General features: G+C 55.7%; 46 protein-coding genes and 2 pseudogenes. 4 read left to right on the top strand and 44 right to left on the bottom strand.

Features of this window, described 5'->3' with window-relative positions; translation table 11 throughout:
• From B1757_RS06390 to rplM, 29 genes and pseudogenes are all read right to left on the bottom strand, one after another.
• Positions 1-499, bottom strand: a 499-nt coding sequence (locus B1757_RS06390) for a DEAD/DEAH box helicase (protein ID WP_143484230.1), incomplete at its 3' end; no start/stop codon positions are given.
• 5 nt (positions 500-504) lie between these two features.
• Complete coding sequence (locus tag B1757_RS06385; protein ID WP_101537525.1) at positions 505-1,356, bottom strand: HamA C-terminal domain-containing protein; 852 nt, start codon at positions 1,354-1,356, stop codon at positions 505-507.
• Positions 1,353-2,546, bottom strand: a complete 1,194-nt coding sequence (locus tag B1757_RS06380; protein ID WP_101537524.1) for a restriction endonuclease subunit S — start codon at positions 2,544-2,546, stop codon at positions 1,353-1,355. The genes B1757_RS06385 and B1757_RS06380 overlap by 4 nt, the downstream gene beginning before the upstream one ends.
• Positions 2,543-2,803, bottom strand: coding sequence for a KilA-N domain-containing protein (locus B1757_RS06375; protein WP_101537523.1), 261 nt, complete (start codon positions 2,801-2,803; stop codon positions 2,543-2,545). Before B1757_RS06375 ends, B1757_RS06380 begins: the two co-directional genes overlap by 4 nt.
• A complete protein-coding gene (locus tag B1757_RS06370) occupies positions 2,800-4,365 on the bottom strand; it encodes a type I restriction-modification system subunit M (RefSeq protein WP_101537522.1) in 1,566 nt (521 codons plus the stop codon). The genes B1757_RS06375 and B1757_RS06370 overlap by 4 nt, the downstream gene beginning before the upstream one ends.
• Before the next feature lie 40 nt (positions 4,366-4,405).
• A complete protein-coding gene (locus B1757_RS06365; RefSeq protein ID WP_101537529.1) occupies positions 4,406-5,680 on the bottom strand; it encodes a dihydroorotase in 1,275 nt (424 codons plus the stop codon).
• Between the two features lie 9 nt (positions 5,681-5,689).
• A pseudogene (locus B1757_RS06360) lies at positions 5,690-6,670 on the bottom strand (aspartate carbamoyltransferase catalytic subunit); the annotation flags it as partial.
• A complete protein-coding gene (pyrR, locus tag B1757_RS06355) occupies positions 6,667-7,179 on the bottom strand; it encodes a bifunctional pyr operon transcriptional regulator/uracil phosphoribosyltransferase PyrR (RefSeq protein ID WP_101537521.1) in 513 nt (170 codons plus the stop codon). The pseudogene B1757_RS06360 and the gene pyrR, both read right to left, overlap by 4 nt.
• Positions 7,176-7,607: a Holliday junction resolvase RuvX gene (ruvX, locus tag B1757_RS06350; protein WP_101537520.1), complete on the bottom strand. Its 432-nt coding sequence runs from the start codon at positions 7,605-7,607 to the stop codon at positions 7,176-7,178. Before ruvX ends, pyrR begins: the two co-directional genes overlap by 4 nt.
• Positions 7,600-8,160, bottom strand: a complete 561-nt coding sequence (locus B1757_RS06345) for a YqgE/AlgH family protein (RefSeq protein ID WP_101537519.1) — start codon at positions 8,158-8,160, stop codon at positions 7,600-7,602. The genes ruvX and B1757_RS06345 overlap by 8 nt, the downstream gene beginning before the upstream one ends.
• A 66-nt stretch (positions 8,161-8,226) precedes the next feature.
• Complete coding sequence (gshB, locus tag B1757_RS06340; RefSeq protein ID WP_101537518.1) at positions 8,227-9,165, bottom strand: glutathione synthase; 939 nt, start codon at positions 9,163-9,165, stop codon at positions 8,227-8,229.
• Positions 9,162-10,472 (bottom strand): glutamate--cysteine ligase, encoded by a 1,311-nt coding sequence (gene gshA / locus B1757_RS06335; RefSeq protein ID WP_101537517.1) that lies wholly within the window; start codon positions 10,470-10,472, stop codon positions 9,162-9,164. Before gshA ends, gshB begins: the two co-directional genes overlap by 4 nt.
• Entirely contained in the window at positions 10,469-11,641 is a 1,173-nt protein-coding gene (locus B1757_RS06330) for a citrate synthase (protein WP_101537516.1), read from the bottom strand. Before B1757_RS06330 ends, gshA begins: the two co-directional genes overlap by 4 nt.
• 172 nt (positions 11,642-11,813) lie before the next feature.
• Positions 11,814-12,185 (bottom strand): iron-sulfur cluster insertion protein ErpA, encoded by a 372-nt coding sequence (erpA, locus tag B1757_RS06325; RefSeq protein ID WP_101537515.1) that lies wholly within the window; start codon positions 12,183-12,185, stop codon positions 11,814-11,816.
• A 102-nt stretch (positions 12,186-12,287) separates the two neighbouring features.
• Complete coding sequence (locus tag B1757_RS06320) at positions 12,288-12,761, bottom strand: phosphate-starvation-inducible PsiE family protein (protein WP_101537514.1); 474 nt, start codon at positions 12,759-12,761, stop codon at positions 12,288-12,290.
• Positions 12,762-12,765: 4 nt separating this feature from the next.
• A complete protein-coding gene (locus B1757_RS06315; RefSeq protein ID WP_101537513.1) occupies positions 12,766-15,759 on the bottom strand; it encodes an FAD-dependent oxidoreductase in 2,994 nt (997 codons plus the stop codon).
• 94 nt (positions 15,760-15,853) lie between these two features.
• Complete coding sequence (locus B1757_RS06310; protein WP_101537512.1) at positions 15,854-16,834, bottom strand: alpha-ketoacid dehydrogenase subunit beta; 981 nt, start codon at positions 16,832-16,834, stop codon at positions 15,854-15,856.
• On the bottom strand, positions 16,827-17,807 hold the full coding sequence (gene pdhA, locus B1757_RS06305; RefSeq protein WP_101537511.1) for a pyruvate dehydrogenase (acetyl-transferring) E1 component subunit alpha: 981 nt from the start codon (positions 17,805-17,807) through the stop codon (positions 16,827-16,829). The genes B1757_RS06310 and pdhA overlap by 8 nt, the downstream gene beginning before the upstream one ends.
• Before the next feature lie 378 nt (positions 17,808-18,185).
• Positions 18,186-18,731, bottom strand: a complete 546-nt coding sequence (locus B1757_RS06300; RefSeq protein ID WP_101537510.1) for an OmpA family protein — start codon at positions 18,729-18,731, stop codon at positions 18,186-18,188.
• 35 nt (positions 18,732-18,766) lie between these two features.
• Entirely contained in the window at positions 18,767-19,951 is a 1,185-nt protein-coding gene (locus tag B1757_RS06295; protein WP_101537509.1) for an outer membrane beta-barrel protein, read from the bottom strand.
• Positions 19,952-20,198: 247 nt separating this feature from the next.
• Positions 20,199-20,471 carry a YMGG-like glycine zipper-containing protein gene (locus B1757_RS06290; protein ID WP_172437624.1) on the bottom strand — a complete coding sequence of 91 codons (273 nt, stop codon included), beginning with the start codon at positions 20,469-20,471 and terminating at the stop codon, positions 20,199-20,201.
• A 55-nt stretch (positions 20,472-20,526) separates the two neighbouring features.
• Positions 20,527-20,904 carry a hypothetical protein gene (locus B1757_RS06285; protein WP_253253747.1) on the bottom strand — a complete coding sequence of 126 codons (378 nt, stop codon included), beginning with the start codon at positions 20,902-20,904 and terminating at the stop codon, positions 20,527-20,529.
• A 321-nt stretch (positions 20,905-21,225) separates the two neighbouring features.
• A complete protein-coding gene (locus B1757_RS06280) occupies positions 21,226-22,305 on the bottom strand; it encodes an EAL domain-containing protein (protein ID WP_172437623.1) in 1,080 nt (359 codons plus the stop codon).
• A 149-nt stretch (positions 22,306-22,454) separates the two neighbouring features.
• Positions 22,455-22,847: a hypothetical protein gene (locus tag B1757_RS16025; RefSeq protein WP_368233151.1), complete on the bottom strand. Its 393-nt coding sequence runs from the start codon at positions 22,845-22,847 to the stop codon at positions 22,455-22,457.
• A 43-nt stretch (positions 22,848-22,890) separates the two neighbouring features.
• A complete protein-coding gene (locus tag B1757_RS15070; RefSeq protein WP_143484185.1) occupies positions 22,891-23,553 on the bottom strand; it encodes an ISAs1 family transposase in 663 nt (220 codons plus the stop codon).
• A gap of 220 nt (positions 23,554-23,773) precedes the next feature.
• Positions 23,774-24,112: pseudogene (locus tag B1757_RS16020) on the bottom strand (Druantia anti-phage system protein DruA); the annotation flags it as partial.
• Between the two features lie 377 nt (positions 24,113-24,489).
• Positions 24,490-25,524, bottom strand: coding sequence for an N-acetyl-gamma-glutamyl-phosphate reductase (argC, locus tag B1757_RS06260; protein WP_101537507.1), 1,035 nt, complete (start codon positions 25,522-25,524; stop codon positions 24,490-24,492).
• Positions 25,525-25,617: 93 nt separating this feature from the next.
• On the bottom strand, positions 25,618-26,004 hold the full coding sequence (gene rpsI, locus B1757_RS06255; protein WP_101537506.1) for a 30S ribosomal protein S9: 387 nt from the start codon (positions 26,002-26,004) through the stop codon (positions 25,618-25,620).
• A 13-nt stretch (positions 26,005-26,017) separates the two neighbouring features.
• A complete protein-coding gene (rplM, locus tag B1757_RS06250) occupies positions 26,018-26,446 on the bottom strand; it encodes a 50S ribosomal protein L13 (RefSeq protein ID WP_101537505.1) in 429 nt (142 codons plus the stop codon).
• A 219-nt stretch (positions 26,447-26,665) separates the two neighbouring features.
• Here rplM and B1757_RS06245 point away from each other — a divergent pair, with 219 nt between their 5' ends.
• Genes B1757_RS06245 through B1757_RS06235 form a run of 3 tightly spaced genes read left to right on the top strand, consistent with a single transcriptional unit; the run spans position 26,666 to position 28,413 of the window.
• Positions 26,666-27,532 carry an MBL fold metallo-hydrolase gene (locus B1757_RS06245; protein ID WP_101537504.1) on the top strand — a complete coding sequence of 289 codons (867 nt, stop codon included), beginning with the start codon at positions 26,666-26,668 and terminating at the stop codon, positions 27,530-27,532.
• Between the two features lie 21 nt (positions 27,533-27,553).
• Positions 27,554-27,982 carry a YeeE/YedE family protein gene (locus B1757_RS06240; protein WP_101537503.1) on the top strand — a complete coding sequence of 143 codons (429 nt, stop codon included), beginning with the start codon at positions 27,554-27,556 and terminating at the stop codon, positions 27,980-27,982.
• The gene (locus B1757_RS06235) at positions 27,979-28,413 is read left to right on the top strand and encodes a DUF6691 family protein (RefSeq protein WP_101537502.1); all 435 of its coding nucleotides are present in this window, start codon (positions 27,979-27,981) and stop codon (positions 28,411-28,413) included. Before B1757_RS06240 ends, B1757_RS06235 begins: the two co-directional genes overlap by 4 nt.
• Before the next feature lie 89 nt (positions 28,414-28,502).
• Here B1757_RS06235 and B1757_RS06230 read toward each other — a convergent pair whose 3' ends face one another.
• From B1757_RS06230 to B1757_RS06170, 13 genes are read right to left on the bottom strand one after another with little or no spacing between them, the layout of a single operon-like run.
• On the bottom strand, positions 28,503-29,831 hold the full coding sequence (locus B1757_RS06230) for an NADH-quinone oxidoreductase subunit N (RefSeq protein ID WP_101537501.1): 1,329 nt from the start codon (positions 29,829-29,831) through the stop codon (positions 28,503-28,505).
• Positions 29,821-31,281 carry a complex I subunit 4 family protein gene (locus tag B1757_RS06225; protein ID WP_101537500.1) on the bottom strand — a complete coding sequence of 487 codons (1,461 nt, stop codon included), beginning with the start codon at positions 31,279-31,281 and terminating at the stop codon, positions 29,821-29,823. Before B1757_RS06225 ends, B1757_RS06230 begins: the two co-directional genes overlap by 11 nt.
• Positions 31,278-33,140 (bottom strand): NADH-quinone oxidoreductase subunit L, encoded by a 1,863-nt coding sequence (nuoL, locus tag B1757_RS06220; protein ID WP_101537499.1) that lies wholly within the window; start codon positions 33,138-33,140, stop codon positions 31,278-31,280. The genes B1757_RS06225 and nuoL overlap by 4 nt, the downstream gene beginning before the upstream one ends.
• Positions 33,133-33,444, bottom strand: a complete 312-nt coding sequence (locus B1757_RS06215) for an NADH-quinone oxidoreductase subunit NuoK (protein WP_101537498.1) — start codon at positions 33,442-33,444, stop codon at positions 33,133-33,135. Before B1757_RS06215 ends, nuoL begins: the two co-directional genes overlap by 8 nt.
• A complete protein-coding gene (locus B1757_RS06210; RefSeq protein WP_253253746.1) occupies positions 33,434-33,928 on the bottom strand; it encodes an NADH-quinone oxidoreductase subunit J family protein in 495 nt (164 codons plus the stop codon). The genes B1757_RS06215 and B1757_RS06210 overlap by 11 nt, the downstream gene beginning before the upstream one ends.
• On the bottom strand, positions 33,925-34,455 hold the full coding sequence (nuoI, locus tag B1757_RS06205) for an NADH-quinone oxidoreductase subunit NuoI (protein ID WP_101537497.1): 531 nt from the start codon (positions 34,453-34,455) through the stop codon (positions 33,925-33,927). Before nuoI ends, B1757_RS06210 begins: the two co-directional genes overlap by 4 nt.
• Complete coding sequence (gene nuoH / locus B1757_RS06200; RefSeq protein ID WP_101537496.1) at positions 34,452-35,408, bottom strand: NADH-quinone oxidoreductase subunit NuoH; 957 nt, start codon at positions 35,406-35,408, stop codon at positions 34,452-34,454. Before nuoH ends, nuoI begins: the two co-directional genes overlap by 4 nt.
• Positions 35,405-37,702 carry a 2Fe-2S iron-sulfur cluster-binding protein gene (locus B1757_RS06195; RefSeq protein ID WP_101537495.1) on the bottom strand — a complete coding sequence of 766 codons (2,298 nt, stop codon included), beginning with the start codon at positions 37,700-37,702 and terminating at the stop codon, positions 35,405-35,407. Before B1757_RS06195 ends, nuoH begins: the two co-directional genes overlap by 4 nt.
• Positions 37,699-38,958 (bottom strand): complex I 51 kDa subunit family protein, encoded by a 1,260-nt coding sequence (locus B1757_RS06190; protein ID WP_101537494.1) that lies wholly within the window; start codon positions 38,956-38,958, stop codon positions 37,699-37,701. Before B1757_RS06190 ends, B1757_RS06195 begins: the two co-directional genes overlap by 4 nt.
• A complete protein-coding gene (nuoE, locus tag B1757_RS06185) occupies positions 38,943-39,455 on the bottom strand; it encodes an NADH-quinone oxidoreductase subunit NuoE (RefSeq protein WP_101537493.1) in 513 nt (170 codons plus the stop codon). The genes B1757_RS06190 and nuoE overlap by 16 nt, the downstream gene beginning before the upstream one ends.
• A complete protein-coding gene (nuoD, locus tag B1757_RS06180; RefSeq protein WP_101537492.1) occupies positions 39,430-41,130 on the bottom strand; it encodes an NADH dehydrogenase (quinone) subunit D in 1,701 nt (566 codons plus the stop codon). Before nuoD ends, nuoE begins: the two co-directional genes overlap by 26 nt.
• Positions 41,117-41,617 (bottom strand): NADH-quinone oxidoreductase subunit B, encoded by a 501-nt coding sequence (locus B1757_RS06175; RefSeq protein ID WP_101537491.1) that lies wholly within the window; start codon positions 41,615-41,617, stop codon positions 41,117-41,119. The genes nuoD and B1757_RS06175 overlap by 14 nt, the downstream gene beginning before the upstream one ends.
• Complete coding sequence (locus B1757_RS06170) at positions 41,608-41,967, bottom strand: NADH-quinone oxidoreductase subunit A (protein WP_101537490.1); 360 nt, start codon at positions 41,965-41,967, stop codon at positions 41,608-41,610. The genes B1757_RS06175 and B1757_RS06170 overlap by 10 nt, the downstream gene beginning before the upstream one ends.
• Before the next feature lie 151 nt (positions 41,968-42,118).
• Here B1757_RS06170 and B1757_RS06165 point away from each other — a divergent pair, with 151 nt between their 5' ends.
• Entirely contained in the window at positions 42,119-42,424 is a 306-nt protein-coding gene (locus tag B1757_RS06165) for a hypothetical protein (protein ID WP_101537489.1), read from the top strand.
• On the opposite strand, the gene B1757_RS06160 is transcribed toward B1757_RS06165, so the two are convergent.
• Positions 42,425-43,657 (bottom strand): multidrug effflux MFS transporter, encoded by a 1,233-nt coding sequence (locus B1757_RS06160; protein WP_101537488.1) that lies wholly within the window; start codon positions 43,655-43,657, stop codon positions 42,425-42,427.
• A gap of 72 nt (positions 43,658-43,729) precedes the next feature.
• A complete protein-coding gene (locus B1757_RS06155) occupies positions 43,730-43,936 on the bottom strand; it encodes a YgaP family membrane protein (RefSeq protein WP_101537487.1) in 207 nt (68 codons plus the stop codon).
• Between the last annotated feature and the right edge of the window lie 137 nt (positions 43,937-44,073).

Raw genomic sequence — 44,073 nt, 5'->3', positions numbered from 1 at the left:
CCATGATTTTGAACTCCGGCGAAAAGCGCTCAGAGAGCCGACGGCGTGTCTCGTCAATCAACGCAATCGTTGGAACAATCACCACAATGCGTGCGTACCTGCGCGATGCAACCATTGCATCAATAAGCAAACTTTTGCCAAAGCTCGTTGGTGCGCTAAGGATGACATTGGCTCCATCAAGAAGCGCCCGATACACTTGGCCCTGTACGGAATGCAGAACGATTTCATTGAGGCCAACAACTTTGTGGAACTCGAAGTTGAGCAAATCTGTGGTGGAGAGGTTTTCCGGGTTTGACGTGTATGGATAAAGTCCCGCTCTTTGCACTAGTGCCGTTATAATGGCCTGATACCCATCAAGAACAGAACGAAACTCAAGAGTACGAATTAATGCCTCACGACCTGCATTCTCGTTCTGCGTAAGCAAAGATGAAATCTCTGCAAGTGCCTGAAATGCATTGTCCTTGAGCCACTGCGGGTCGGAGAATTGAGTGAGAGGCATCCTTGTCACCTTTGAAGGCCCTCCAGTTTTTGCTGTAACACCTCAAGTAGTGTCTTTTTACATGCGAGAGGCACCAGAAAAAGGTGCACTCTCAGTGCAGGCAATTTCCGATCTGCAAAACTGGCATAGATTGACTCTAGCTCTGATTGAAGTGCTGCAACAAAGGGGGCTGTAACCTCTGAGTGTTGATTTACGCACTCGCTATCGTATGTCAGTAGAACAGGAATGCATGTACGCTTGAAAATGACATCCAAAGAGGTGCGATCGCTGATTAGTTTTTTAAGTGCGTCAGCATGTTGCCACTTAGGATCTATTTTTGAATCGATAAGAATGAATTCCCTCCGCAGCCAGTCTCCGTCAGTATGTGACTGTAATTCAGGGATGACGGCATAAATTGCTTGGTGGATATCTTCGTAGAACTTTACTTCGCCAAGCCATAGTTCAAGACCATCATCATTCTCTACCACATGTACAGCATCAAATCCCTTTACGGTTTCATTCGTAGATGTTTTGAAATAGAGTTTGCTGATTGCGGGTTGTGAATTAAAGACCTCGCGTATTAAGGCATGTAGGAGAAGTTCTCCAAACTCCCCCCTCTTCTTATATTTCTCGGTGGTGTAGACCGTGACGGCAGCCTTCTTGATCAACCGCATCGCGGTCGCTGAATTCATACTCTCAAGGTCTGAGTAGTGCAGCGCAAACTCAGGTAGCCACTCAAATAGGTAGGATGCCAGTGCTTCATGGCGCCATTTTCCGCCTTCGTAACCAGAAGATGCGGCGGTGAGTCCGGGTGAACGGCCTAAGTCGTGGGTGACAATGTTAAAGAATGGGGCTGGCTTGTCGGCAAAAACACTCATGTGTTAGCCCCCAATCGAATTTCGTTAACGCGGGTCTTCGCGGTCATCAGTTCGTGAAGGAGGGTGCGGAAGAGGTCTTCAAGGCTGCGCTTCTTGTCGGCATGACTCCAAATTTTTGCGTCAACGGCACCGATTGTTTTAGCGATTTCGACCTGCTGCTCGTAGGGCGGCGACGGAATTTTAAGAACCGATATCTCGTTCTTGTTGTAGTTCGCTTGATTCACGGCACGTCGGGCGAGCTTCACGAACACGCCTTCTTCGCGATAGTGATTCATCAGATGTTTGAGAAAGTAGTTGTGCGACTTTTTCTCGCCCGCACAGATTCTCAAGATGAACGACGCAAAGATATGTGGCTCGTCCTGCTCCTCATAGATTGCCGATTTCCCGATCAATTCGGCACTGTTCCGCCAATTGAAAAGAACGTCGCCATCTTTCAGAACAAGGCGATTGGCCGTTTTCACAGGAACCACAATGCGGCGAATTTTCCGGTAGAGCAGATTTCCCTGTTTGTCGATGTCAGCAGTGCTGACGATTTTGACTCCCTCTGGAGTAGGTGTCTTTGGGATAGCCTGCGAGACACCGTAGTCGATGAACTCCACGGTATCGATCAGTGGTTTCACTTCCCAGCTTTCAGGAACGGGGCCGATTTCGGTTTGTTTTTGGGGCTCGTTGCGGAGGCCTTCGGTGAAGAGTTTGTGCATGAGGGCCTTTTTCAGCTCGGTGGTGGTCTGAATGATCCGCTCTTGCGCTTCGATCGCCCGCTGCACCGTCGAAAGGATGTGTGCGATCTTCTTCTGTTCGGGGAGAGGGGGGAGCGGGATGGGAAACCGTTCCAGATCACCCTTTCGGATGTAAGGCATGGTTGAACCGGAAACCACTTTGCTGAGAGCCTCGCTCAATGAGCCTTTGAGAACGTAGAAGATGAAGTCCAAATCTTCTTCGAACCCATCGAGAACGTAAGTGCGCTGATAGGCTTCGAACTTTCCCCGGTAGAGTTTTGTTTCGCCAACTGCGCCGTTCCCAGCGATAAGGATTGCGTCGGTATCAAACGAGTAGTAATCCGAAGCGTGAACGTCCCGGGAGCATGTGAAAAATGGATATGCGCCGTTTGGCGATCCTTCGTTCACATCTTTCTTGCCCGTTTTGATCGCGCAAAGACTTCCCAGGGGTTTTTGATTCCACTCACTCATCTCCGGAATCTCCTGAGCCCGGCCTGACTTTTAATTATGGCGAATTCGCCGGAATTAAAATCGGGGTTGTGGACTGTCTCCCAGATGCCGAGGAATTCGACGGTGTTGCGGTTGCGCAGCCAGTCGGAGATGAAAAAATCGCCGTCCTTGGCCTTGAGCATGTCGGTGAGGGAGATGTAGTCCTGATCCTCCCGCCGAATGACGGAGACCTCGGTGCCCCGGACATTGATTGTAGCGTTGGTGGCTTTTTTCTTCATGCACCGACTCCGAGTTGCTTAAGGATGTTCAGCAAGGCCGCATCCGTCTCGCGCGCCTCGGCCTCGATAACTTTAAGCTCCGAGACGATTTCCGCGATGGGCCGGTAGGTTTCGGCATCCGAGGTGTGGATATAGCGGCTGGGGGAGATGTTGTAGTCGTTCTTCTTCAGCTCGGCGTGGTCAACGATGCGGCTGAGTTTTTCTTCTTTCTTCCAGCCGATGAGGGTGTTGGCGATGCGCTGTATGCCAGCTTCGGGGATGAAGTTCTTGGGGTCGCCCTTTTCGAAGACCTGACTGGCATTGACGAGCAAGACCTTGCCCTGGCGCTCTTTCGCCTTGGCCTTGTTGAGGAACAGCACGATACCCGGGGCGGTGGTGTTGTAGAAGAGGTTTTCGGGCAGGTAGAGGACGCTTTCGATGAGGTCGTGGTCGACGAACCACTGGCGGACGATCTTTTCCTTGTTGGTGCCGGCATTGCCCGAGCCGCGTGAGGCGGCGCCGGTGTCGAGGACGACGGCGGCGCGGCCGGTGGCGTTCAGGCTGGCGTGGATGTGCTGCACCCAGCCCCAGTCGGCGGAGGACTTGCCGGGAAAACCGGCTCCGGCGGGGAAGCGGTCGAGTTCGTCGTTGTCGTAGTCGGCCTCGGTGAACCAGTCCTGGTTCCACATGGGGTTGGCGACGACGCGGTCGAAGGTGCGGAGCTTGCCCTGCTTGCTGCGGAATTTGGGGTTCTTGAAGGTGTCGCCGATCTCGATCTGGCCTTCCATGTCGTGGATGATCATGTTCATGTTGGCCATGGCCCAGGTCTCGGGGGTGAATTCCTGGCCGAAGAGTTTCAGCGGGGCGACGCTGCGCTTCTTGCCCTGGGTGCGTTCTTCCATGGCGATCTCGCATTTCACGAGGAGGCCGCCGGAGCCGCAGGTGGGGTCGTAGATTTCCATGCCGGGCTCGGGCTGGAGCACGCGGGACATGATGCTGCCGACCTCGGGCGGGGTGTAGAACTCGCCGGCGCTCTGGCCGCCACCTTCGGCGAACTTGCGGATGAGGTATTCGTAGCTCTTGCCGATGATGTCGGCTTCGACGTCATCGAGCCCGAGGCGCTTGGTGCTGATGGCCTCGATGAGGTTGGAGAGGCGGTCGTCATCGAGGTCGCGCTGGCCGTGGGTGGTGGCGTTGAAATCGACGCGGTCGATGATGCCCTGCAGCAGCGGGTTTTCCCGGGCGATGGCGCGCATGTGGCTGGTGACGCCTTCACCGATCCAGTCGGAGAGCTTGCGGATGACGGACCAGACCGGCTGCTCGGGATCGTCTGGCACCAGGGGGAGGTAGAAACGGACGAGCTTGTGGTCAGCTCTCGCGAGCTGGAAGGCCTTCTGGCGCGAGCCAACCTCGGCGGCGATGCGGTTCAGCTCGTCATCGAAGACGTCGCACAGGCGCTTGGTGAAGATCAGGGGAAGGATGTAGTCTTTGTACTTCGGCGCGTCCTTGGCGCCACGAATGGAACAGGCTGCGTCCCAGATCCACGATTCGAGGGATTTGTCTTTACCGTTATTGCTTGCCACCAGCGTTTTCCCCTTTGGGTATCTGCAACTTTTTCAAAAATCACCCCCGATACACCACGCTCCCACCTACCAGGGTATAACGCACCCGACCCCGTAAATCCCACTGGGCGTAGGGGAGGTTGCGACCGCGACTGGCGCCGGAAACAGGATTCAGGGTAAACCCAGCATCGGGGTCAAACAGGCAGATATCGGCGGCACTGCCGACTTGCAGCGTGGGAGGCGGCAGCCCCAGGGCTTTGGCGGGACCGCTACTCAGTAATTTCAGGGCATCCATCAGAGTAATCAGACCATCGTCCACCAGACGCAAGGTCAACGGTAACAGCCACTCAACGGCACTGATTCCAAAAGGAGCTTGCATAAAAGTCATCCCCTCACGATCGATGCCCCAGGAGCAGTGATCACTGCTGATGGCCGCAACCTCTCCCGCTGCCACAGCACGCCGCAAGGCATCCCGTTCGGCGAGAGAACGCAAGGGCGGCAGCACCTTGGCATGGACATTGAAATAGCCCACATCCTGCTCACTGAGGAGCAGGTGATGAATGCTCACTCCGCAGTGGGCGGCTTCACCCCGTTGCCGGGCGGCCTGAACTGCCGCAACGGCCGCAGCCGTACTGAGATGGGGGAAAAATACCGGGCAAGCACTCAGCGCCGCCACCGCCAGATCCCGCTGGATACCCACCAGCTCCGCTGTCGCACTGCGCCCCGGAAGCCCCAGACGCATACTCAAGCCACTCTCGTTCATGACCCCCTGGGCAGCCAGATCGGCATCTTCTGAATGCAGCAATACGGGACAGCCGAGGTCGGCGGCATAGCTCAGTGCCAATCGGAGCAAGGCGGCATTGCGGATGGGTTCCTTGGCCTGACTGAAGACCAGGGCACCCGCCTCTTGCAGCGCCGCCATTTCACTCAATGCCTGTCCCTGCAGCCCCATACTCAAGGCGCCACTCCCGTGGACGCGCGCCAGTCCCAGGGACTCGGCCATGAGCCGCTGTTCCTGGAGCACTGCAGGGGTATCTGCGACCGGCTGGGTGTCGGGACGCAGGACTACCCGGGTAACGCCACCGGCTACTGCCGCCCGCAATTCACTGGCCAGATCCCCGTCCCGCCCATGACCGGGGCTATGCCCCTGAAAACTGCTCTCAATAAATCCCGGACAAGCGACCAGGCCGGTAGCATCGAGAATTTCCTCGGCGTGAAAATCCCGGGGAATAGGGCCTCTTGTGGTGATTTTTCCATCCGCAATCCCAAGATCGGTGATGGCATCGAAGCCATCGACAGGGTCCAGCACGCGCACATTGCGGATGATTCTACGCATGGCTTTCTCCCCCCCCGCCGCGCCCGCCAGGAGCGTCAACACCGCCATGCGCACCGCCAGCCCATGGGAAACCTGCTGTAAAATTACCGCCTGATTCCCGTCCGCCACTTCCGAGGCAATTTCGACGCCACGATTCATGGGGCCGGGATGCAACACCAGGGCGTGGGGCTGCGCCCACTGCAAGCGCTCCGGAGTCAGACCAAAACGCCGATGAAATTCATCCAGACTGGGCAGGCGATGGGATTCCATGCGCTCCTTCTGCAGACGCAGAGCACAAATGACATCCACCCCCCGCAAGCCTGCCTGCAAGTCGTGATACACATGCACACCCAGGGCAGCAAGCTCTTTGGGGACCAAAGTCCGGGGACCAATAACGCGGATTTCCGGGCAACCCAGAATGGACAAGGCATGAATCTGGGAACGGGCCACCCGCGAATGCAGGATGTCGCCGACTATTGCCACCACCCGATCTTCAATGGGGCCAGCTAGGCGGCGGATAGTGAACACATCCAGCAGCGCCTGGGTCGGGTGGGCGTGCTGACCATCACCAGCATTGATGACCAGCGCCGAATCGCCCAGATGGCGGGCGATAAGGTGAGCCGCTCCCGCCTCTGGATGACGGATCACGAAACCATCCACCTGCATGGCCATGAGATTATCAACGGTATCAATCAGGGATTCGCCCTTGCTGGCACTGCTGGTACTGGCGGCAATATTCAGCACGTCTGCGGACAGCCGCTTGGCGGCGAGTTCAAAGGTACTGCGGGTTCGGGTACTATTCTCAAAAAACAGATTGACGATGGTCTTGCCGCGCAGGGTGGGGGTTTTTTTGACGCTACGCTGGGCTATGCTCAAAAAAGATTCGGCAGTATCGAGAATCTGCAACAACTCCCGCTCACGCAATCCCTCGGTACTGAGCAGATGGCGTAAGCGTCCCTGGTCATCATATTGGGGATTTCCGTCCCCGAGGCGGAAGGTCTGAAGGCTCATGTCACACTCCCCGGCGCAGCCGCCAGCCATTCCAGACGCAAAGGGTCAGGCCCCCGCAACTTGATTTGTCCACCCGCCGCGCCATTAAGGCGCAGAGCGACAATGTCCGCAGACACCGGCAATTCGTGGCCTCCACGATCCACCAGCACGGCCAGCATCACACTGGCAGGGCGGCCATAATCAAAAATCTCGTTAAGGGCCGCGCGGATGGTGCGCCCGGTGTAGAGCACGTCATCCACCAGAATGATAGAGCGGCCATTCACATCAAAGGGGATATCCGAGGCTCTGACCTGTGGGTGTAGCCCTATCTGACTGAAGTCATCCCGGTAAAAGGAAATATCCAGGCGCCCCAGTGCGGTTTGCAGACCCAAAGCATGGTGCAATGCCTGGGCAACCCAGACCCCGCCGGTAAAAATCCCGATCATGGCCGTCTGCTCGGGATCCACCCGGGGAAGCAAATCCCGGACCATACCCTCCAGCAAGCTACTCACATCCCAATCTGCGTTCATACGCTGACCCCGAGATCCTGAAAAGTCTGAAGAATTTCGCAGGCAGCGGCCTGATCCAAAAGCTGGGCGCGCTTTTTGGGGGAAAAGGCCTGATCTTTGAGCATGGTTTCGGCGGAATGGCTGCTGAGGCGCTCATCTACCCAGTGCATGGGCAGGGGAAAACGGCGCTGCAGACGCTCGGCAAAATTGCGCACTCGCCGCACCATCAATCCTTCACTCCCGTCCATATTCAGGGGCAAGCCCAGGACCACGGCACGCGGTTGCCACTCCTGGAAAATCCGCGCAAAGCCTTCCCAATCGGGGCCAGCCTCACCATTGCGCAGGGTAATCACGCCCTGGGGGGGTAATCCAGATTCTCCCAGCACGGCAATACCAATGCGCCGCTCGCCAAAATCAATACCGAGCAGCGGTCCCGAAACTTCAGGCATGGCCCGCAGCACCACTGAGCAGACGCATATCCACCCCCATAGAGCGGGCTGCAGCCTGCCAGCGTTCACTGGCCGGCAAATCGAAGATGACCTGCATATCCAGAGGACCGTGCAGCCATGAATTTTCTTTCAATTCTTCTTCCAGTTGCTGCGCGCCCCAACCGGCATAGCCCAGCGCCAGCAAATAGCGCTGAGGTTCTTCATGCTGGGCAATGGCCTGGAGAATATCCGGGGAACTGGTCAGCGCCAGATCCTCATTGATTTCCAGGCTGGAGAGCCACTCACCCCGAGGACTGTGCAAAATAAAGCCGTGCTGCGGCTGCACCGGCCCGCCCCAATAGACCGGACGGTGGATCATTTCTTCAGAGGGCTGGATATCCACGGCCTTGAGGGCATCGGCCATGTTGATATCGACAAGACGGTTGATGACCACCCCCATGGCCCCTTCAGGGCTATGCTCACAGACCACGATGACCGTACGATCAAAAAGGCCATCATGCAGAGCCGGCATGGCGATGAGGAGATGATTTTTAAGTGATGAGAAAGTCGTCATGCCGTTATCATACGGGTTTTCTGAGTAAAACGGCAGATGACCTGGGCGGGAAGATGCATCACCCCCTTATTGACCCCGCTCCAGACGCTGCCAGAGTAATTCGGCGGCATCCACCCCGAAAAAGCGGCGAATTTCCCGGGCACCGGTGGGGCTGGTGACATTGATTTCGGTCACATAGCCACCGATCACGTCGAGTCCAACAAAGAGCAAGCCGGCGGCACGGAGAGCCGGCCCCAGGGCCGCACAGATTTCCTGATCACGCTCCGTAAGCTCGGCCGCCACTGCCGTGGCTCCGGCTACCAGATTTCCACGAAAATCCTTTTCCGAAGGCACCCGCAACATGGCCCCGGGAACCGCTTGTCCATCCACCAGCAAAATCCGCTTGTCGCCTTCGCGAATGGCGGGAATGTAGCGTTGCGCCATGACGTAATGCTGCCCCCAACCGGTCACGGTTTCGAGAATACTCCCCACATTGCGGTCCTGCTGGTGGAGATAAAACACCCCTTCGCCCCCCCGCGCCGAGAGGGGCTTGACCACAGCCTCCCCATGCTCGGCGAGAAAGGCGCGCAAGTCTCCCAGATCACGACTGACCAGCAAGGGCGGCAGCAACTCCGGGAAATGCAATGCGTACAATTTTTCATTGGCATTGCGCAGACTCACCGGGTTATTCACCACCCATGTACCTGCATGTTCCAGCAGATAACAGGCGGTCAGATATTCCAGATCCACCGGCGGATCCTTGCGCATGAGGACCACATCCATTTCGGCGAGAGGCCGCTCTTCCACGGCAGCCAGGGTCACATAGTCATTACTTTCATCGCGTACCGTCACCTCACGCAGTCGCGCCCAGACCTTGCCATCGCGCAGAAACAAATCCGGCAAGCTGAACACCCAGCACTGATGCCCGCGCGCCTGGGCCGCCAGCAGCATGGCAAAGGTGGTATCCTTGGCGGGTTTGATTGCGGAGATGGGATCCATGAGAATCGCCGCTTTCAAAGTCGTCATGATGCGGCTCCCGTTGTTTGCTGCTGACGCCAGTCGGCCATTTCCCGTGCTGCCGCAACCAGTGTCAGGCGGGCAATGACGCCATAAGCATAATAGCGATTGACTGGAGCATCGGGCGGCGATTTGCGGCAGGGCAATATGCAGGGCTCGCCAAAAGCCATGGGCTCAAAATGTGCTCCGGGAGCGTTCAGATTTTCATCCCGGCCCCGTCCGGTATGGACCCGATAAAAACCGCCCAGCACCTGCTGACCCACCATATACACCACTGGTTCCGCCACAGCTTCCTCGGCGGTTTGCTCAAAGGTGTATACCCCTTCCTGAATGAACACGTCGCTGACCGGCAAGCCTTCCTTGCTTTTGGCCATGCGCGTTCTTTCCTTGCGATTGAGATCCATGAACTCCGCCCCGGAATAGGCGGTCATGATGCCCATGCCATAAGTACCGGCATCGGCTTTGACAATGACAAATGGACGCTGGGTGATGCCATAATGATCATAGCGCTCACGGGTCATTTCCAGAATGGCATCCACATTAGCAACCAGGCAGTCACGACCCTCAGCACGCATGAAGTCAATGCCCTGACAGCGTCGAAAAAAGGGATCAATCAACCAGGGATCAATATCAATGACCTCCGCCAGCTCATGGGCAGCAGCCCGGTAGTGAGCAAAGTGCTGGGACTTGCGCCGGGACCGCCACCCCGCCGCCAGTGGCGGCGAAATGGGCTGTTCCAGATTTTCGAGTATTTCCGGCACACCGCCGGACAAATCGTTATTGAGCAAAATCAGCTGTGGATCAAAGTCCGCTGCCTGCAGGCGGGCACCCTCACGAAAAATCGGCTCCAGGAGCAGAACATTACCAGAAGGTAAATCATAGGCTGTCCGTTCTTCGAGCAACAAAGAGCCGACCCTGACCTCCAGTCCGGACATTTCCAGCAATTCCCGCAATCTCGCCACATTTTCCAGATAAAACAGGTTACGGGTGTGATTTTCCGGAATCAGAAGCAGCCGTTCCAAACCGGGATAATATTGGTTCAGGTAATGCTGAATGGCCGACACATAGAGCGAAGAAAATTCGGGGTTGAGATTATTGAAACCCGCCGAAAAGAGGTTGGTATCTACCGGTGCCAGCTTGAAACCGGAATTGCGTAAATCCACCGACGCATAAAAGGGGGCTGGTGTCGTCTGAAATTGACTGCGAAACCAGCGTTCAATAGCCGATTGTCCGGCTATCAGGTGCCGCTCAATATCCAGTAAAGCCTCGGTGCGTTCCGTGGCAAGCAGGGGGATGTTTTGTAAAACTCCGGTCATGCCTGGACCTGATTCCTTTTATCGATAGCCACATACTGACGTGGACTGGCTCCGTTATATACCTGGGTGGGGCGGAATATGCGATTATCCGCCAATTGTTCGCGCCAATGGGCCAGCCAGCCTGCGGAACGGGCCATGGCGAAAATGGGGGTAAACAAATCGGCCTTGATCCCCATTTCGTGGTACAGCACGCCGGAGTAGAAATCCACATTGGCGTGAATGCCCTTGGGTCCAAGCCGCTCTGTCGCCAGCTTTTCGACCTCGATAGCAATTTCAAAAAGCTGGCTGTGGCGCAGATGGCCATTGCTCGCCAGCTTTTCCATCATTTCTTTGAGAATGGCTGCACGCGGATCCCGCGTTTTATATACCCGATGCCCAAAGCCCCAGATTTTGTCCTTGTTTGCCATTTTTGCATCCAGATAGGCAGCAACCCGGTCGACGCTGCCAATTTCTTCCAGCATCTCCACCACCTTCTGGTTGGCGCCGCCGTGCAGCGGGCCCGCCAGAGTCCCAATGGCACTGCCAATGACATGATAAGGGTTGGTGAGTGTCGAGCCAGTCACCAGTACTGAAAAAGTACTGGCGTTAATGGTATGTTCCGCATGGAGAATGAGACAGGTATCCAGAATCTTGACCAGCGCAGGATCCGGCTCGCTTCCGGAAATCATATACAGAAAGTTGGCGGCGTGATTCAAATCTGTGCGCGGAGCAATGGGATCATTACCGAAACGCATCTGCTCCCACATGGCTACGATCGTGGGCATGCGCGCAATAATGCGCATGGCCATGGCGTCCAGATGCGGAACATTTTCGCGCTCGGCATCGGAAAGTTCCTGCTGCGGATAAAACATGCCGAGGCTAGCCACAGCGCAGTGCAACATATCCATGGGGTGTCCGGTAACCGGCATGAACTTCATGATTTCCCGCACGTTGTATTTGACCTGGCGGTGGCTGCGCAGGCCCTGGTCAAAGGCTTCCAGATCGCCAGCTGCGGGTAGTGCGCCATCCAGAAGCAGCAGGGCCACTTCTTCAAAACTGCTGTGCGCCACCAGATCGTCAATCGCGTAACCGCGATAGCTCAGCAAACCTGCCGCGCCATCTATGTGAGAAATACTGGAGTGGGTGGCCGCCACTCCTTCCAGACCGGGAGCTACGTTCGTATCTGCCATATCGAACCCCTTTTATTCTGATCAGTCCTGTATCCAAGCGTCGTCGGGTCATGCACTATCAGCCGCTACTGATCTGGACACAGAACAGCAGCCGATGATTGTCATCATAACGCGCCGGAAAAATAAAAGGGAGGCCGCGAGCCTCCCCATTAATGATGATTTACCCGCTTATTCAGGCAGAAAAAGAAGACCCGCAACCACAGGTGGTGGTCGCATTGGGATTTTTGATGACGAACTGTGCGCCTTCCAGACCTTCACTGTAATCAATTTCTGCACCCACAAGGTACTGATAACTCATGGGATCAATAAGGAGACTGACACCAAACTGATGGACTTCGGTATCTCCCTCGTTCATGTTTTCATCAAAGGTGAAACCATACTGAAAACCGGAACAGCCACCGCCGGTCACAAAAACGCGCAGCTTGAGGTCTTCAGAACCTTCCTCTTCAATAAGGGCGCTGATTTTATCCGCCGCATTTTGGGTCAGGGTCATTACCGGAGGAATGGAATCCAGATTGGTCATTGTTTCTGTTGCTGTGCTCATTGTGCTTAACTCCATGCGCCGCAGCGCGTTGTTCAGTGGATACCCGACTATTTTGCTCGCTTTTTCAGGGTAGCGTCAAGTTGTCGGAATGTAAGCCCCGGCTCAGTCTTTTTCGGGAGACTGGGGGGCGTACTTCACAGCGGCCACCCGTGCACCAACCAACACCGCCAGAAGCACCGCTGTGGCGATGAGATCCATGGGCCCGAGGTGATGGGCATAAAGGCCAATGAACAGTTCACGCAAAACAAAGACTATGGCCACTTCCGACAACACCCGCAAACGGATGCGGTGAAACTCCAGATAATCCGTGAAAGTCCGAAACAATTCAATCAGCACGAACACAGAAAGCACGTCAGACACAAGTCCCTGAATGGCATCTTCTTCGCGGAAGGACAGGAAGGTTTCATACACATCCCAGACCACCCCCACCAACGAGGCGACCAGCGTCAGCAGCATGACAAAAATCAGCACGACCACGATGAAATCGAGAAATCGTTCGTAGAAGCGCAGAATGCGCCCGCGCAGACCGCTGACGCCTATAGTAGGCAGGGATTCCTCCGCGCCTGACTTGGCCAAGCCATCACCCCGCCGCCCGGGCTGAACGCCGCAAGCGCGAAAGCAGCCGTCTGGCCATTTCGCCAAATAGCTCCGTCTGGGTCGGATGGGGATGAATGGCTTCGCCCACCTGTTCCAGGGTCAAGCCCGCGCTGACCATCATGACGGCCTCACCCACCAGCAGATCAGCATGATCTGCCAGGAAATGCACCCCCACAATCCGGTGGCTGACCTTGTCGGCAATCATTTTGATCAGGCCATCGGTTTCACCGGTCATCATGGCCTTGGCATCAATACTCATGGGCACCTTGACTTCGGCCACATCCATTCCGGCGGCCTTGGCCTGTTCCAGAGAAAGCCCGACAAAGGCACACTGGGGTCGGGTGAAAGTTACGCCGCTATCTTTGGCCGCATCATAACGAGCCCCATGGCCGAGCAGATTGGCCGCTGCCACCCGCCCCTGCTGGCCCGCCGTGTGTGCGAGCATGTACCCTCCCACCACATCCCCCACCGCATAAATATGTGGAACACTGGTCTGCCCTGTGGCACTCGCGGCAATGGCGCCGCGCTCCGCCAGAGTCACCCCCGCAGCGGTCAGGTTCAGGGCGCTGGTATCCGGACGCTTGCCGGTAGCCACCAGGAGCAGGTCACAGACATGATGGGTGTCGGTATCGCCCACCTGGTAGTGAATATCCAGAGCACCAGGCTTGCCGGATACTTCCTGCACCTTGACGCTGGTCAGTACCTGCAGACGCGGGCTGTTATGGGCCAGAGCCTTCATCAGTTGCTCGGAAACTTCTTTTTCCATTTCGGCCACCGGGCGCGGCAGTGCTTCCAGCACCAGCACCTCGGCACCAAAATCGTGGAACATCTGGGCCATTTCCATACCGATGGCACCCGCACCGATCACGCACAGCCGCTTGGGCGGCTGGGCCAGATCCCAGACCGTATCTGAGGTGACCGCCGCAGCACTCTTTAACGCTTCCTGCACCCCCGGAATGGGAGGCACAAAGGCGGGAGCCCCGGTGGCGATGACGCAGGCCCCGAAACTCAGACTCCGGGCATCCTTACCCGTAATTTCAACGCTGTGCTCACCGGTAAAGCGGGCAGCGCCTTCCAGCACCTGAATTTTCATACCCTGATCGGTTTTCAGGGCCATTTCGCCCCGCGCCTGCAAAATGCCGCGACGGTGTTTTTCCAACTGTGCCCAGTCCAGCTTTGGAGTGCCCATCTGCAAGCCCATGGCCGCATCATGTTCCCGATCCCGGATGCGGTCGGCGGCAGCCCGCCAGGCCTTGGAGGGGATGCAACCGCGCCACAGGCATTCACCCCCGGGGTAAGGCGCATTATTGACCATGGCTACCTTGACGCCGTTTTCAACCAGTTCGCGGGCGCAATCCTCGCCCCCCGGACCAGCTCCGATGACCAGCACCTGCACATCATAGTCGCCCTCGGGAATCGGGGTCGCACCAGTTTCCAGCCAGCTTTCCGGGTGTTCAATGGCTTTTTTGAGATCCTTGAGAAATAGCGCTGCTTCCGCCCCGTTCACCACCCGATGATCGGCGGTAATGGTAATGGGCATGCCCTCCGGGCTATTTCCGGCAATGGCAATAATGGCCGCCGTACCCGGAGTGACGATGGCATCAAACTGGGTAACGCCATACATCCCCATGTTGGAGATGGTAAAGGTAGGATGGGTGTATTCGGGAGGACTGAGCCGACGTTTACGGGCTTTTTCCACCAGGGGCGTCCATTCCTGCTGCAACTGCTCCAGCGCCTTGCCCTCCACCGAGCGCAGCACCGGCACCACCAGCCCGCCATCTTCGGTGGTCGCGGCAATGCCAATATCATGCTGGGCGCGTTCCACAATTTTGTCGGTCGGCTGATAGGCGGCATTGACCAGGGGATGCCTGGCCAACGCCTGAGACGCCGCCTTGGCAATGGCCACGGTCAGCGACACCTTGTGGGCCTTGGCGGCACGCATCAGCGCTTCCGGCTTGGCTTTGACGGTGACATGAAACACCGGAATACTGAGGGACGCCACCATCGCCTGACTGATGGCCTTTTCGATGGCACTCATCGCCCGCCCTTCCCCAGGTACGGCAGGCTCCGGCACGCGGGCACCGGGCATGGCCGGGGCGGCGCGACTGGCAGCGGCCAGCACATCGGCGCCGACAATCACCCCTGCCGGCCCGCTACCTTGCAGCAGATTCAGATCCACGCCCTGCTGTCCCGCCAGCTGGCGGGCAAAAGGACTGGCTGCTCCCTGCCGGGGGCGGGCTGCGGGTTGCGCCCCGGGAACGCGCTGTATGGCCACTTCCGCGACGGATGGCTGAGGCCTGCTGGTTACGGCAGGCGCTGCCTTGTCCACACTGACAACGGGTGCTGCAGGCTGGGTGGATGCCACCGCACTACTGGTATCCCGCACCTGTTCGGCCGTTTCCACCAACCAGGCAATGGCGTCACCCACGGGAACCACCGCATCCACCGCGACGCGGGGACCGGACAGATAGCCTTCACGAAATACTTCCACATCCATGATGGCCTTGTCGGTTTCAATGGTCGCCACCACGTCCCCGCGCTGGATTTTATCGCCCAGAGACTTTTCCCAGGAAACCAGCACGCCTTCGCTCATGGTATCGGAAAGCTGAGGCATTTTGATGGCATGCCCGGAAAGGGGTTCCGGCATTTCAGAGGCTGGAGCAGCAGGAGCAGCTTCGGCAGAAACATTCTCTACCGCCCCCCCGCCCGCTGCCAGGGACTGTGCTTCTTCAGGTGTTTCGGTGAGATAAGCCATGGCTGCCCCCACCGGCATGACACTGTCCACCGCTGCCAAGGGTCCGGCCAGATAACCGGAGCGGAACACTTCCACATCCATGATCGCCTTGTCGGTTTCAATGGTCGCCACCACATCGCCGCGCTCCACCCGGGCCCCAATGGGTTTTTCCCAGGAAACGACGACGCCTTCCGTCATGGTATCGGTCAGTTGTGGCATCTTGATGACGTAAGGTTCAGCCATGTTTCACCCTGTTTTGAGAATCTCTAGATCAGAAGCAATCCGCACACCCGTCAGCTGCGACGGGGGCGGCGAGCATGTGTAAAAATGGACGATCTTAACGACCGAACATCTTCTTGACGGCAGCAACTACATCCCCGGCATTGGGAATGGCCGCTTTTTCCAGGCGGTGATTGTACGGAATGGGAACATCCAGCGCATGCACCCGCACTGGGGCGGCATCCAGATCAAAAAAGCATTCTTCATTGATAATGGCGATGACTTCTGAACCGACACCGACCGGAGCCTCGTCCTCTTCGACAATGAGGGCGCGATGGGTTTTGCGCACACTGGCGGCAATGCCGGCCCGATCCAGCGGTTTCAGGGCACGCAAATCAATGACTTCGGCATCAATACCATATTCGCTGGCGAGCTTTTGCGCCGCATCCAGCGCCCAGTGAACACTGATATTGTAGGCAAAAATACTGATGTCCTTACCCGGACGCATGATTTCGACGCCTTCCAATGGCGTGAAAAACTCTTCATCCGGGACTTCGCCCTTGAGGTTGTACATGCTTTCATGTTCGATGATCACCACCGGATCGTCCGAACGGACAGCACTTTTCAGCAAGCCGTAGGCATCCCGAGGCGTTGCCGGAGTCACCACCCGCAAACCGGAAATCCCCATGAACACTTTTTCCATGCGCGCAGAGTGCTGGGCGCCCAACTGATGCGCCGTTCCACCAGGAACCCGCATGACGAAAGGACAGCGAATCCGGCCACCGGACATGTAATGAATTTTGGCAGCATTATTCATGAGCTGATCCATGGCCAGCCAGGCAAAATTGACACTCATGATTTCGACAATGGGGCGCGCGCCGAGCATGGCCGCACCAACGCCAATGCCGGTGTAGCTGTTTTCGGAAATAGGAGTATCAATCACCCGTTGTTCACCATATTTGGCAAAAAGTCCGGAAGTCGCCTTGTAGGTACCACCAGCGACACCAATATCCTCACCCATGGCGAATACCAGCGGGTCACGCGCCATTTCTTCATCGTGGGCACGCAGAATTCCCTGCCAATACATCAATTCAGCCATGGTGATTACCTCCTTCGGTATACACATAACGCGCTACATCTTCAACGCGGGGTTCCGGACACTCCATGGCGTAACGTACCACCTCGTTCTCGATTTCATCCTGGATGGCCTTGTCCATGGCATGGAACTCTTCTTCCGTCACCACTCCGGCTTCTACCAGACGGCGCTTGTATATGCCGATAGGATCACGTTGCGCCCATTCTTCCACTTCTTCCTTGCTGCGATAGGCACCGGAGTCCGACATGGAATGTCCGCGCAAACGGTAGGTCATGAGCTCCAGAAAATAGGGTTTGCGCTGTTCGCGCACATAATTGACGGCTTTTTCGGCGTGGGACATGACGATGTCGATGTCCTGTCCGTCACATTGCGCGGCCTCGATACCATAGGGCGCCACCCGCTTGTACTGGTTGATTTCTACTGTAGCGCGCTCGATGGCTGTACCAATGCCGTAGAGGTTATTTTCACAAATGAAGAGGACGGGCAGCTTCCAGAGACTCGCCATGTTCATGGTTTCATGAAAGGTACCCTGATTGTTGGCACCATCCCCCAGGAAGCAAATAGAAATTTCCTGACCGCCACGCAACTGAATGACCTTGGCAAAACCCGCAGCCAGGGGAAAGGGCCCGCCCACCAGAGCATAGCCCCCCATGAAATGCACATCGGGATCAAACAGGTGCATGGAACCACCACGCCCCTTGGAGCAACCCGCTTCTTTTCCGAACAGCTCTGCCATCAGCGCCTTGGGATCCATGCCGGATTTCAGGGCGTGGATGTGATCCCGATAACCGGTCACCACATAGTCAGAACCCGTCTGGGCTTTTTCCAGAACGCCAATGGCACAGGCCTCTTGACCCGGATAAAGGTGCAAAAAACCGCCGATCTGGCGTTCGTGATAGGCCTCCGCACAGCGTTCTTCAAAGCGGCGGGCAAAAAGCATTTCACGCAACAGGCGCTTCTGGTCCGTGGCGTCCATGGTCCTCCCAGACAAAGTAAATGGACCACATTGGCAAACGTGGTCGTAGTGAAAAATTTCAGCTAAATTCTTAGGGATGATGGCCTAGGCTGACGTAAATCGTCAAGAGCCAAGCCACACAGCGCACCTGAATAACCAAGCCCCGGGTAGCGCTCAACCCGAATAAATGGGCGGCTTCCCACCCAAGAATACTGCTTAAAGGAGAATACACGGAAACTGCTCGACCCAGATATCCAGTGCCAGATACGCTGCGCTATGGCACAATTTTGGTAAATTTCCCCCAAAACAGGGAGAACATTGGCTTGAATATGGCCAGCCAAAAAACCCGCTTGAAAACTGCGGGTTGTGACAAACATCACCAGTATTGATTGGCCGGATTTATTTTACCGTACTGCGCAGCATCACACTGGAATTGATTTCAACACGCTGATTTTTGAATCGGCCTTCCGGGGTTTTGTTACTGGCAATGGGGTCTTCATAGGAGTGGCCTTTAACGGTCATTCGGTCCGCTGCGACACCACGATTTTCCAGATAGCCCGCCACACTGCCGGCACGGGCCTTGGAAAGTTTGTAGTTATAAGCATAGCTTCCAGTTTTACTGCAATACCCATTAATATCCAAGGTCGCATCTGGATGCATTTTGGCAAAAGCTGCCACCTTATCCAGAACCGCAATATCCGTCCCCATCAACTGGGCGGAACCGGTCTTGAAATTGATCCCGGTGATGGTAATGGGCTTACTGATCAGCACCGTTTTTTCCACTGGAGCGATGGGGGCAGGCGGCGGCGGGGTGGGCGCAGAGACCACCGGAGCCACTGGCGCCGGACCCGCCGGACAGGGGGTTACATCATAGAGGCCACAACCCGAGGCAGCCAGCAGCCCTCCTGAAAGCAGTAATTTGATGAATGGCGCAGAATTTTTCATGTTCGTCTCTCCTAAATACGCAATGTGTGTTTGCCTCAGAACATAAAGCCGGTTTCGACCATTCCGCGTAACTGATTGGTGTTGGTCCCATCCGCTCCGGAGAAGCCGTAGCTAGCCGGAGTCGATGCGGTGACATAGGACAGCTCCGCTCTGGCGAAGAAACCGCCATCCTGATAGGTCGGCGTGAGGGTGATGGACCAGGCGTGAGAATCGGCGGGGAGGTCTGTGAGTGTTGAGGCAATACTATCGCTATTCAGCCCAGAACCCAGGGGTCCGCCCACATGCAAATATTCTGCACGCGCACCCAAAGAGAGTGTGTTAGTGAAGCTGTAGTCAGCCAACAAAGCACCACCATAATTATCGAAAGAGTGTGGAATGCCTAGCCGTGCGGATTCAGGGGTATGCATATACTGGAAATAAGGCTCGATCATCCACGGACCGGAGCTGTATTCATATTCAATGCCGTAAATCTGGCTTTCATTACCAATGGGACTGTAAGCCACCTCATTGGAACTCACACGGGATTTACCCAGGGAACCTTGGCCGTAAATACTGACGGTATTCGAACCGTTAATGGCGTAGCTGACCAAGCCGCTGAGTACGTTATAACGATTGGAGAAATAACCATCTGTCCAGGCCAGCGATGCACTCAATGGACCCGCACTACCATTGAACTGAATACCACGACTGATAATGGGTTCCATATCCCACAGCAAGCCACGCTCAATGTTGACATTCTGATAGGTGAAGCCACCTTCTGCACCAATCAAGGTGGGTAACTGGCCAATTTCCACAGAATAATGAGAAGATGGGGCAAATTTTAGATATGCAACAGGCAAGGCCCCAAAATCATTGATCGTATTACTTGGCGTCGCTGTGGATAAACTTGCTACTAATGTTGGAAAGCTGTATGCACCCGCCTGAATATAAAACTGGATCGGCCCATTTTCTTTCTGGATGATGACCATGCCGTTGGTAATGGACGCACCCACCCGCTTAGCCCCCAAGGTACCTGCTGCTCCCTGAGGATTATCCTGATAAAAAGCCATACCACTGGCAACGCCCTGCACATCCAGCTGGCCCAGGGGGCCGGCACAGAATGTCAGGGGATTGGGCAAGGATAACGGGCTGGCATCAGCCACACCGGCAACGAGAGGAAGACCCACGCATAAGCTGGCGAGGATGGCACGACGGAAATAACGATTGCTGTAGTGCGACATGTTGACTCCTTGGCATGTATGAAAACAATCAAAGCTGTGGTCAAACAGCAAAGTACATGCCCAATGATTCATACCCCGCCAGAATAAAAATTATCATTATTAAACAATATGATAATAATATTTAACCTATGAAAACAGCAAGCAAGCGCACCAATTTAGTGCGCAGCGCACTTTTCCCGTGCAAGCATTCTTCCGCCCGTAAAAAACCCGGCGCATGGCCGGGTTTCCGTCTTCAGGACAAAAAAGATTAATTGCCGTTCAGGGTTCTCTCAATCTTGGGTAGGGCTGCGCCCACGCCAGCGCCGACCGCACCACCCACTGCGGCGCCAACAGCGGGATTGCCGGCGGCCACAGTACCCAGCACAGCACCACCAGCAGCACCAATAGCGCCACCACTCAGCGCCCGCTGTCCGGTAGGACTCATATTGGCGCAGCCACTCAGGGCAAGCACACATAACGGAATGATTAACCAGCTACTTTTTCTGGGACGATGCTCCCAGGTGCGAATATTGACCTTCATCAGAACTTCTCCTCTACGTTGCCTCAAAAGACTGATAACTGGACTTATGGGGCAGTCAATGTCTCCAGTCATCATCATGGCGCCAGCGACCCGCCCAAGGAGGCGGGCCGTGATGCTTCCATGGCCGGGGACGATAATAGCGAATGGGCGCAGGCTGCACATAATAGCCTGGTGCTGGATACGCCAAGACCGGTGGGGGTGGCGGCGGGGCTGGTACATAATACACGCGCCGTGGTGGTGGCACGTAATATACCGACGGGGGAACATACACCGGAGCCCCATAATATCCCTGGTTGTTCCCAAGAAACACGCGCAAACCCGGGACCGCAACGCCCAGGGATAAGTCACTATCCGCCCAGGCAGGGCGATCCACTCCCATGCATAGCGCCGCAAATAATCCCACAAAAATTGTCCATTGCGGCAAACGATGCATAGAATCTATCCCTCTATTTTTCATAGTTTCTCCTTGAGCCATCAGGCCCATCTGGGCACTCGCCTTTGCCGAAAATTATCAGGATACTGCTTTTAATTATCGGATCAACAAGAAACACAAGCAAGAAGCTTGCCAGATTATGCACGTTATTATTCAATGCGATACCAAGAGGCTCTGTAGCCAAATCGCCACAAAAATTGCTCCAAAAGAAAAAAACAACTGCTTTCTAACGGGTTACCCTGTCGCCCATATCAGGAATAAAAATAATACCAGGTGAAGGTCGCCGACAAGCTGAGGGTAATTATTCCAAACTCAGGCTTATCAACGGTCGCTCTCAAAGAGAATGGCTTCGCGAACCAGCTCCTGTATTTCAGCTTCAATACGCGTCAACGCCTGATCCAGATATCCCTGTCCCGGGTCAGATTTGGCCTGACGCAAGCGGGCATGGGCCAGCAAAAGCGGATGATCGGGCGGTGCGCCGTGCTCATGCAGATAGGTCACCAGAGGACAAGGCGGGGGCTCGATCGCAAGAGAGACATCAATCCAGCCCCGCCGAAGGGCGTCCATCAGGGGGCGGCGCAACAGGTGCGCTGCGTAAGCACCCAGCAGGGTTGCGGGATGGCTGGCTGTTCCTTCGGGCATGATGTAATCCGATTGCAGCATGGTCAGCAAAACATCAGCAGGCATGGGTCTGGCAATGGCATAGCCCTGTACATGGTCGAGCCGCAGGGCGCGCATGGCATCCAGTATGGATAGGGTTTCGACTCCTTCAATGACCAGCTCGGCATTGAGGGCATTCGCCAACAGTTGAATACTCTGAACAAAAGCGAGATTTTTGGGCTGCGCGCACAAATCGCGGATGAAGCCTTGATCCAGCTTGATTTTGTCAATAGGTAGGTCTTTCATGCGGAGCAGGGAAGAATAGGCCGAACCCACATCATCCAGGGCAATACGTACCCCCGTAGCCCGCAAAGCCAACAATCGCTCCTTGGCGATATTCCGGTTCAGAAAATCGCCACTCTCCAGAAGTTCCAGAAAAATTCTGGCTGGAGCAATAGGACTGGTAGCCATCGTCCCGGTAAAACAAGTCGCACAATCATGGTCCACCATAAAATCAGGGTCTACATTGAAGGAGAGATTCAAAAAAATCCCTTTCGCATCTAGAGACTCGAGAACCTGGAGGCCGGCCACCAGCATCAAGCGGCTGAGCTCCCGACGCTCATCCATATCCAGAAACGGAATAAAGCTATCGGGAGAGAGAATCTGCCCAGAGGGATCGCGCATACGTGCGAGGGCTTCAATGCCGACTATTTTTTGCTGGTTGATGGAGTATTCGGGCTGAAAATAGGCAAGCAGGGCTCCGTCAAGCTCGCCAGATATAGTAGCAGAGGTTTTCGCCACTGATTTTAATGGTGGTTTGAAGGGGCTATAGTTGGTGGAAATGCGGCATTTTCAGGCGATTTTGGGTGCAGAATCGTGAATGGGGTGGCTGACGGACGCAGCTCGCCCTCCGGAGCTATTCTCGGATAGGTAAACCCCGTGGTGGCGCCTCAGTATCCGAGTTGGCGGAGCGTTTTGTGCGCGCTGGCGGCGAAATCCCGGCACGCTTTGGCGATATTCTTGACGCCAGTGAGACGCATAATGCTCATGGCCAGTTCGCGCAAGGTCGCCATCATATGGGGACCGTTCTGGGTACGGACTTGGGAGAGGTCCTCGTGGAAAGTCACATCGCGGACATGATGGTTCCGGTTTTCAATTTCCCAGTGACCACGGGCCAAGCCCAACAGATTTTCGGGCGTGGCACGATCCGGGGTCAGGCTGGTGAGTCCGAAGGCATAATCATCCCGAATCGTGCCCTCTTTGCTGTTGATGGTGGAGCGTTGGATCAGGAAAGCTTGTCCGACATGCGGAAAATGGAGGCCGGTTGCCCGGGTGGCGACGATGATTTTGCGGTATTCAAAGCGGCCATGCCCGACCTCTGTGGTTTCAGCGTTGAGGGGGAAAATCGCCCCAAGGGAGGCACGTCAGACGGTCGCGGAGTTTTCGTTGATTGCCTTTGACGGCGGTGAAGAGATAATCGGCTTTCTTGTCTTCGACGAGGAAGCGGGCGGTCTCCCGCTGGGTATGCAGGGCATCGGCGGTGACGACCTTGCCCGCGATGTTGACGTCCTGGAGCAGGTTGCGCAGTTCTGGAATTTCGTTGGTTTTCCGGGCGATTTCTTTTTGCGCGATGGTGGCCCCCTGTCCATGCAGGAACGCGCTGAGCAGATGCACCTGAGCGCCGTCTGCGCGTGCGGCCCCTTTGAGGACTTTGCCATCGACGGCCACCGCTTCAAAGCCCGCCGTACCCAGTAGCCAGGCGCCGATCGCCGCATCCAGCGCCTCCACATCGGCCCCTTGCAAGACGCGCCGGATGGTCGGTTCGGAGGGGGCGAGGTAGCGCTTGGTTTTGGGATCGAATCGGGCGCGGATGCGCTTCAATTGAGCCTGGGTCAAGCGACCGCCCCACTCGGCGATGGCGGCATAACTTTCGGCCCGCGTCAGGACAGCGGCCACGGCCACCGTCAGGATGGCCGGGAGGGGATGCTGCTTGCCTAGTTTGCTGCGGGTATCGGGAAGGCGGAAAAAGATTTGGCGCAAGCCTTCCATTTGCGCGGTCGCTCAACGTCACGGTTTGCATGGGGGTATGGGTCCATTCGAGTTGGGGCTGCGGCTGGGCCAACCAGGCCCGCGCCTGTGGATGGAGAGGAAAGAGCAGAAGACGTTTAGGTTGGCCGTGGTGGACATAGCCACCACCGGGACGGCGGGCGAAGCCCTTGGTTCCGCCGACATCCACCCAGTTGGCGGCCCGGTAGCAGGCACCGGTAAAACGGGGGGATTCCACAAAGGTCTCAGCCAGCACGATGGGATGCCCATAGACGGATTGCCAGTCCGCAGAGAGCCTGTGCAGGTTCAGCGCCAGAATACGGGACGCCAGATTCGGGAAGGATTCTCCGGGCAGGATCAGAAAACGGGCATTGTTGGCGATGAGATGCAAGCGCTGGCGGCGCAAGATCCAGGACCAGCCGATCCACCGATCCCGCGCCTGGCATTGAAAAGCGGCGGCATGCCAGCCCAGTAACGCTACCCAGCGACCATCGAGCGTAGCCACATAGCGCAGGTTACGGCCCGCCAAGGTGCGAAAGCCCCGGTAGTGATACGTTTGCATCAGCGTATTCCAGCGTTCCCGCTCCGTGGGCAGGATGGGTCGCACCTGAACACGGTGCAGGCTGGCTTGCTGGTTTTCGGTGAGAGTTGGGACTTCCATGCGGCAAAAGTTACCGCATTCATCCTGAGAAGTCCAGAAAAACCCTTTGTGCTACTCCATCAGCAGCTTAGATGGAAGGTTGACAGGGCCCTGATAGGCAAGCAGATCCTGGGGAAAGCGCCAGCTTGTCTGCTGAGAAGGCTTCACAGTGAAAATTCAGGTGCTGGCTTAAGAGCACCGAAAAAATCGTGACAAAACATTTTTCGATTATCCAACCCGATCAACAAAGTAGTGCCTATGAATACATAGGCATATCATATACTCCTATTATTAGCACACTATGGCAACAAAGCTATTTGTGTCAATCCAGCGGTTTCGGGCAAAGCAAACAAGCGGTTCATGTTCTGAACCGCCTGGCCGGCCGCACCTTTGACCAGATTATCAATCACCGACAACACCACGACCTGTCCCGGACGGGGCTGATGCACGGCAATTCGGCACACATTGGCGCCGCGCACCGACCGGGTAGCCGGATGGCTTCCAAAAGGCATGACATCCACAAAAGGCTCTTGCGCGTACCGTTCTGCAAACACTGCCTGCAAATTAGTGTCGCTCATGGGCTGCCGCAGGCGTCCATAAAGAGTGGCATGAATACCGCGAATCATGGGCATGAGATGCGGGGTAAACTGCAATTCGATGGTATTCCCACTGATTTCCGCGAGAATCGCCTCAATTTCCGGACGATGCCGGTGGCCACTGACGCCATAGGCACTCACACTGTCGGCGGCTTCAGGAACGATCAGGTTCACCTTTCCGGTACGTCCTGCACCACTGACGCCCGATTTGCAGTCGGCCACCAGAGTTTCCTGCTGCAGCAAACCCGCCTCCAGCAAGGGGGCTAATCCCAGAATGACTGCCGTGGGATAACATCCCGGATTGGCAATCAGGCGCGACTGAGCAATGGTCTCCCGATAATATTCAGGCAGCCCGTAGCGCGCTTCTCGGAGCACATCTGGGGCGCGATGGGCCATACCATACCACTGCGCAAACACTTCAGGGTTCGCCAAGCGAAAATCTGCGCCAAGATCAATCACCCGGACATCCTGCGCCAACAGTTCCGGAGCACTGTCCATGGCCACGCCATGGGGTGTGGCAAAAAACACGACATCCAGTTTCGTCAGCGCCTGGGGGTCGGGGGCGGTATAAGTTAAATCACAAACTCCGCGCAGGTTGGGAAAATGCGCATCCACCCTTTCTCCGGCCTCGGCGCGGGAGGTAATGACTTGTACCTCCACTTCGGGATGAGGAATCAACAAACGCAACAATTCCACTCCCGTGTAACCGGTACCGCCCACAATCCCTGCCCGAATCATGTCATTTATCCTTCTATTGCTTTTAAAGCCATACCAAGAAAAAACCACAAAAAAGCCGCCCGGAGGCGGCTGGTTTCAATTCCAAGCGTGATCTTAACGTTTGGAGAACTGATGACTGCGCCGTGCCTTGTGCTTACCAACTTTCTTACGCTCCACTTCGCGGGCGTCTCTGGTCACGAACCCTGCACTGCGCAGCGGTCGACGCAAGGTTTCATCATACACCATGAGGGCACGGGTAATGCCGTGACGAATGGCACCCGCCTGACCACTGGCACCGCCACCGCTGACGTTCACCAGAATGTCAAATTGACTGCCGTGTCCGGTAAGTTCCAGGGGCTGCATAACCACCATGCGCGAGGTTTCGCGGCCGAAGTACTCTTCCAGACTCCGCTTGTTGATGACGATCTTACCGGAACCGCGCCGCAAATAAACCCGTGCAGTGGCGCTTTTGCGCCGACCCGTGCCGTAATATTGTTCCATGATAGTACTCACCTTAAATATCTAAAGTCTGGGGCTGTTGCGCCGAGTGGGGATGCTCGGAACCGCTATACACCTTGAGCTTGCGGTACATGGCCCGGCCCAGGGAGTTTTTCGGGAGCATACCCTTCACCGCAATTTCGATAATCCGCTCCGGGTGGGTTTCCATCATTTTTTCAAAAGAAGCGCTCTTCAGATTGCCGACATAGCCGGTATGATGGTAATACATTTTGTCCTTGGCTTTATTGCCGGTCACCGCGATCTTGTCAGCATTGATGACAATAATGTGATCCCCAATATCGGCATGGGGGGTGTACTCGGGCTTATGTTTGCCGCGCAGACGCGTGGCTACCTCGACAGACAGGCGGCCCAATACTTTATCGGTTGCATCGACTACGAACCAGTCTCCCTGGACTTCATGAGACTTGGCAGAATAGGTCTTCATCACAAAACTCCGGCTTCGGGTTTTTCACTGAGGGGCGGGAGACTAGCGACGAAACGGAGTCTTGTCAAGGCATATGCAGCGTCTGTCATGGGCTCAATAAAGAATCGCGTTTGGGTTGCGAACAACAAAAGTTGTGGTAACTCAGCCATATTGACCATAAATTTAGAATAAGTAATTATACTGATCAATTCTTAAATACTAGTTGAGGAGAATGAGCGTATGAAACCCAACGTTGAATGCTTTTTTGATGAAAACACTTTTACCGCCACTTATTTAGTTCGGGAACCAGAAGGCTCTGCCTGTGCCATCATCGATCCGGTGCTGGACTTTGACTATGCGAGTGGTCGTACTTCCACCAGTTCGGTAGAGCGCGTTCTTGAACGGGTGGAGCAGGATCATCTGCAGGTGGAATGGGTGCTGGATACCCACGCCCACGCCGATCACCTCAGCGCCGCCCACTATCTGCGCGAGAAACTACACTGCAAAATCGGTATTGGTGCGCACATCACCACCGTACAGAGCACTTTTGCCAAACTCTATAATGAGTCACAGCAAATCCCTCAGGACGGACGTCAATTTGATCATCTCTTTGACGATGGAGAGACTTTTTTTATCGGCGCCATGCCGGTACGAGTCATGCACACACCAGGACACACGCCCGCCTGCCTGACCTATGTGGTCGATGAAGATGCTGCTTTTGTCGGTGACACCATTTTTATGCCCGATTATGGTTCGGCGCGCTGCGACTTTCCTGGTGGCAGCGCCGATACCTTGTACCGCTCGGTCCAGCGCATTTTCTCGCTTCCGGATGACACGCGCATTTTTGTCGGTCATGACTACAAGGCACCGGGCCGGGATGAATTCCGCTGGGAAAGCACCGTGGGTGAAGAAAAAGCCCATAACATTCACATGGGAAATGGTCGGACCCAGGCCGATTTCGTGGCCCTGCGCCAGCAACGCGATGCCACCCTGGCCATGCCCAAACTGATCCTCCCTGCTCTGCAGGTGAATATCCGTGCCGGAGAACTACCGTCGGCAGAAGATAATGGCGTGGCTTATCTGCGCATTCCGCTCAACGCAGTCTGATTATTCAAGGGAGAATCCTCCATGCAACAGGAATGGTTGATGGGCTTTTTGGGTGGTTTGTTGATTGGTTTGGCGGCCCTGACTTTTTTACTCGTGAATGGACGCATCATGGGAGTGAGCGGTCTCCTCGGTGGCCTCATCGATCGGACCGGCTGGGGCAATGGGGCAGAACGGCTGGTTTTTCTGTTTGGTCTGTTTCTGATCCCTGTTCTCTGGGCACATTTCGTCGCTCCGGTAGACACCCACGTTACCAGTAATATCGGACTGGTCATTATTGCTGGCCTGCTGGTGGGTATCGGTAGCCGTCTGGCCAATGGTTGTACCTCCGGTCACGGCGTCTGCGGTATTTCCCGCTTTTCGATCCGCAGCATTTTCGCGACGGCGGTGTATTTATTCAGTGGCGTGCTGGCTGTCTCCTTGTTCAGGCACTTTCTGGGGGTGTTGCCATGATGCGGTTATTGGTCGCTTTATTTTCCGGTTCATTATTTGGTCTGGGCCTGGTGGTTTCCGATATGGTCAATGCCCAACGGGTCCAAGGCTGGATGGACGTGCTGGGAAACTGGGATCCGACGTTGGGCTTCGTATTGCTGGGTGCCATTTTACCCATGCTGCTGGCCTGGCCTCTGGGAGCACGACGCGGTAAGGCGTTTCTGGGCAATGCCCTGCCCGGCCCGGCCTCGGTGCAAATCAATCGGGAACTGTTTTTGGGCGCAGCCCTGTTTGGCGTGGGTTGGGGACTGGTTGGGCTTTGCCCCGGCCCAGCTGTTGCCGGGCTGGGCCTGAACGGCAGCAGTGGCTTGTTCTTTTTTCTGGCCATGGGAGCTGGCATGTTTGCGGCATCCCCCCTGCGCCGCTTATTCCTGCGTCCCGTAGCAGCTTGAATACTTTCAGACTAGAAACCTTTCTGCAGGCGTTGCTGCGGAGAGGTTTTTCTCTGGTTGGATAGTTCTGCTCATCCTTTGCTCGGTTTTTAGCTTAAACCATAAGGCATCAGCAACCAGGCAAACAGCAGAATCACGATCCCCAGTGCCGCAAAAGTCTCCCAGCTGCGGCGGCGCAGCAATCGCTCAGGATTGCTGAGCACGGCGGGCTTCCACAAGGCACTTAGATAGTAGGCGAAAGAAAAGGCACTCCCCAGGGCCAGCAAAATCGCCAGCCAGTAGGCCTGGTCATGCACATCAGCAATAATCACCAGCAGCTTGGCAAAAAAACCGATGCTGGGCGGCATCCCCGCCAGGGCCAGCAAGGTCAGGCCCAAAAGCCCCGCCAAAACTGGCTGGCGTTCTCGCAATGCGGACCAAGGAATCGCGATGCTGTTCTCAGGCAATGCCGAAAGCCCCATGAAAGTGCCTACATTCATCAGTCCGTAAACCAAAGCGTAGATAGCTGCGGCAATGATACCCAACGGACCTGCCGCGAGTGCGGCAAGAAAGTAGCCGGCATGGGCAATGGCCGAATAGCCCAACATTCTCCGTAAATGTCCGGCACGATAGGCGAGAACATTACCCACAACAATACTCGTTGCGGCAATGATGGCGACTGGAATTTCCAGTTTCGGGGTCGCCGCTACCAAGGTAATCAGCGCGCCCATGATGGCGACTTTGCCGACTCCCCCGAGAAAAATCAGAAATGGAGCAGGGGCACCCTGATAAATGTCCGCCACCCAGGCATGAAAGGGCGCAGCGGCAATTTCAAAACTCAAGGCCACGAGCAGCGCCAGAACCCCCATCATTCCGAAAACATTCGCAGTCATGTCACCCATGGGGGGAATCACTGCCAAACTGCCATCTCCCAGATAGATCAGGGCAACACCAATGGCAAACTGGGCAGAAGCCAGACCCGCCAGCAACGCATATTTAAAGGCAGACTCCAGCGCGGCTCGACCACTGCCGGGCCAGGCCAGCAGGGCAAAAAAGGGCAGCACCTGCAGTTCCAGACCAATAAATAGCAGCAGAAGACTCTGGGCACTGACCAAAATCAGACTGCCTACCAGAAGTGTCAGCAACAAACCCACCAGACTGCCAGTCATTTTTCGGGTAATAGGATGAAAGGCGATAAAAAACAATCCCGCCGCAACGGCCAGGCTCAGATAAATGCCTAAAAGACTGGCGCTGAGATCCCAGTACAGATCGGCACCAAGGGCCATGTGCTCCACAAAAATACTGGCACCCGCCGCTATACTGCTGGCCCCGCCCAACCAGGGCATGAAGCGGCCCAGAGTCAGGGCATCTGCCAAAAATGCAATGAGTGCTGCAGAAGCAACTATCAGTAATGGCAGCAAGGTCGGATTATACGCCATGACCGCCTCCCTGAATCAGTTCGGCACTATGGGTCGAGAGTAAAATACCCAGATGAGAAAGAATGACCTGGGGATCCAGACCCAACCATAAAGTCAGCAAACCCAGTACCCAGAACAGCAACCATTCGCCTTGCTGCAAATCTTTCAGGGTTTCTGGCAGAGTATGGTTCAGCGGACCCAGCATGATCCGCTCATAGGCCCGCAAAAAATACACCACCCCCGCCAGAATCCCCAGGGTAGCGAGGGCCGCCGCCCAAGGCAGTACCCGGAAAGCACCGGCCAGACTGAGAAACTCCCCCGGAAAATTGGCCAATCCCGGCAGCCCCATACCGGCCAGAAAGAAAAACAGCATCCAGGCCCCGAGTCGGGGAGCCCGTCGAAATAAGCCGCCTAATCCGGCCCATTCGCCCGTAAGGCCTCGATTCTCCATGACACTGACTACGCCGAACAATCCGGCGGACACTACTCCATGGGCAATAAGCAAAAACACGCTGCCATGAATGGCCTGACTTTGCAGCGCGAACAATCCCAGGGCCACCAGATTCATATGGCTGACGCTGGCCCAGGCTGCAAATAGACGCAAATTGGCCGCATTCAGAGCCAGAAATGCGCCATACAGCGTACCAATAGCCCCCAGAATGATGCCGACCGGGGCAAATTCCAGAGCGGCCTGGGGCAACATGGGAATCGCAAAATGGATCAGGCCATAAGCACCGGCGGTCACCGCCGCCCCCGAGAGAAACACACTCCCCGCCGGAGCGGCATGGCCATACCCTGAAGCGGCCCAACTATGCAGAGGAAAAAGCGGCATTTTGACTGCCAGGCCGGCAACCATTCCCAGGAATAACCAGATCCCAAGCCCCGCACTGATCCGGGTGTCCGCCAGCTGCAAAATGGAAAAGTTATATACCCCAGTCTGTTGGCCATGGAGCACATAGACCACCACCAGGGCTACCAGAAACAGTAAAGACCCGACAAAAGTGTACAGAAGGAATTGCAGGGCAGCAGCGCGATTTTTGTGGCCGCTGCGTAAAATCAGAAAAGCACCGGCAAGTGCCAGAATTTCATAAAAAATATAAAACATCAGGACATTCTGGGCATAAAATATACCGAACAAGGCACCAGCCATGACCAGAACGGCACTGGCCAGGGACCGGAATTCCGGCAGGCGCCAGGCAAAAGCCAGACTCACCGGTATCAACAGGGCACAGAGCAAGGCCAGAGTGCTGCCCAGCGGACCCGCATGCAAGGTCCAAAGCCCCCCCAGATAGGGAATATGCAACCCGTGTCCGAGAGTGCCCATGCTGTCGGGAGCGAAACGCAAAATCAACGTCAGCAACAACTCGATCAGGGCGATGGTCATGGCCAGACGCTGCCCTGCCTGTTTTTGTGCGGATAACCAGAGGGCGGCGCACCAGGGCAGGAGAATCAATACTGTCACGAGAATCACAGCAAGTACCCCCAGGCGATAAAGAGCAGCACCACCAGCCCGAGAATCATACCACTGGCATAACGACTGAGCAGACCATCTTCACCACTTTCCAGAACCCGACTTCCGAGCCCGAAGCCATCTTTCAACCCCCCGAGCAGCAACAGTTGAAAACCCGCCTGTTCCAGAAAGCGGTCCAGAACCCGGGCCAGGGCATACCAGATTGGCGGAAAGATACGCAGGAAAACCCGGTCGAAAAACCAGGCATTGAAGAGGAAGGCAATACGACTGAGGCCACGGCCTTCGCGCTCCCATTGGGCGGCCTTGTAGGCAATGGCAATGCCAATGAGAGTGGCCACTGATCCTGCCACCTGTAGAAAAATGTTTACCCCACCTGCAGGGGCTGGCGGCATGCCCAGTTCCGGGGCCAGCCAGGGTAACCAGAGTTTCGGTCCCGGCCAGCCGGGTGGAAACTGTAGCCAGCCAATACCAATACTAGCCACGGCCAGAACGCCGAGTGGAATTTTCATGCCCCAACCCATCTGGTAGGGCTCGCCCGGTTTTTCAGGTCCTTCAAATACCAGAAAATACAGCCGAAAAGCATAAATCGCCGTGAATACCGCGCCTAACAGCGCCAGCACCCAGAGCAACTTGCCACCAGGAACAATAAATGATGCGGCAATAATGGCATCTTTACTATAAAAAGAGGCCGAAATCACCGGCACGGCAGCTAACGCAAAAATACCCGCCAGAAACGTCCAGCGTAAAAAAGGTTGCTGTTTTTTAAGGCCGCCCATCTGACGAATATCATGATTTTCTTTATAGATAATAATGACTACCCCGGCACCCATGAACAACAGCGCCTTGAAACAGCCATGGACGAGCAGATGGAAAAGACCGAGGGAGGGTGCACCAATACCCACTCCAAGAAACATGTATCCCAACTGACTGATGGTGGAGTAAGCCAGTACGCGCTTGATATCCACCTGAGCAATACCGCAGGTAGCCGCATAAAATGCCGTAAAAGCCCCACTCAGGCCGATCACCCAGAGCATCCCGGGCACTGCAGCAAAAATCGGATAAAGACGGATACAGAGATAGACCCCTGCCGTGACCATGGTCGCTGCATGAATAAGGGCAGAAACCGTACTGGGTCCTGCCATGGAATCCGGCAGCCAGATATGCAGGGGAAACTGTGCCGATTTAGCGACCGCACCAATCAATATCAGGATTCCGGCTATGAGCAGCGCCAGATGATCGGGGCTGGCCGCCACTGCTGCAAACAGCGGCGAGTAATTGAGGGTATGGTACTCGGCAAAGAGAATGAAAATCGCCAGGGCCAGGGCGGTATCCCCAATCCGGGTCACCACAAACGCCTTGCGTCCCGCCCAGGCATTTTCCTGCTTGCGATACCAGTGCGCTACCAGCGCATAAGAACACAAACCGACGGTTTCCCAGCCCAGGTACAGCAGCAACAAATTATCTGCCATAGTGAGAATCAACATCCCACCCACAAACAGATTCAGATAGAAATAATAACGCCGTTCGCCGTAATCTCCTTTCAGATATTGCTGGGAAAAGAGATGAATCAAAAACCCCACAAAGGCGGCAATACTGATCATGACCAAGGTCACTTGATCCACATGAAACGCGATACTGGCCTGAAAATGACCGACAGCCATCCAGGTCCAGACCTGATCATGGAGATTGGGGGCGCTTCCATGGGTCATCCATATCGCAAAAACGACCAAGGTCGACAAAAAGGGCATGGTTGCTGCCATGCGGCCTATCTGTCTCGGTGCGAAATGTTCTCCCAAAATGGCATTGAGCAATGCCCCCAGCAGGGGAAAACCAGGAACCAGAAAAAGCCACTCATTCATCGACTTCCTCCCGGAGCAGGCGAAGATCATCTACGCTATCGCCACCCAGCTCATGCTTGACGCGCAGCAACAAGGCCAGGGTTAATGCCAGAGCAGCGCCACTCAGCGCCATCATGAACACCACCAGCACCTGACCAGTGGCCGAATGCCAGCGCGCGCCTCCAGCAAGGGCAATCACCATGGCAGCGTTGAAGAGCAACTCGATACCCAAGAGCAGAAAAATCAGATTGCGGCGCAACAGGATCAACGCCACTCCGACCACAAACAGCAGTGCCGCAATAACCAGCGTCAGCTCAAGTGTCATGCGCGTCCCTCCGATGAATGGCCAGCACCGCCGCAATGATCGCAAAAAGAAGCAGGGCTACGGCCTCGGTCAGCCAGAGGTAAGGCCCAAAAAGAGCACGTCCTACGCTGGCGGGACCTATTTCCTGTATCGTCACCTGAAGATCCGGTCGCTGACCAAAAAGGAGAATCAGGACGACGGTCAGCAACACGACCAAAACGGCAGGCCACCAAAAACCCCGGCGCCAGCGCGCCTCCTCCCGGACTTTCAGCGGCGAACGTAATAGCATAATGGCGAAGAGGAAAAGGACCAGAATAGCGCCCACGTACAACATCACTTCCAGGGCCGCAACAAAGGGCGCCCCCAGTAGTAAAAAAAGAATACTCAGCGCCAGTAAACTGATACCCAGATTGACAGCGCCGTGCATGGGATCGTTGACCACCAGCAACGCCGCTCCACTCATGAGAATGATCAACAACAGCAATAAAATGAGCAGAATCATCATGGCAGATTGCTCCGGACATTGACGGGAGGCTTTTCGTTGATACCCTCTCCTTTATTTTTGTCACCCAGAGCCACCCCGGAATGACGATAAAAATTGTAATGCGGGTGCTTTCCGGTGCCGTCGATGAGCAAGGCGTCCTTTTCATAAATGAAATCGGCATGATGCTGTTTGCTGAAAGCAAACTCATCGAGGAGCTGGATGGCCAGGGTAGGACAGGCTTCCTCACAGAGGCCACAATAAATGCACCGGGAAAAATTGATGCGGAACGTCAAGGGATAACGGCGCGTATCAGCACGCTCTCCCGCCTGTAACTCGATACAGCGGGTCGGGCACACGGCCGAACACAATTGACAGGCCACACAACGTTCGTCGCCATCGGGATCCCGGGTCAGCGTTGGCCTGCCGCGCCAGCGGGGGGGTAAATTCAAGGGCGCTTCTGGATAGCTGACCGTCGAGATGCGGCCGAGTTGACGCAAGGTTGTCCACAGCCCCGCTCCAAGATCGACAAAATTTCGCCACATCCTCATGCCAGCCTCCACAGAGCCGCTGCCAGCGCTGTTGCCATGATGTTGAACAACGCCAGGGGCAAAAGCACTTTCCACCCCAGACCCATCAACTGATCATAGCGGGGACGGGGCAAGGTAGCCCGCAACCAGAAAAATACAAAAATCACCGCTCCCGTTTTGATCAGCAGCCAGATCCAGCCCGGCAACCAGGGACCATGCCAGCCACCCAGATACAACAGCGCAGTAAGTACGGCGATCAGGGTCATTCCAAGATATTCACCCAGAAAAAAGTAGCCAAAGCGCATCCCGCCATACTCGGTATTGAAGCCTGCCACCAGTTCACTTTCCGCTTCTGGCAAATCAAAGGGAAGACGATGGGTTTCAGCGACCCCGGCTATCATGAAAATGACAAAACCCAAGGGCTGCAGGACGATAAAGGGCAGACTCTGGGCCGCCACAATGCCATTCAGGGAGAGGGAACCACTGAGCAGCACCACCCCGAGCAGCGCCAATCCTAAGGGCAACTCGTAGCTGACCAGTTGCGCCACTGCCCGCACCGCACCCAGCAGAGAAAATTTGTTGCCCGAAGCCCAGCCCCCCATAAAGACGCCATAGGCATTCAGCGAACTCATGGCAAGAATGAACAAGAGGCCAATATTCCAGTTGCCGGCCCAGGAAAAATGCTGATCCAGGGGCACCACAGCAAAACTGGCCAGAACACTGAACGCCACCAGCACCGGCGCGGCGCGATAGAGTACGGGGTCTGCAAAATCCGGGACAAAATTTTCCTTGCTCATCAGTTTGAGAGCATCGGCTAGGGCCTGACCGACACCCAGCGGGCCAAGGCGATTGGGGCCCAGGCGATTCTGCAGAAAAGCCAGCACCCGGCGCTCAGCAAATACCAGAAAACCAGCTACTCCGAGCAATATCACGGTAGTCAGCAACATACCCAGGATCATGAGAAAAAGTCTCATGGCTCTTGCTCCCAGGTCACCTCGACTGGGTCACCGGGATATAATCCCAGCTCGGCAAAACCTTCCTGATCGATAGCAATAACGCCCTGGACCATATCCTCACAGGGGATGACCGGCAAATGCAGTTGCCCGCAGGGGCCCTGCAAGGTGGCCGATGCGGCCTGAACGTCCGGATGCACCCGCAAACCCCGGAGAGGCGCCAAAGATTGCAGGTCTTCCGCCGTATCCGCCAGGGTTTCACCCCCATACCAGCGGAATATATCCAGTTCCCACTGCTCAGGTCCCACAGTCGGGGGGAGAGGCAGCGTCGCAATTTCAAAGCGGGCACGAATGGTGTCTGGCAGCAACACGCCCGGACTGTCGGGGTCTGGCGCTGCAGGACAAAGAAAATGCAGATAAAAATCAAGCCGTTTTTGCCAGGCTTCATGAACATGCAAGAGCTCGGCAAGACGCCCCAGCCAGAACAGTGGCGACGGTGGTCCCAGCGGATGCTTCATTCCTCCGGCAGCATCGGGAAAACCGCTGCCATGCACTGCCGAATGCAATACCTGGGCTTCGCGCTGGTACACGGGAGCAAATGCTTGAATCCGCCCTTCATAATTCACGAACAGTCCGGCACGTTCTGGGAATGCCGCAACAGGTAATAGCGCTTCTGCGGCTCGGGCAGTTGCCGAATCCACCATATCCAGCAAAGCGAAGCCCTCCAAGCCGGAAGACAAAGTCCGCCACGCTCCTGCCCCCCAATCCTCACCCAGGGGATCCGCCCCCAGGCAGAGCAGGTGATTGATTTCACGCTGGCGCAAGGCCTGCTGGAGACGCTCGGTGTGCCCATCTGCTGCAAAATAGGCCGCTCCGAACAAATTAGGGCGATTGACAAAAGCGCCGGCTCGGGCGTTGGCAGGGAGCTTTTCCAGGGTTTTACGCAGGGCATACAAGCCCGATGGCCCCAAAGTCTCCGCCGTCGCCAACAGCACCGGTACTCGCCCTCCCTGCAGACAGGGATCATCCGCCAGTTGCGCTACTTGATCACGCAAGGCACTGGGACGCAGGGGGCGATAATCGCCTTTACGGGCAAGCCCGGTTCGGCTGCTGGCCAGCACCGTCAAACGCGCGCCACGGCCTAGGGCCTGCCGCACAGCAAATCCAGCCATGGGCGCAATACTATCCAGATCTCCGATAACCACAATGCGATCTGCCGCTGCGACCTCCTGCAAGCTGGGCGCCTGGGGTAGCGCCAAACATTGTTGTGCCAGAGCTTCCGCCCAGGAACTGGTTACTGCAGCAAAAGGCGCATGTAAACAATCAGCCAGCGCAAAGAGGCCCAAATTGCTTTGCAGATCCTCTCGGGGAGAGCCCAGAAATCCACTGCGTCCCTCTTCCAAACGGCTGGCCAATTGCCGCAACACCGCTTCCTGACGACTGGTTTCGCCCTTCAGGCGCGGCTGCAAGGGCCGGGAATGGGCCGTCACATAAGGAAAAGCATAGCGACCGCGATCGCAGAGGAAGTGACCATTGATTTCGGGATGCTGGCGATTACGAATCCGTCGCAGGGTCCCCAGACGCGCTCCCGGAGTAGTGTTGCAACCCACCGCACAATGGGGGCAAACCGACGGCCCCTGCTGCAGATCCCAAACCCTGACATAATCATGGCGAAACACCTTGTCGGTAAATACGCCGGTTGGGCAAACCTCGACCAGGTTGCCACTGAAAGGACTTTCCAGAGGGCCGTCTTCCAGGCGCCCGAAGCTCACCCGGTTGCGCGAGCCGAACACCCCGAAATCCTCTCCCAGGGCGGCATCCTGATAAAAACGTACGCAGCGATAACAGGTAATGCAGCGATTCATTTCCTGATAAACCAGAGGACCAAGATTCTGATTGCGATAGGTGCGCTTCGGGCCGCCATAGTGGCGGACACTATGTCCGGTTTGCACGGTCATGTCCTGCAAATGACATTGCCCGCCCTCATCACAGACCGGACAGTCGAGGGGGTGATTGGTCATGAGCAGTTCAATGATCTCCCGATGTTCCGTATGCACATCGTTTTCCAGAGTCACCAGTTGCAGATCATCACTGGCGGGCAGCAGACAGGCCATGGTGATGCGGGGCGGATGCTTGCTGTCATGAGAATACATTTTTACCGCACATTGGCGGCAGGCACCCAGACTGCCAAGAGCCGGGTGAAAGCAGAAATAAGGGATCTGACGATCCTGACCCGCGGCAATGGTAGCTTCCAGTACATTTTGTCCGGGAACGAAGGGAATCTCCTGACCATCCAGATAAAAGACATGCTTCATGACTGGCGCTCCCGATACGGACAATGGCCGAGACGCACATGGGCCTGAAAATCATCGGCAAAGGCATGGAGACCCGAAAGTACTGGCATCAAAGCTCCGGGGGCCAGCGCACAAAAGCTGTTGGGGGCGATCTGTCCGCCCAAATGGTGCAGGGTGTCAATATCTTCCATGCTGCCTTCTCCTGCCTCAATGCGCTCCAGTAACCAGCGCACATAAGGCAGCCCTTCTCGGCAGGGCGTGCAGAAGCCGCAGGATTCACGAGCAAAAAATCGGGTGGTCGCTACCAGAAAATCAACGGGACATTGTTGGTCATCCATCAGAATAAAGCCTCCTGTACCCAGTCTGGAGCCCGCCTTGGCCACGGCATCAAAGTGCATGGGCGTATCGAAGTGCTCGGGCATCAGAAAGGGTGTGGAGGAACCGCCGGGCAGTACCGCGCGCAAACTGCGCCCTTCCTGCATTCCTCCGGCATGATCAAAGAGGATTTCCCGAGCCGTCGTGCCCATAGGTAATTCAAACACCCCCGGGCGTTGGGCAGGCCCGCAGACGCTATATAGTTTGCTCCCCACACCGCCGTTCACGCCCAGACTGCGAAACCAGTCGGCGCCGCGCGCCAGGATACCCGGCAAATGCGCGATACTTTCAGCGTTATTCACTGTCGTCGGCTGCAGCCAGAGCCCTTGCTGACTGATATGGGGTGGTTTTTTGCGGGGATTGGCCCTTTTGCCCTCAATGGCATTGAGAATGGCCGAGTCTTCGCCGCAAATATAGCGCCCCAGAGAAATGTGGATATCCAGACGCAGGTCACCGTCGGGCAAACGCAGCAAACCGGCTTTTTGAGCCTGGTGCAGGGCTTTTTCGAGTATGCGGGCACCCGCTGCATATTCCCCCCGTACAAAGATCACCGCATAGCCCACGCCCAGAGCGTGGGCGGCAATCAGCATGCCCTCGATAATATGGTGGGGAGCTCCGAACAGCAGCGCCCGGTCTTTGATACTTCCGGGCTCGGTTTCATCCAAATTACAGACCAGATAGCGAGGCTGAGGTGCGTCAGCACCGCGCAGACGCCATTTCAATCCGGTGGGAAAACCAGCACCACCGCAACCACGTAGTCCGGATTTTTCAACCTCGGCGATAATATCGGCAGGATCCATCTCTATCGCTCGAGCCAGACCGGCATAGCCGCCAGCCTGACGGTAAACCTGCAAATCAGCAGGATCCGGATCCGCAAAATGCCGACTCAGGATGGCTTCCATACATCCGCCTCCAGTTGTGCCAAAAGTTGAGTCAAAGCCTGCTTATCCATCGGCCCCAAAGCCTCCTGATCGACCAAGACGGCTGGCGCCCGATCACACATGCCAATACATACATGGGGAATCACCGTCAGCTTGCCACTCCGGCTCACTTCTCCAAACCCGACGCCACAATGCTGACGCGCCTGGGTCAGAATGTCCTGAGCCCCGGCCATATGGCAGGCAATACTGTCACATACCCGCATGACATGAGTGCCCACCGGTTCGCGCAGCACCAGACTGTAAAAAGTGCAGAGCTCCTCGACTTTTACCGGACTCAATCCCGTCAGTGTAGCTGCGAGCTGCAAGGCTTCGTCATCAATATAGCCCCGCGCCTTCTGCAGAGCCTGCAGAACCTCGCTGATGGCCGCCTCCGGCACCGGCGATTCCGCCACCAAGGCCCGTAGCCTGGCAAGCAGAGCATCATCATGCAGATCAACGGTCGAGGTCGGCGAGGACATAGTCTATGGATCCAATGGTGGCAATAAAATCAGGCAGGGCGGTGTCACGTCCCAGCTCGGTGATGAGCTGGACATGCGGAAAAGAAGGCGTGCGTACCCGCAGGCGGTAAGGGTGGGCACTACCATCGGCGACCAGGTAATAGGCCAGCATGCCCCGTGCAGATTCCGTGATACTCAACGCATGTCCGGCGGGCGGGCCAATTTCTCCAGCCATCTGTTCAAAATGATGAATGAGTGTTTCGATATCCCGCAAGGTGTGATCTTTGGGGGGCAAGGCATAGCGGGCATCGGCAGCCAGAGTCGGTCCCTCGGGCATTTTATCGGCGAGCTGTCGCAGCATACGGATACTTTGGCGGATTTCATCAATATGCAATTGCGTCCGCGCCAAAGCATCCCCATCCGTAGAAGTGGGCACTTCAAAATCAAGGCGTTCGTAAAGTCCATAGGGTGCAGCCTTGCGCATGTCCCAGGCTTTGCCTGTACTGCGCAAAACAATGCCCGAGGCACCCCATTTTTCGGCCTGTGCAGCGGACAGCACGCCAATCCCCCGGGTCCGGGCACGGAAAATGGGATTGCCGACGGTGAGTGTTTCGCTATCGCGCAAACCCGACTCGACCTTCTGCAATACCTGCTGCAGATCCTCCCGCCAACCCTCGGGTAAATCGGCCGCCACTCCGCCAATCCGGAAAAATTGCGGATGCAAGCGACCACCGGTGTATTTTTCTATCAGGTCCAGCAATAAGGCACGGTCCCGAAATGCGTAAAATGCCGGCCCCATGGTGCCCAAATCATTACCATAACTACCCAGCCACACCAGATGCGAGGAAATGCGGCAGATTTCTGCGAGCAGCGTCCGGATACCCTCGGCGCGGGCGGGCAGTTGCAGATCCGCCAGCATTTCGACAGCGCGCACATAGGGAAATTCGCCCAGCACGCCACCCAGATAATCCACCCGATCGGTATAGGGTATGAAATTGTGGAAGGTATGACCCTCTGCAATTTTTTCCACGCCCCGGTGATGATAACCAATATCCGGATCCACGCTGGCAATTTTTTCTCCCGAAATGTTCAGGACAAAGCGCAAAATGCCGTGGGTTCCCGGATGATGTGGCCCCACATTAAGTATCGTTTGCCCCGCTTCCGGGGTGGCAACCTCTTCGCTGTAGGCCTTAAGGGCTTCATGGAGATCTGCCTTGCTCAGATGATAGGCCGGGCGCGCTGTGGCACGAATGGCTTCCGCTTTGCGCAGCGGATGCCCTTCCCACAGGGGTGGCAGCAAAATGCGGCGCAAGTCCGGGTGATCACTGAATTTCAAACCAAAAAGATCAAACACCTCGCGCTCATACCAATTGGCATTCACGTAGATGCCCGTGATCGAAGGCACGGGGATTGCCGCATCGGGATGGGCCACCCGTAAACGCAACGCCCCTGCACCCTCCAGACCGTGCAAATGATAAGTTAACGTATATTGGGTCAGCCCTGTGGTGTGTTGAACGCCTTCGTCCACGGCGGTCAAATCCAGGAGCATGGGAAAGGGGGGTTGCATTTCTTCCCGCAGAAATTGCAGCGCCGGGAGTAACTGCTCCTCGGGCAACAGAAAATCCGGCCAGCCATCCCGTCCATCCGTCAGGGGACTAGCCGCAAAACGCTTCTGCAACACTTCAGCCAGAAGCATGATTCAAATCTCTCTGAAATATCCGGGGCGGATGACGGCGAATTTTTTGTTGCAGCAGCAGCAGGCCATCCATCAAGGCCTCTGGCCGGGGCGGGCAGCCGGGAACATACACATCCACCGGCAAAAGCCGGTCGATTCCCTGAACCACACTATACACATCATACATCCCCCCGGAATTGGAGCAGGAACCCATGGAAATCACCCATTTCGGCTCCAGCATTTGTTCATAAATCTCGAGAATCATGGGAGCCATTTTCACAAATATCGTACCTGAGGTGATCAGTACATCAGACTGGCGCGGTGAGCCGCGCAGCACTTCTGCGCCAAATCGCGATAAATCGTGGCGGGGGGTGACCGCAGCTACCATCTCGATAAAGCAGCAGGAGGTACCAAAATTCAGGGGCCACAGTGAGCCAGCACGGCTCCAGGCCAGCATTTCTTCAAATTTACCGACCAGCAGGGACAAGGGACCCGGGCCTAGTGCCATTGCAAACCTCCCATGCGCCACTCGTAAAATAAACCCAAACCCAGAATCAGCATAAATGCCAGACCAGCAACAACCGGTCCCCATCCCAAGTGTTGAAAGGCGACGGCCCACGCAAACAAAAAGGCAGCCTCCAGCTCGAAGACCAAAAAAGAAACGGCCAGCAGATAAAAAGCAACGGGCGTGGCAGGATGAGTACTGGTGTTAGTGCCGAGACCACTTTCAAAAGGCACGTTTTTGTTGCGGTTGGGATGACTTCCGCCGAGCAGACCCGACACCCAGAGGATAGCCATCAAAACCAGCAATACCCATGCGGCAAAAATCCCGACGATCAGGGCGGGGCTGGGAATCATGACCAATACTCCCACATTGCGATTTTTGTCGGAAAATACAAAAAACCCCCTTTCCAGAATACTGGCACGGCGAATACTACCGCAGCCGCATCATTGGACTACGCTGTATAGTATAGACCATGATTTGTCGTGCATCGGAGGAGCGCTACTCATGAATATCTGGGAAGATCCCGCCGTCCAGTCGGGCATACTGGACTATCTGGACCAAAAACAGCTGCTGGCCAGCTTCACCAGCATGGGCGGCGTGGCGATCCGGGAGGGCGCGCAATGTCATTGCAGCCTCCCCGAACATGTCGGGAACGAAGTGGTAGTGCTCTGTCAGTTTGATTTTGATGAACTGGTTCCCTTCGGAGCGGCAGGTGATCAGCGCCTCCGTCAACAGGGACAGGTGCATGTGCGTCTGGACGAGACGGGTAAGGTGGTCGATGCCTGGTTGTGCCGCCCCGGATCCTGCTGATTAGTTTTTTGTGCGTAAAATGGGCTCTGGCAAAGTCCGTGCATAAAGCAAGGCGATGCCGGCAATACTGGCGCAGCCGAAAATTGTGATGCCCAGCGCCAGAGCGCTATGGATGGTCAAACTCCCGATGACGATGGCTGAAAATGACGCTGCCGTGAATTGCATGGCGCCGAGCAGCGCGGAAGCGCTTCCCGCATGGCGACTCTGGCTGGCCATTGCCAGCGCAGTAACATTGGGCCCTACCAGTCCGATACCCGCCACATACACAAACAACGGCAAGATGATGGCGATCATGCTGATCCCCGAATTCAAGGCGCTGACCAATAACAGCAAGGCAGCCAGACCCTGTACACTCACAATGGTCTGGAGAATGCCTTCCGCCGTGTAGCGGCGATGCAGGATTCGGTTGAACTGCGCCATCAACACCAGCCCCAGTGCATTGGCACCGAATATCCAGCCAAAGCTACTTGCCGGAACCCGGTAAAGATCAATAAATACAAAAGGAGATCCGGCAATATAGGCAAACATCCCGCCGTAGCACATAGCATACACCAGAGAAAAAGCCATGAAGCGCTTGTCCAGCAGCAGCGCATGATAACGCCGCAAGACTGTTTTGATCTCTAAAGAATGCTCCGCCGTCGGGACATGACTTTCTGTCAGCCCCAGATAAACCAGGCACAGGATACCTATTCCAAATACAGTCAGTAACCAGAATATGCTTTGCCAACCCAAGCAGACGAGCAAATATCCGCCCACCAGCGGCGCGACAATAGGGGCAAGACCCATCACTAAAATCATTGCCGCAAAAATATGAGGGGCTTCCCGAGGAGGAAACAGGTCCCGAACCACCGCTCGGGAAATGACTATTCCTGCACAAGCGCCAAGACCCTGGACAAAACGCAGGGCCACCAGCATTCCAATAGACGGTGCAAGAGCACAGCCAGCCGAACTCAGCACATAAAGCATCAGACCCAGGAGTAGTGGGCCTTTACGTCCAAATCGATCTGAGAGCGTCCCGAAAAAAAGTTGCCCCAGAGAGATCCCTACAAAAAAACTGGCCAGCGTCAGCTGGACCGTCAGATGGGATGTAGAAAAAAAGCGAGTCAGCGTTGGCAGACTCGGAAGGTACATGTCAATCGACATGGGACCGAAGGCACTCAGCATGCCCAAAATAAATATTAAACGTCTTTTATGCGGCAAGATTTTTCCTTGGCTTCGCCTTGTTCCTTCCATAACAGGAAGGCACGGATAATCCGTGCCTTCAATCGGCAATCCTTTTCAGGAAGAGGCGGAGCAGTCAAGGGTTCAGCTTTGTTTTTTTACCGGACAGGTCCTGATCCCCAGCACGGTATATAAACCGCAAAAGCCGGTGATTCCGGTAATCAGCGGTATCAATCCCAGCAAAGCCCACCACTTGCTGGCTCCTGGTAAAAATACCGCCAGTACCACAATGATTACCAGTCCCAGTACCACCCGAATCATACGATCCAACTTTCCTTCATTGACAGGCATCATTAGCTCCTTTGCAGGCATTGCCAGCATACTTTCACGCATAAGCAGATTATAGTCCGTGGTCTAAACGCCCATCAAAAATGATCTACCTGCACCAAAGACTGTATATCGATGCGATTTCTTGGCCACGCATTTGG

The sequence above is a fragment of the Acidithiobacillus marinus genome, assembly GCF_002847505.1.
In the GTDB taxonomy this organism is placed as follows: Bacteria; Pseudomonadota; Gammaproteobacteria; order Acidithiobacillales; family Acidithiobacillaceae; genus Acidithiobacillus; species Acidithiobacillus marinus.
Note: the sequence above shows the minus strand (reverse complement) of the source record. Positions and strands in the feature narration are given on the sequence as shown.

Excerpts from the sequence above, each read along its gene's own strand:
- gshB (WP_101537518.1), bottom strand. The coding sequence starts at position 9,165 with ATGACGACTTTGAAAGCGGCGATTCTCATGGATCCCATCTCCGCAATC.
- B1757_RS06315 (WP_101537513.1), bottom strand. The coding sequence starts at position 15,759 with ATGGCTGAACCTTACGTCATCAAGATGCCACAACTGACCGATACCATG.
- B1757_RS06175 (WP_101537491.1), bottom strand. The coding sequence starts at position 41,617 with ATGGCACTAGGCCCGGGTCCCTTGTCCCTGCTGGTCGGTAAATTTGAA.
- rpsI (WP_101537506.1), bottom strand. The coding sequence starts at position 26,004 with ATGGAACAATATTACGGCACGGGTCGGCGCAAAAGCGCCACTGCACGG.
- pyrR (WP_101537521.1), bottom strand. The coding sequence starts at position 7,179 with ATGAACGCAGATTGGGATGTGAGTAGCTTGCTGGAGGGTATGGTCCGG.
- B1757_RS06215 (WP_101537498.1), bottom strand. The coding sequence starts at position 33,444 with ATGACACTTGAGCTGACGCTGGTTATTGCGGCACTGCTGTTTGTGGTC.
- B1757_RS06190 (WP_101537494.1), bottom strand. The coding sequence starts at position 38,958 with ATGGAAGCCATCCTGAGTCGGCATTTTGCGGATCCGGATCCTGCTGAT.
- B1757_RS06210 (WP_253253746.1), bottom strand. The coding sequence starts at position 33,928 with ATGATGATTCTGCTCATTTTATTGCTGTTGTTGATCATTCTCATGAGT.
- B1757_RS06295 (WP_101537509.1), bottom strand. The coding sequence starts at position 19,951 with ATGTCGCACTACAGCAATCGTTATTTCCGTCGTGCCATCCTCGCCAGC.
- pdhA (WP_101537511.1), bottom strand. The coding sequence starts at position 17,807 with ATGGACGCCACGGACCAGAAGCGCCTGTTGCGTGAAATGCTTTTTGCC.
- B1757_RS06310 (WP_101537512.1), bottom strand. The coding sequence starts at position 16,834 with ATGGCTGAATTGATGTATTGGCAGGGAATTCTGCGTGCCCACGATGAA.
- nuoE (WP_101537493.1), bottom strand. The coding sequence starts at position 39,455 with ATGTCCTCGCCGACCTCGACCGTTGATCTGCATGATGATGCTCTGCTT.
- B1757_RS06285 (WP_253253747.1), bottom strand. The coding sequence starts at position 20,904 with ATGCATCGTTTGCCGCAATGGACAATTTTTGTGGGATTATTTGCGGCG.
- B1757_RS06230 (WP_101537501.1), bottom strand. The coding sequence starts at position 29,831 with ATGGCGTATAATCCGACCTTGCTGCCATTACTGATAGTTGCTTCTGCA.
- B1757_RS06380 (WP_101537524.1), bottom strand. The coding sequence starts at position 2,546 with ATGAGTGAGTGGAATCAAAAACCCCTGGGAAGTCTTTGCGCGATCAAA.
- nuoI (WP_101537497.1), bottom strand. The coding sequence starts at position 34,455 with ATGAGGATGTGGCGAAATTTTGTCGATCTTGGAGCGGGGCTGTGGACA.
- B1757_RS06235 (WP_101537502.1), top strand. The coding sequence starts at position 27,979 with ATGATGCGGTTATTGGTCGCTTTATTTTCCGGTTCATTATTTGGTCTG.
- B1757_RS15070 (WP_143484185.1), bottom strand. The coding sequence starts at position 23,553 with ATGGAAGGCTTGCGCCAAATCTTTTTCCGCCTTCCCGATACCCGCAGC.
- B1757_RS06160 (WP_101537488.1), bottom strand. The coding sequence starts at position 43,657 with ATGGAAGGAACAAGGCGAAGCCAAGGAAAAATCTTGCCGCATAAAAGA.
- B1757_RS06330 (WP_101537516.1), bottom strand. The coding sequence starts at position 11,641 with ATGGCAGATACGAACGTAGCTCCCGGTCTGGAAGGAGTGGCGGCCACC.
- nuoD (WP_101537492.1), bottom strand. The coding sequence starts at position 41,130 with ATGCTTCTGGCTGAAGTGTTGCAGAAGCGTTTTGCGGCTAGTCCCCTG.
- B1757_RS06155 (WP_101537487.1), bottom strand. The coding sequence starts at position 43,936 with ATGCCTGTCAATGAAGGAAAGTTGGATCGTATGATTCGGGTGGTACTG.
- B1757_RS06165 (WP_101537489.1), top strand. The coding sequence starts at position 42,119 with ATGAATATCTGGGAAGATCCCGCCGTCCAGTCGGGCATACTGGACTAT.
- argC (WP_101537507.1), bottom strand. The coding sequence starts at position 25,524 with ATGATTCGGGCAGGGATTGTGGGCGGTACCGGTTACACGGGAGTGGAA.
- B1757_RS06290 (WP_172437624.1), bottom strand. The coding sequence starts at position 20,471 with ATGAAGGTCAATATTCGCACCTGGGAGCATCGTCCCAGAAAAAGTAGC.
- B1757_RS06245 (WP_101537504.1), top strand. The coding sequence starts at position 26,666 with ATGAAACCCAACGTTGAATGCTTTTTTGATGAAAACACTTTTACCGCC.
- B1757_RS06385 (WP_101537525.1), bottom strand. The coding sequence starts at position 1,356 with ATGAGTGTTTTTGCCGACAAGCCAGCCCCATTCTTTAACATTGTCACC.
- B1757_RS06195 (WP_101537495.1), bottom strand. The coding sequence starts at position 37,702 with ATGAAGCATGTCTTTTATCTGGATGGTCAGGAGATTCCCTTCGTTCCC.
- B1757_RS06375 (WP_101537523.1), bottom strand. The coding sequence starts at position 2,803 with ATGAAGAAAAAAGCCACCAACGCTACAATCAATGTCCGGGGCACCGAG.
- B1757_RS06345 (WP_101537519.1), bottom strand. The coding sequence starts at position 8,160 with ATGACGACTTTCTCATCACTTAAAAATCATCTCCTCATCGCCATGCCG.
- B1757_RS06365 (WP_101537529.1), bottom strand. The coding sequence starts at position 5,680 with ATGCGTAGAATCATCCGCAATGTGCGCGTGCTGGACCCTGTCGATGGC.
- B1757_RS06170 (WP_101537490.1), bottom strand. The coding sequence starts at position 41,967 with ATGATTCCCAGCCCCGCCCTGATCGTCGGGATTTTTGCCGCATGGGTA.
- gshA (WP_101537517.1), bottom strand. The coding sequence starts at position 10,472 with ATGACCGGAGTTTTACAAAACATCCCCCTGCTTGCCACGGAACGCACC.
- erpA (WP_101537515.1), bottom strand. The coding sequence starts at position 12,185 with ATGAGCACAGCAACAGAAACAATGACCAATCTGGATTCCATTCCTCCG.
- nuoH (WP_101537496.1), bottom strand. The coding sequence starts at position 35,408 with ATGAGACTTTTTCTCATGATCCTGGGTATGTTGCTGACTACCGTGATA.
- B1757_RS06300 (WP_101537510.1), bottom strand. The coding sequence starts at position 18,731 with ATGAAAAATTCTGCGCCATTCATCAAATTACTGCTTTCAGGAGGGCTG.
- B1757_RS06240 (WP_101537503.1), top strand. The coding sequence starts at position 27,554 with ATGCAACAGGAATGGTTGATGGGCTTTTTGGGTGGTTTGTTGATTGGT.
- ruvX (WP_101537520.1), bottom strand. The coding sequence starts at position 7,607 with ATGCCTGAAGTTTCGGGACCGCTGCTCGGTATTGATTTTGGCGAGCGG.
- rplM (WP_101537505.1), bottom strand. The coding sequence starts at position 26,446 with ATGAAGACCTATTCTGCCAAGTCTCATGAAGTCCAGGGAGACTGGTTC.
- nuoL (WP_101537499.1), bottom strand. The coding sequence starts at position 33,140 with ATGAATGAGTGGCTTTTTCTGGTTCCTGGTTTTCCCCTGCTGGGGGCA.